General features: G+C 52.8%; 33 protein-coding genes. 14 read left to right on the top strand and 19 right to left on the bottom strand.

The window, feature by feature from the left end:
* Positions 1 to 33: 33 nt before the first annotated feature.
* The 4 genes from THS27_RS27670 to THS27_RS20940 all read left to right on the top strand — a co-directional run bounded on the left by THS27_RS27670 (position 34) and on the right by THS27_RS20940 (position 13,511).
* Positions 34 to 7,884: an S-layer family protein gene (locus THS27_RS27670; RefSeq protein WP_085594136.1), complete on the top strand. Its 7,851-nt coding sequence runs from the start codon at positions 34 to 36 to the stop codon at positions 7,882 to 7,884.
* A gap of 104 nt (positions 7,885 to 7,988) precedes the next feature.
* Positions 7,989 to 9,521, top strand: coding sequence for a TolC family outer membrane protein (locus tag THS27_RS20950; RefSeq protein WP_085594134.1), 1,533 nt, complete (start codon positions 7,989 to 7,991; stop codon positions 9,519 to 9,521).
* On the top strand, positions 9,518 to 12,205 hold the full coding sequence (locus tag THS27_RS20945; RefSeq protein WP_210402963.1) for a type I secretion system permease/ATPase: 2,688 nt from the start codon (positions 9,518 to 9,520) through the stop codon (positions 12,203 to 12,205). Before THS27_RS20950 ends, THS27_RS20945 begins: the two co-directional genes overlap by 4 nt.
* The gene (locus THS27_RS20940) at positions 12,198 to 13,511 is read left to right on the top strand and encodes an HlyD family type I secretion periplasmic adaptor subunit (protein ID WP_168184959.1); all 1,314 of its coding nucleotides are present in this window, start codon (positions 12,198 to 12,200) and stop codon (positions 13,509 to 13,511) included. The genes THS27_RS20945 and THS27_RS20940 overlap by 8 nt, the downstream gene beginning before the upstream one ends.
* A gap of 105 nt (positions 13,512 to 13,616) precedes the next feature.
* Here the strand turns inward: THS27_RS20940 and THS27_RS20935 are convergent, their stop codons facing one another.
* The 7 genes from THS27_RS20935 to THS27_RS20905 all read right to left on the bottom strand — a co-directional run bounded on the left by THS27_RS20935 (position 13,617) and on the right by THS27_RS20905 (position 21,202).
* Positions 13,617 to 15,404 carry an adenine deaminase gene (locus THS27_RS20935; protein ID WP_085594131.1) on the bottom strand — a complete coding sequence of 596 codons (1,788 nt, stop codon included), beginning with the start codon at positions 15,402 to 15,404 and terminating at the stop codon, positions 13,617 to 13,619.
* Positions 15,401 to 16,333, bottom strand: coding sequence for a nucleoside hydrolase (locus tag THS27_RS20930; RefSeq protein WP_085594129.1), 933 nt, complete (start codon positions 16,331 to 16,333; stop codon positions 15,401 to 15,403). The genes THS27_RS20935 and THS27_RS20930 overlap by 4 nt, the downstream gene beginning before the upstream one ends.
* Complete coding sequence (locus tag THS27_RS20925; protein WP_085594128.1) at positions 16,333 to 17,367, bottom strand: ABC transporter ATP-binding protein; 1,035 nt, start codon at positions 17,365 to 17,367, stop codon at positions 16,333 to 16,335. Before THS27_RS20925 ends, THS27_RS20930 begins: the two co-directional genes overlap by 1 nt.
* Positions 17,360 to 18,139 (bottom strand): ABC transporter permease, encoded by a 780-nt coding sequence (locus THS27_RS20920; RefSeq protein WP_085594126.1) that lies wholly within the window; start codon positions 18,137 to 18,139, stop codon positions 17,360 to 17,362. Before THS27_RS20920 ends, THS27_RS20925 begins: the two co-directional genes overlap by 8 nt.
* Positions 18,136 to 18,963 carry an ABC transporter permease gene (locus THS27_RS20915; RefSeq protein ID WP_085594124.1) on the bottom strand — a complete coding sequence of 276 codons (828 nt, stop codon included), beginning with the start codon at positions 18,961 to 18,963 and terminating at the stop codon, positions 18,136 to 18,138. The genes THS27_RS20920 and THS27_RS20915 overlap by 4 nt, the downstream gene beginning before the upstream one ends.
* Positions 18,964 to 19,109: 146 nt before the next feature.
* Positions 19,110 to 20,129 (bottom strand): PotD/PotF family extracellular solute-binding protein, encoded by a 1,020-nt coding sequence (locus THS27_RS20910; RefSeq protein WP_085594122.1) that lies wholly within the window; start codon positions 20,127 to 20,129, stop codon positions 19,110 to 19,112.
* Entirely contained in the window at positions 20,126 to 21,202 is a 1,077-nt protein-coding gene (locus THS27_RS20905; protein ID WP_085594121.1) for a LacI family DNA-binding transcriptional regulator, read from the bottom strand. Before THS27_RS20905 ends, THS27_RS20910 begins: the two co-directional genes overlap by 4 nt.
* Positions 21,203 to 21,511: 309 nt before the next feature.
* Here THS27_RS20905 and THS27_RS20900 point away from each other — a divergent pair, with 309 nt between their 5' ends.
* The 6 genes from THS27_RS20900 to THS27_RS20875 all read left to right on the top strand — a co-directional run bounded on the left by THS27_RS20900 (position 21,512) and on the right by THS27_RS20875 (position 27,593).
* Positions 21,512 to 22,264 (top strand): IclR family transcriptional regulator, encoded by a 753-nt coding sequence (locus tag THS27_RS20900; protein WP_085594119.1) that lies wholly within the window; start codon positions 21,512 to 21,514, stop codon positions 22,262 to 22,264.
* A 92-nt stretch (positions 22,265 to 22,356) separates the two neighbouring features.
* Positions 22,357 to 23,316: a tripartite tricarboxylate transporter substrate binding protein gene (locus THS27_RS20895; protein ID WP_085594118.1), complete on the top strand. Its 960-nt coding sequence runs from the start codon at positions 22,357 to 22,359 to the stop codon at positions 23,314 to 23,316.
* A gap of 27 nt (positions 23,317 to 23,343) precedes the next feature.
* Positions 23,344 to 23,823 carry a tripartite tricarboxylate transporter TctB family protein gene (locus THS27_RS20890; protein ID WP_085594116.1) on the top strand — a complete coding sequence of 160 codons (480 nt, stop codon included), beginning with the start codon at positions 23,344 to 23,346 and terminating at the stop codon, positions 23,821 to 23,823.
* 36 nt (positions 23,824 to 23,859) lie between these two features.
* Positions 23,860 to 25,365, top strand: coding sequence for a tripartite tricarboxylate transporter permease (locus THS27_RS20885; RefSeq protein ID WP_085594114.1), 1,506 nt, complete (start codon positions 23,860 to 23,862; stop codon positions 25,363 to 25,365).
* A 90-nt stretch (positions 25,366 to 25,455) separates the two neighbouring features.
* The gene (locus tag THS27_RS20880; protein ID WP_085594112.1) at positions 25,456 to 26,703 is read left to right on the top strand and encodes a CaiB/BaiF CoA-transferase family protein; all 1,248 of its coding nucleotides are present in this window, start codon (positions 25,456 to 25,458) and stop codon (positions 26,701 to 26,703) included.
* Positions 26,700 to 27,593 carry a CoA ester lyase gene (locus tag THS27_RS20875; protein WP_085594110.1) on the top strand — a complete coding sequence of 298 codons (894 nt, stop codon included), beginning with the start codon at positions 26,700 to 26,702 and terminating at the stop codon, positions 27,591 to 27,593. Before THS27_RS20880 ends, THS27_RS20875 begins: the two co-directional genes overlap by 4 nt.
* An 81-nt stretch (positions 27,594 to 27,674) precedes the next feature.
* Here the strand turns inward: THS27_RS20875 and THS27_RS20870 are convergent, their stop codons facing one another.
* From THS27_RS20870 to THS27_RS20815, 12 genes are all read right to left on the bottom strand, one after another.
* Positions 27,675 to 28,343 (bottom strand): RraA family protein, encoded by a 669-nt coding sequence (locus THS27_RS20870; protein WP_085594108.1) that lies wholly within the window; start codon positions 28,341 to 28,343, stop codon positions 27,675 to 27,677.
* Entirely contained in the window at positions 28,340 to 29,092 is a 753-nt protein-coding gene (locus THS27_RS20865; RefSeq protein ID WP_085594106.1) for a FadR/GntR family transcriptional regulator, read from the bottom strand. The genes THS27_RS20870 and THS27_RS20865 overlap by 4 nt, the downstream gene beginning before the upstream one ends.
* Positions 29,086 to 29,904, bottom strand: coding sequence for an SDR family oxidoreductase (locus THS27_RS20860; protein WP_085594104.1), 819 nt, complete (start codon positions 29,902 to 29,904; stop codon positions 29,086 to 29,088). The genes THS27_RS20865 and THS27_RS20860 overlap by 7 nt, the downstream gene beginning before the upstream one ends.
* Positions 29,905 to 29,951: 47 nt before the next feature.
* Positions 29,952 to 31,454, bottom strand: coding sequence for a tripartite tricarboxylate transporter permease (locus THS27_RS20855; protein WP_085594102.1), 1,503 nt, complete (start codon positions 31,452 to 31,454; stop codon positions 29,952 to 29,954).
* A gap of 5 nt (positions 31,455 to 31,459) precedes the next feature.
* Positions 31,460 to 31,930: a tripartite tricarboxylate transporter TctB family protein gene (locus THS27_RS20850; protein WP_085594101.1), complete on the bottom strand. Its 471-nt coding sequence runs from the start codon at positions 31,928 to 31,930 to the stop codon at positions 31,460 to 31,462.
* 20 nt (positions 31,931 to 31,950) lie between these two features.
* The gene (locus THS27_RS20845) at positions 31,951 to 32,919 is read right to left on the bottom strand and encodes a tripartite tricarboxylate transporter substrate binding protein (protein ID WP_085594099.1); all 969 of its coding nucleotides are present in this window, start codon (positions 32,917 to 32,919) and stop codon (positions 31,951 to 31,953) included.
* Between the two features lie 291 nt (positions 32,920 to 33,210).
* Positions 33,211 to 34,488 (bottom strand): TRAP transporter large permease, encoded by a 1,278-nt coding sequence (locus THS27_RS20840; RefSeq protein ID WP_085594098.1) that lies wholly within the window; start codon positions 34,486 to 34,488, stop codon positions 33,211 to 33,213.
* The gene (locus THS27_RS20835; RefSeq protein ID WP_085594096.1) at positions 34,485 to 35,012 is read right to left on the bottom strand and encodes a TRAP transporter small permease; all 528 of its coding nucleotides are present in this window, start codon (positions 35,010 to 35,012) and stop codon (positions 34,485 to 34,487) included. Before THS27_RS20835 ends, THS27_RS20840 begins: the two co-directional genes overlap by 4 nt.
* Before the next feature lie 89 nt (positions 35,013 to 35,101).
* Positions 35,102 to 36,094, bottom strand: coding sequence for a sialic acid TRAP transporter substrate-binding protein SiaP (locus THS27_RS20830; RefSeq protein ID WP_085594094.1), 993 nt, complete (start codon positions 36,092 to 36,094; stop codon positions 35,102 to 35,104).
* 155 nt (positions 36,095 to 36,249) lie between these two features.
* Positions 36,250 to 37,752 carry a UxaA family hydrolase gene (locus tag THS27_RS20825; protein WP_085594092.1) on the bottom strand — a complete coding sequence of 501 codons (1,503 nt, stop codon included), beginning with the start codon at positions 37,750 to 37,752 and terminating at the stop codon, positions 36,250 to 36,252.
* On the bottom strand, positions 37,749 to 38,873 hold the full coding sequence (locus THS27_RS20820; RefSeq protein ID WP_085594090.1) for a D-mannonate oxidoreductase: 1,125 nt from the start codon (positions 38,871 to 38,873) through the stop codon (positions 37,749 to 37,751). The genes THS27_RS20825 and THS27_RS20820 overlap by 4 nt, the downstream gene beginning before the upstream one ends.
* Positions 38,863 to 39,870 carry a zinc-binding alcohol dehydrogenase family protein gene (locus THS27_RS20815; RefSeq protein WP_085594088.1) on the bottom strand — a complete coding sequence of 336 codons (1,008 nt, stop codon included), beginning with the start codon at positions 39,868 to 39,870 and terminating at the stop codon, positions 38,863 to 38,865. Before THS27_RS20815 ends, THS27_RS20820 begins: the two co-directional genes overlap by 11 nt.
* A 199-nt stretch (positions 39,871 to 40,069) precedes the next feature.
* On the opposite strand from THS27_RS20815, the gene THS27_RS20810 reads away from it, so the two are divergent.
* From THS27_RS20810 to THS27_RS20795, 4 genes are all read left to right on the top strand, one after another.
* On the top strand, positions 40,070 to 40,963 hold the full coding sequence (locus THS27_RS20810) for a GntR family transcriptional regulator (protein WP_085594086.1): 894 nt from the start codon (positions 40,070 to 40,072) through the stop codon (positions 40,961 to 40,963).
* Between the two features lie 337 nt (positions 40,964 to 41,300).
* Positions 41,301 to 42,359 carry an ABC transporter permease gene (locus THS27_RS20805; protein WP_246833052.1) on the top strand — a complete coding sequence of 353 codons (1,059 nt, stop codon included), beginning with the start codon at positions 41,301 to 41,303 and terminating at the stop codon, positions 42,357 to 42,359.
* Between the two features lie 54 nt (positions 42,360 to 42,413).
* Positions 42,414 to 43,355, top strand: a complete 942-nt coding sequence (locus THS27_RS20800) for an ABC transporter substrate-binding protein (RefSeq protein ID WP_085594082.1) — start codon at positions 42,414 to 42,416, stop codon at positions 43,353 to 43,355.
* A gap of 71 nt (positions 43,356 to 43,426) precedes the next feature.
* Positions 43,427 to 44,203 carry an ATP-binding cassette domain-containing protein gene (locus tag THS27_RS20795; protein ID WP_210402962.1) on the top strand — a complete coding sequence of 259 codons (777 nt, stop codon included), beginning with the start codon at positions 43,427 to 43,429 and terminating at the stop codon, positions 44,201 to 44,203.
* Positions 44,204 to 44,960 lie beyond the last annotated feature (757 nt).

Below are 44,960 nucleotides of genomic sequence, written 5' to 3'. Positions count from 1 at the left end.
TTAATAGGTCCTGAGCCTAAGACAATTGACGAGGTGGTCAAAAGTCAGTACGTGGCGCAAGGTGAAGCCGCGAATGCCATTGGAGAAGGGGCAGCATCTGGTGATTTGTCGCAGGCTGCTTCTGAATTTGATGCGGCAGCGCAATCGGCCAAAGCGGAAAATGTTTCGCTAAACAATGGCGGTGTGGGTTCCTTTACGGCTTTGGTTTCCGAGGCGGGGGAATTGTCGCTGTCCAACCTGCCGACATCGGGTAATATCACACTGATACTGGATGAAGACGGTGGCGGATCGGTGGTTTATACCGGTGGAACATTGACCATTCCTGACGCCAATGTTGTGACATCGCTTAATTTATCCGGGGTTGGGCGCCCGGTGATTATTAATGATTTTGGTGCCGTCACAACCCTGACCGCAGCGACAAATGCCCGGACAACGATTGTTGGTTCCTATGATGTCTTGCGCGCATTTATTCCAACCGATGATTCGGGCAATACAATTACCGGCATGTTTACCTTTCGTGTGACCGGCATTTCGGATATTGACAGTGTCGAGGCATTGATTGCCGATGTCGAGCCGCTTAATGGAAATAATCATATTGCTATTGTCGGGGCTGCCGATGCCGATTTTACAATTACCGCTAATGAACTGGGATCGATTTATAGCCTCACGACAACAGGTAGCGGCGATATTACGTTAACGGGTGTGTCGACGTCTAATCTCGCTGCGCTGGTTGGAAAGTTGTCCACTGCGGCAGATGGCGAGATTTCCGCAGTAGTCGATTCCGGTAGCACGCTTGCCCTTTCAAAAACATTGCTGAGTCGTTTGTCATCACTGGATTTTAATGTGGATGGGACGATCAATTTTACCAGTGCGACGAGCGGTGCATTACAAAACGACCTCGGCAAGATTGACACCACCGGCCATACCGTTGCGATCAATGTCACCGGGGTGATCAACGGTAATTTTTTGATTACGGATGACCAGCTGGAAAATCTTGCATCGTTAACGACGACGGGGACAGGCACAATTACCCTGACAAGCCTTGATGGTGCAGATGATATATCGGCCATTTTGGAGAAATTGACCGTTGGCAGTGGCGAAATTGCCATTCAGGCGGCATCGGGCGAAAACATTGTTATTACGCAATCCGACATCGCAAATATTGCCCAGCTGACAACAACAGCCGGCGGCAACCTGACCATCAATGATGCAACTGGTGGTGCCCTGGATGCGAATTTGGCCAAAACGACGGTTGATGGGGATTTGACGATTAACGGTGCAGCGGATGAAGATTTTACGCTGACCCAAAGTGACCTTGATGCCATAACGGCCTTGAATACAGCTGGAACCGGCGGCATCACCCTGACAGGGGTAACGGCCGCAAAGCTGGCGTCGGATTTGGCGGTAATTACGGTTGAAAACGGCAGCTTTGCAATTACCGGTGCCGCAGGCGAGACATTTAATATTACAGAAACGGACCTTGCCGAAGTAACGACACTTCAGGCAACAGGGGGCGGTAATATTGTTTTGAACGGTGTAACTGCCGGTGGATTTGCGGGCGATCTGGCAAAAATATCGGCCATTGATAACGGGACGATTACCATCACCGGTGCAGAGGGTGAAAACCTGAGCATTACCAAAACCCAACTTGATGATCTTGCGGCCCTGAGTGTGGCGGATGGATCGACAATTACGGTGAGCGGCCTGACAGCGCAGGATTTTGCGGGTGACCTTGGCAAATTGACGGCTACGGGTGGTCTGGTCTTGAGCGCAGCCAATGACGAGAGCTTTTCGATTACGGAAACCGATTTGGCACATATCAACAGTTTTACCGTTAGTGGTTCTGGCGATGTGACGCTGACCGATGTAACCGCCGCTTCACTTGTCGCTGACAGTGACAAAATTACTGTAGATAGCGGCGTGATCAACATTGTTGCGGCTGATGGCGAAAATCTTGGCCTGACCCAGGCACAAGCGGTTTCCTATGGCAGTATTGAAGCGACCGGGGCGGGTAATATTACCATTACCGAGGTATCTGGTGATGTTTCGTCGGTTCTGGATAATCTGACGGTAGCAAGTGGTGTGATCAGTGTTTCGGCGGTTGCTGATCAGGATCTTTCAATTACTGAAGAAGCACTGGGGGATCTTGGTGGTTTGGCCGCAACCGGTACGGGCAATATCGCCCTGACGGAAGCCAGCAGCGCATCTGTTGGCAGTGATCTTGCGAAACTGACGACCGATACCGGTACAATATCCATTACCGTTAAAAGCGTTGATACATCGGCTGTGGCGCTGACATATGCCGATATAGCGGGCAAGACGGTTGATATTTCGGCCACAGGTAATGTCGATGTCACGATCACGGCGGACGGGGCCTATGATTTTTCCAAACTGTCTGGCGGGACGGTTCGTTTGGTCATCGATACGACAAATGGCGATGTGAGCCTAAGTGATCTTGATCTGGGTAGTATTGATGAGGTGATTGTTACCGGGCCGAATAATGCCCTTATTCAGGCCGAAGATGTTGACGGACTAACTGTGACATTTAGTGCGACCGGTGAGGGCAACGTGGTTGTTGCCGTTCCTGAAGGCACCACGATTAATGACACAGGCCTTAGTGGTGATGTCGAATATCAGTCCAGCATAACCTACAACGAAAGCGGCACGGCCCTTGACGGGTATCTGGTTGGTGCAACCGTGATGCTGGTGGATGGCGATGGCAACCAGGTGGGGACCCAGACCTGGACGACCGATGCCAACGGCCACTACAGCATTGAAGGTTACCAGTTTACCGGGATTCTGCCCGAGAATGTTTCTGTCCGGGTGACGGGCGGCACGGACATGACGACGGGTCAGGCATTTAACGGTGCATTGTCGGTTGCAGTCGGCGAGAATGCTTCGGTGGTAACATCGCTGACCGCAGTTATGCATCAGCTGGTTGCAGGAAATATTTCGACCGATGCTGCTGATGCTCAAAGTGATTTGATCGCCGGGTTGGGGCTGAATGCGTCGTCGCTTTCCAGCGCCAATGTTTTAACCATTGACCCGGTTGCGGTTGTGGCTTCAGGCAGTTCATCGGCGGTTGATGCCGCCAATGCGGCCACGCTGCAAATTGCGGCCGCGGAAATGCTAACCATTTCGGCGCAGCTTGCCGAAGCACTTCAGCCGGTTCTTTCGTCAGGCGAAAATGAATACAGCCTTGCTGAAATTTCCGATGCGGTATTGGCACAGATCGCCGTGGCAATTGGCAATGCAGATGGTGCCAGTGTGGACTGGACCAACAGCACGGTTCTGGGCAACCTTGTTCAAAGTGTTGGCAATGCTCTGGTTGGGGCTGAAAACTTTGACGAAACTCAAGAAGTTGCCACTGGTGTCACATTACAAGATGTGTTTGGCGAAGTTGCGGAACTACTTGCAAATACGGTGGGTGCCCTTGCCGAGCTGATGCCGAGTGAACTGCAAATGCAGGATGCCTCCAGCATTGATGCGATGAACCTGATGATTTCAGCGATCAAAATTCAGGCAGCATCAAATGCCACTTTGGGAGATCTATTAGACGGGTTGTTTGATAGCAATGGTGCTTTCCAGGAAGCCGGCTATCAAGCATTGCAAACTTATAATGACAATTTCTCAGCCAGTTTCCCGACCGATGTTGCAGGTGTTTCGATTGGTGAACTTGTTGACGGAACGATTTATGGTTCCGCCGGGGCCGACATACTGACAAACGGCGACGAAGGCGGTCGTTTTTACGGAAACGGCGGCGCAGATACCATGATCGGGGGAACCGGCGATGACAGGTTCCATCTTGAAGCGGATCATTTGGTCAGCGGGCTTTCCATTACCGGAACCGACGGTGATGAAGGTAGCAGGGACCGCGTGGTCTTGCACGGCGAAGCCAATGACAGCTTTGATTTCACCGCCAGTGGTTTGTCGTTTAATGGTGTTGACCGGATCGACATGAACAATGACGTGGCCGGGCAGACCGTGATTATCGGTGATCAGCTTGCCTCGACGTCGGATGCGAATAATGATGAAACGACAGGCGACATTCGCATCGTTTCACGCATTTATGATAGCAATGACCTTGATGTCGGGATGCAAAATGGCATCACGGTTGATGCATCGGGCCTTACGGAAAATAATCATCTGTATTTTGATGGCGAACGTGCGGTTGACGGTGAAGAAACCTATGGTGGTTTTAGCGGAGATGACACCGTTTATGGCGGCGCCGGGGCCGATACCATCAATGGCGGTGCAGGCAATGATCGCCTGTATGGCAATGATGGTAACGATTACCTTGATGGGGGTGACGGTAAAGACCGGCTTTATGGCGGTGCCGGCGTTAACACCCTGATTGGCGGTGCTGGCGATGACCGGATTTATCTGACCGATGTGTCGGGCCTTTCGGGCAGCGTGATTGACGGTAATGGCGGGTCGTCCACCGAAGCCAATACTGTTGCCCAGGACCGGTTGATTATCGATCTTGAAACGGGGGCTGATGTTGATCTGACAACAGCGCAGGTAAGCAATATAGACCGCATTGATGTGGCGATGGATGTCGCAAACCTCAAGATTATTCTGGGGCATGACCTTGCCATTGCATCGGATTCAAATAACGACGGTACGGGCGGCGATATTCGCATCAACAGCCGGGTTTATGTGGATAATGAAAGCGAAATTGGCCTGACAGCGTCACCGATCACCAATGGTATTTTTGTGGATGCAACAGCATTTGAAAATACAGACTCCCTACAATTTGACGGCGAAGTTCATGTTGGTTTGAATGACCCGCAAACCGGCGACGAAACCTATGGCGGTTTTAGCGGTGATGACATCATTTTGGGCGGTGCTGGTGGCGACTTCATTATGGCGGGCGAGGGTGATGACCGCCTAAACGGTAATGGTGGCAACGATGTTTTGAACGGCGGGGCCGGATCCGACAGGTTGCATGGTGGGACAGGCATTGACACCATGATTGGTGGCTTGGGAACTGACCGGATTTATATCGACAGCCCATCGGAACTTGAAGACGGAACGTTCATTTTTGGCGGCGCCTATGACCTGGACACGGAACAGGCAAGTGCTGCTGAAGCAAACACAAATGACCGGCTGATCCTGGCTGCGCACGGTGAGTATGATTTCACCGACAACAACCTTGAAACGCACGATATTACGATTGGGCAGATTGACCGTATCGAAATGCGTGAAAATGCTTCGGGTTATACGCTGGCGCTGGGCGATGGCATGGTATCAACGGCGGATGCCAACGGGGATGGAACCCTGGGCGATATCCAGATCGTATCGCGGGCATTCGTCGAAGATGGTGATACTGAAATCGATGTTCCCATCACGGCAGGGGTTGTCGTTGATGCCAGCAGCCTGTCGGCGGATCATTCCATTCATTTTCAGGGTGAAATCCTGATTGATGATGAAACCGGCCTTGAATATGGCGGGTTCTCGGGTAATGACCGTATTCGCGGGGGGCTGGGAAATGACACCATCAATGGTGGCGCCGGTGATGACCGCATTTACTATAGCGGTGGAGCCGATACCCTGATCGGGGGCACAGGGCGCGACCGCTTTTATCTGACGACGGCTGTTTTAGCAGCCGGATTGATGATCGACGGCACGTTGGAGGCGGCCACAAATGACCGCCTGTTGCTGACAACGGCGGGCAATTTTGACCTGACAGATCAATCTCTTGCCGATGGCAACGTGACCATTACCAATATTGACCGTATCGAATTGCGTGCCGACGAAGCTGGAAATAATCTTAAAATCGGTTCGCAGCTTGCCTCGACAGCGGATGAGAACGGCGATGGTACCCTTGGGGATATTTCCGTTGTTAGCCGTGTTATTGATGACAACGACAATGATGTCGCCATGACCAATGGTGTGGTCATTGACGGGTCAGAACTGACATCCACGCAAAGCCTGATTGTGGAAGGCGAAATCCAGAATGATCCCGTGGACGGCGATTATGGCGGGTTTACCGGCAATGACACCATGATTGGTGGTGAAGGCAACGATACCCTGCAAGGGGGGGATGGCAATGATACCCTGATCGGCAATGGTGGCGATGATTATCTTATGGGGGGTAGCGGTGCCGATGTGATGACCGGCGGGGCGGGGAATGACATCTTCGCAATGCGTCTGGGTGGGGAAGCTGTAACCGTCGAGTATCCCGATTACACGCCGACCCAGGGTGATTACTTTGAGGTTGTGATTGACGGTTACGCCTATGGCGCAAGGGCAGATGAGAGCGAAACCTCTATCGAGAGTGTTTTGTCCGACCTTGCCAGTGTCATCAATAATGATAGCGGGCATGATTATCACGCCCGTGTGCATGACGGGATATTGCAAATTGCGGGGGTTGGCGAAAGCGTTGCCGTTGATGCCAACACCTATTCCCAGGGCACGGCATATGGAACCCAGCCAGAGTCCGAGGGGCTGTTTGCTTTCAGCTTCACCGACACCACCACACCACAGCCAGGTGACTTCCTGCGTTTAACGGTCGGAGACGACGTTTTCCAGGTTCAAATGAGCGATGGCGATACACCGGGTGGGCTGATTTTTCAGTTGGCGGCACAAATTGCTGCCAAGGCGCAGGTGGTCTATGATGAAGACGAGAATGCCGATGTGGTTGACGCGGTTGCGCTTGATACGGATGGGGATTCAAATCACGAAGCGGACCGGCTGTTTATTCATGTCCCTGACGGAAAATCGATAGATTTTGATAATTCAGGCACCATTCACGCCGATAGTGGTTCTGTTTTTGTTGAAACAGATGCAGGTGACAGCTTCAGTGTTGATGTGGACGCGGATACAAATGTTGCGCAAACAGGTACTTTGACATTATCGACAAACGACGCCGATTATGTTGCCGGATCGTTCCTGTCGGTCACGCTGGTTATTACAACAGCGACCGGTGATGTTGAAACCAACTATCTTTCGACCCCGGTTGTTGCAAACAGTGCAGCAGAGAGCATTCAGGCACTTGCCGACGAAATCAAGGCACAGGATGCAGCCTTTGCCAAAAGTGATGGCGACCCGGATGCGACCTTCTTTGACACCATTACTGTTGATGGTGGAACCATCACATTTGCTGGCAAGGAAAACGATTCCGATTTCACCATGGATGCAACATTCCTTGGCGATTTGGGTCCAAATGCGGGTTATATCGATCCTGCACAGGGCGAGAACGATACGTTTGATGCCGTTCTGTTTGATTTTTATGACTTCGCCCAGGAAAATCAGTCGTTGCAGGACCATGGAACTTTTGTTCTGACGATAGACGATTTCACCCTTACACAACCGGTACATGGTTCGGACAGTTTGGCTGATATTGTTTCGCGCTTTGCCGATACCCTTAAATCTTTTGGCTATACGGTTGGTCTGGAAGATGAACACACGTTGTTTGTGGCGTCAGACGAAGAAATAACCGGCCATTCGATTAATGCCTATCAGGCAGGTTCGGCTTTGGATAACGGTGTTGATGATACGGCAAGCGCACTTTCCGATAGCACCGCATCAATGCTGGACGTGATTACCGACTTTGTGATTGGCGAAGACAAGTTTGATTTGTCGGCCTTGGGCGGGGATCACAATGTTCCGACCAGCATATCGGTGGACAGTTCGATCACCAATTCGGCGGATCAGGGATTTGATTTGTCGACGGCTTTTGAAGGCCTGACCTTGCAAGGTGATGGTGCCGCCATGTTTGTTGAGGTTTCTGGCGGTGGGGAAGCCGCCGGGACATATCTGATTGTCGATAATGGTGACGGTGCAGTGAATAGTTCGGAAGACCTGTTTATCAATGTCACCGGCATTAGCGGCGATATAGATACGGCCAGTGTTTCGGATCTTTTTTATTCAGAAACATAGGCTTATCTAAAATCACGGGCGCAGGGGGTGGCAGGTCCACCCCTTGTTGCTTTTCGGGGACATGCACCCTTTGCGGGGGAAGCGGGATTGGTGTTTAACCCAGAATGGAAAACAGGATAGCCTGGCTGGTGCTGATAACGGGGTTGATCAGCACCGCAATATTACCGGTTTCGGGGAATGCGGCCAGCAATCAGGCCGCAGGGACAGCGGTAACGGTGTCGCCTGCGGAGCTTGCGGACAGCATGGACGCGCAACTTGAGGCGCAAAAAGTTGCCGATAGTGCAGCAGGTTCAAGTGCGATGACACCGCTGTTTCGCGACATCGCCAAAAGCATGAACGGTTCGGAAAAACTGGTAAATCAGTTTTTGCAGCAACCTGGAAATGGGGCACGCCCCATGGCAGAAACGGTGTCACAGCCGGGTTTTATCGCCAAGGTTCGCCAGGCGGTGGAAACCCATCCATCTATTCAAAGCAGCATTTATGGTGCCCGCCAGGCTCGCGACAGCGTGGCTGAAGCCAGTGGCGCGTTATACCCCCAGGTCGATTTTGCCCTGGAAGGCGGGTATAATGTTGCGCGCGCCAATGAACGTGTTGGCGAGGATAACGACCCCGATGGTGTTTTATCGGTTAGTCAGTTGCTGTTTGATGCCGGGGAAACCTTTAACCGTATTGATGCTGCGCGTGAAAACGTGACGGGTAGTAAATACGCTGCCCTTGATGCGGCACAGCAATTTTGTCTGCGGGCAATTTCTGCGTATTTTGATATTGTTCGCCTGCAAACCAAGGTGTTGCTGGCCACTGACAATCGCGACCGTCACGAACTGATTTTTAAAAGTGTAAATGACCGTGCCGCAGGCGGGGCGGGTACCACGGCGGATGTTTACCGCACCGAAGGTCGCCTGGCCGAAGCCAATGCAAATTTGACCGAACTTATTGGTGAACTTGACCGGACACGGGCCAGCTATCGCGAATTGTTCGGTGCCGAGGCAACGCACGGGGAACGCCCTGGCCTTGTCCCTGATATTCCCCAAAATGCCGAAATTGCCTTGCAGCACGCCTTGCAGCAAAATCCGTCTCTGGCACAAAGCGAGGCAGGTAGCCGTGTGGCATCGTTTGAATATGATGCCAGCAAGGCGGCCTGGTATCCGCGTGTATCGATGGTTGTTGAGGGGCGACAATATGATTTGTCCGAACCGCGTGGCAATGACAATGAAATGCGGTTTTATTTACGCCTGAATTATAACCTGTTTGATGGCGGCAGTGATCAGGCCCGCGAAAGCCGGGCATCGAACCGTTTGTCACAGGCACGCGAACGTGAACGACAGTCCCGGCTGGAACTGGAACGTCAGATATCAAGTTCAATGACCGATATTGTTACCCGTGAACAACGTCTCGCGGCGTTGTCGCTGGCCGCGCGGGCCGAAAAAGAAACCTTCCTGACCTACCTTGACCTGTTTTCGATCGGACGCCGCGATCTGGTAGATGTGCTTGATAGTCAACGTGAATTTTATCAAACCGCGAGTGCGCTGATCGATGCCCGAACGATGGCCGATTTGTCGCGATATGTGTTGCTGTCCCTAACCGGCGAACTGTTACCTGGCTTTGGTATAAATGATTTTGGCTGGGAGGCGAAATGAACCGTTCCCTTGGACGTTTGACCCCGCTGCGCGCGATTGATAATGCAGGCGATGAAAAAACGAAAGACCGCCAGGAACTGCCCCCGGAAACGACCATTCCCCCTGCCCGGAGGTCGGGCAAGCCTGATCGTTCGCCGAACGCCGACGAAAAAAAACAGATGGAAGATAAACCGGCATTTTCTGCGGATGCCGATACACCAAAACCTGGCGTCAATGGCCCGAAAATTGATTATGTCGAGCAATGCCTGGTTTATTTGTGTCGCCATCATGACATGTCGGTAACAGCCAATTATTTTCGCAATATTGCAGATGGCAATAAGGATATTACCCCGCAAATCTTTGCCGAAATGGCCCGCAAGGTTGGCCTTGCCTGTATCGCGGGTGAGTTTCAACTGGAAACCCTAAGCCATGTATCCTTGCCGGTGACGGCGTTTCTCGATGATGGCAAGGTGGTGGTAATTGTAAGCCGCGAAGGCCCGCATAAACTGGCGGTATATGACCCGGATTACGGCGATGCCCCGGTGATCATGCCAATTGCCGATTTGCGTGGCGTGTTTAGTGGCCTTGGTATTGCCGTTCGCCCTTATTTTCGTGAAAAGCAGCATGTTGACCATCAATTGGCAAAACGCGGGCGGCACTGGTTTTGGTCGGCACTGGGCAAAAATAAACCGATTTATCTTCAGGTTATTATTGCCGCAGCCCTAACCAACTTTTTAAGCCTTACAGTATCGCTGTTCACGATGGTGGTTTATGACCGCATTCTGCCCAACGAAGCGATTGATTCCCTTATCGCCATGACTTTTGGTGTCGGGTTTGCCATCTGTTTTGATTTTGTCATCAAAATGCTGCGGGCCCATTTTATTGATCGCGCCGGTATCCGCGCCGATCAGGAAATTGGCAGCGAAATTTTTGATCATTTGCTGGATATGCAAATGAAGGATCGGCGCGGGTCGTCGGGGGCCTTTGCCAATACCCTGCGCGAATTTGAAACCCTGCGCGAATTTTTCACCTCTGCTTCGCTGGTTGCGTTGGTGGATATTCCCTTTATCATTCTGTTTTTGTTCGTGATTTATGGCATTGGTGGGCCGCTGGTGTTAATTCCGGCTCTGGCTGTACCAACAATTATTCTGGTTGGTATTGGTGTGCAGCCATTATTGGCTCGTTATGCGCAGTCAGCCTTTGAAGAAGGCCAAACCAAGCAAGGTGTGCTGGTAGAAACCATTTCCGGGCTGGAAACGGTTAAAACATCGGGTGCGGCCCGGCTCATGCGGCAACGTTGGAAAGACAGTCTTAAATTTCAGGCCGGGGTTGGTGCACGCAGCCGTCGTATTTCGCATATGGTTGTCAATATGACGGCGACGGCCCAGCAGGTATCGCAAATTGGCATTGTGGTTTTTGGCGTGTTCCTGATTGCGGCGGGCGAAACCTCGATGGGGGCTTTGGTTGGTTCGGTTATTCTGGTGGGGCGGGCTTTGGCGCCCTTGGGGCAAATTGCCCAAACCCTGACCCGGCTCAATCAGGTGCGGACATCATATCGTAATCTCGACGGGTTAATGAAACAGTCAACCGAACGGCAGGACGGGCGGCATTATCTGGCGCGTACGCGGCTGGCCGGACGGATTGAATTTCAAAATGTCAATTTTTCCTATCCGGGGCAAAATATTGCAGCCCTGCGCGATGTATCCTTTGTGATCGAACCGGGCGAAAAGGTTGCCATTCTGGGCCGTATTGGATCGGGGAAAAGCACGATCCTGCGTCTTATGCTGGGGCTTTATGAACCTGATAGCGGGTCTATTCTGGTCGATGGCACCGACATTCGCCAGATTGACCCATCTGATTTGCGTGCCAACATTTCGGCAGTATTGCAAGATGCATGGCTGTTTTCAGGGTCGGTCAAACAGAATATTGCCGTGGGGGCCTATCGTCCCAATGATGATGATATTTTGCGTGCCGCCAGCCTGTCGGGGGCCCATGATTTTATCAGCCGCCATCCCAGCGGGTATGATTTGATGATCCAGGAACGTGGTGAAGGATTATCAGGTGGGCAGCGCCAGTCCATTTCACTGGCACGCGGGCTTGTTGGGGCACCACCGATTTTGCTGATGGATGAACCCACCAGCATGATGGATATGCAAACCGAACAAATCGTGGTGAACCGTTTGCGAACAGAGGCCGAAGAACAAACCATTCTGGTTGTGACCCATCGCCCCAGCATGCTTGATATGGTCGATACCGTGATTGTGGTCGAAGGTGGTGCGGTGGTGGCGCGGGGGCCGAAATCGATTGTAAATAAAAAGCCGCCGACATCCACAGAGACAGCTGAATCAGTTGAGACATCATCGCCGCCGCAAGGCAAGGCAAACCCGCAGCCAAACGGGGAAAGTGGCCCTGCAGCCGATGCCAACGCTGCCAGCGTAGCTTTTAAGCGCATGGCAAGGGCCAGAAGTGCCAAACCGGTTGCAAAGATCGTACGTCACCGAGACAACGTTGATGAAGCCACCCCTAGTTCCGACCCCGGTAAAATTGAAGAAAGAGCGGCGTTGGTAACTGATAATGACCTGGTGGAGGGTGAAAAAGGCCCGCCATCGTCACAGACGTTGGCGCAGCCCCGTGCGGATGATACGGCCACACGGCAGGCAGCCGCAAAACCGCTGGCCGATGGCAAGGAGAACGGAGATGCGTAACCGTGATCTTAATTCCGAAATCATCCGTCAGATAAACGGTCGCAAATCGTTTTTTTCAGGTTGGGCGTTGTTGTGCGTGATTGCCTTGTTCGTGATTAGCATGATCAGCTGGGCTGCAATTGCCGAGGTCGATGAAGTCACCCGTGGATCGGGCAAAATTATTCCGTCGCAGGATTTGCAAAAGGTGCAAACCATGCATGGCGGCATGATTAAGGATTTGCTGGTGCATGAAGGGCAACGGGTGCATCGCGGTGATGTGTTGCTGGTACTTGATACTACGGCATCGCAAAGCGAATATAATCAGCTGGAACAAAAACAGTTTGCCCTGCAAGCCCAGATTGAACGGTTAACGGCCGAAATTCAGGGAACTGATTTGCAGTTTTCACAAGGTCTGACGCAAAGCGCCCCGGCTGTAACCCTGACCCAGCAACGCCTGTTTAAAGGGCGGCAATCGGAACTGGCATCGGAACTGGCGGTGCTGGAACAGCAAAAACAGCAAAAGATAAAAGAACAGCGCGAAGCCGAAAGCGAATTTAATACCGCAAGTGAGGGGCTGGTGCTGTCGCAATCGGAAATCGATATGATCCAGCCGTTGGTTGAACGTGGGATCGAACCTAAATTGTCGCTTATTCAGTTGCAACGTACCCATGCAGAGCTGCTGGGAAAACAGCAGACATCGCAGATCCGCATTGAACGGCTTAATCTGGCACTAGGTGAGATTGCCGAGCGTTTTAAAACCATGCATGAAACCTTTCGTAAGGATGCCTTGCAGGAGCTATCCAAAGTTACAGCGGACCTGGCGGAGCTGGAGCAGAGCCTGCCCGCTTATGCCAGCAAAGTGGACCGGTCTGAAATACGCTCTCCGGTCGATGGTATTGTTAACCAGATTTTGAAAACCACTCTGGGCGGGGTGGCGCAACCGGGCGAAGCATTGGTTGAAATTGTGCCGATTAACGATGATTTTCTGGTCGAAGCCCATATCAAACCTGCCGACATCGGATTTCTGCATCCCGGCCAGCGGGTAAAGGTTAAATTGACGGCTTATGATTTTGCCCGTTACGGGTCGCTGGATGGTGAATTGACCACGATTGGGGCTGATGCAATTGAATTGCCCGAAACAAAAGAGCCGGTTTACCCGGTTGTTGTAAGGGTATTTTCGCGTTTAACCGATGGTGGGGGAAATGATCTTGAAATTGTGCCAGGCATGATTGCCGAGATTAACATCCTGACCGGCAGCAAAACTGTTTTGAATTATTTTGTTGAACCGGTGGTCAAGGTTAAGAAAAACGCCTTCACTGAAAGCTGACCAATGATGAATAACAAGGTTCTATAATCAGGCGTGATGCGTGCAATGTTTGCGGGCCTTGTTTCTGCAAACAAGGCCCGCCTGCGACGCCCGGTGAAGGTCCGGTTATGCCAGGATTTCCAAAACCGGTGTTTCCAGCACGGTGTCGCTGATGACATCGGCAATGCCCCGGTCGGTTTGGTGCGGGCCGATATTGCAGGCTAGTGTGGCCCCGAATAACGCCTTGAACACCAGATAGGGCGGGTTCCAGTCGACAATATTGTCGGTTGCACTGCGGATGGCAGTGAATTGATTAGCGACATCGCGCATCGATGCCTCGGACAGTAGCCCGCATAACGGCAAAGGTAGCAGTGCATCGATTTTGCCGTTCGATGCCACGGCCATGCCGCCGCCAGCGGTAATAACGGCATTTGCGGCAATTGCCATATCGTGCGCGTTACCGCCAAAAACAGTCAGGTTGTGGCTGTCATGCGATACGCTGGTGCAAACAGCACCTCGCCATTTACCCCAGCCGGTTAAAAAGCCAACCCGGGGCCGGGCATCGACAACGCCGTGGCGATGGGCAACCGCGATAAGGGTGGTTTCTGCGGGTGGCACCACATAACCGTCTTTAACATCGGCAATGATTTCACCCCAGCGGGTAAATCGGGGCTGGTTGATGGTTGCCAGTTTTACCTTGCTGCCCGTTGCCTGTACGCAAAAATCGCTGGGGGTTAACGGTTTGATTTTCATGGTGTCGTAAAGCGGGGCCGGGTCCAATGCCGGGGGAGAAACGATGATTTCACCATTTTGGGCGACCAGGGTGCCGTTGACGAGAACATGACTGGCGTTAAAGTCAGTCAAGTCGTTAAAAATGGCGATATCGGCGCGGCGCCCGGCGGCGATAAGGCCCAGATCGTTGCGGCCCAGCCGGGTGGCTGCATTTAGCGTTGCGGCGCGCAAGGCCCAAATGGCGGGCATGCCATAGGACACCAGCCGACGTACAACATCGTCCAGCCCGCCTTTGTCGGCCAAATCATCGGGAAAAACATCGTCTGTGCACAGCGAAACGGTTTGCGGCAAAAAGCCCAGTTCGTTGATGGTTTTAACAAAACCTGGCAATAAATGGTCGTGCGATCCGCGCATTTCGATGTGAATACCGGCGCGCAATTTTTCCATCAAATCGTCATTCGATGTCAATTCGTGATCGGAACTGACACCAGCGGTCATGAAGGTTTGCAGATCCGCCCCGGTTAAACCGCGTGCGTGACCACAAATCATTTTACCCGATGCCAACCCGGCCTGCATGATATTGGTCATGCGGTCGGTCCGGTTAATGACACCGCGCATATTCATGACTTCGGCAACACCGGCAATGTCAGGCCAGGCCAGAAGGTCGGCCATCGCTGCGCCGTCAAAATCCGCGCCGGAAACTTCCAGTCCCGGTGCCGCAGGCACGCAGGACGGGGCCAGAACCAGTGCACGTAGCGGCAGATTGCGGGTGGCCGCCGTAGCCCATTTTACACCATCCTTGCCAAGGACATTGCCCAATTCATGCGGGTCCCAGACAATGGTGGTCACACCGCGCGGGGCCACGGTTTGCGCATAAATTGCGGGTGTGACCATTGAACTTTCGACATGCATGTGGCTGTCGATCAGGCCCGGTGTGATGAATTTGCCGTTTGCATCAATTGTGCAATTGGCATCCTTGCGGCTGGCCGGGGCATGGACGCTGGCGATCAGGGGGCCGGTTAGGCCAATATCGGCCGGACGCATTTCCCCGGTGACCATATCGACGATCTGGCCGCCGGTAATCAGCACATCAAACGGGGCATCGCCGCGTGCGGCCGCGATGGCGCGGCTGCGCAGGGTTTCATCATTTAGATCTGCGGGTTCGCTGGTTCTGGTATTCATTCTTTTTCTGCTTCTGCTTGCAAGGCGGCAAAAATCATTTCGCGGGCGGTAACCGCATCAACACCAACGGCATATTCGGCATTTTTTATGGCGGCTGGGCGCGGGTCCACAATGGTACGACCGCGTGACGGCCCGGTATTAAGGTCTATGTCAATTCGGGCCGGGGCAAATGTGATGACATCGTCATTGGTAACCGCAATTGCGGCACAGGGATCAAATATTGCCATGCCCTGTCGCCCGCGTGACAGGCCGATATTGATATAGCCTTGGATCAGGTCGGCTAAAAGCGGGGCGTTTTTGCCCCTGGCCTTTCTGATCGCAACAACATCTTGCGGGGTGGCAATTACCTGACGGCATAAATCAAGGTCCACCATCCGCAAGGGCACATTATGGGCAAGCACAATGGAAAGTGCTTCGGGGTCGGCGAATGCATTATATTCCGCCGATGGCGTATGGTTGCCCAGGCTTACGGCCCCGCCCATCCATGTTATACGGTCTATTTTGGCGGCCAGTTCCGGGCGGGCCAGTATCAGCGCGGCAATATTGCCAAGGGGGCCTAATGCCAGAATATGGCGTTCATCGCCGGGTGCGGTTGGTGCTTGCAGCCAGTTACACAGGGCATCAAATGCCGGGATGTCTGGTTTTAGGGTTGCGGATGGCAGGGATTGGCCGGCGGTTAACATGCCGGTTGGTCCCATAATGCGTTCGGCGGTTTCAAGACGGCCCAAAACCGGGCAGGCCCGTCCGGCATGAATGGGAAATTGCCAGTTAAACAGTGATGCGGCGGCGGCGGCATTGCTGCACACTTGCGGTAACGGGCAATTGCCCGCCACCAGCGACATCCCGTCGATTTTCAAACCGGCATGGGTCACGCATAGCACAGCAGCTATGTCGTCAAACCCCATGTCGGTATCAATCCATATTGCCATCACAGGCCCCCGAAACGGGCCAGTGGGGCTGCTTTTTCGACTTTCAGATCAAAGGAAACGGTGCTGCCAAACGGATGAACCGGCAGGTGCGCATCACATTCGGCCTTAATCTGGCCCAGGGGTGTATCAAGCAGATATTCCCGTGTGCCACCGGCAAAGGATGTGCCACGAACTTGCCCATGGTGGGGACCAGAACCAAGCGTGATGGTGCCGGGGCGCCATGCAAGGCCCTTGGTGTTTGGTGGAACCGTCCCGCGCAGGTCGACATGCTGGGCACCGGTTTTCAACATGCCGTTTTCCAGGGCAAAGACATTTTCAAAGCCGACAAAATCGGCAACAAAATCCGACACCGGGTGATTATAAATTTCTTCAGGTGTGCCGATTTGTTCGATCAACCCGTCTTTCATCACAATGATGCGGTCTGCCATTGCCAGGGCTTCGACCTGGTCGTGGGTGACAAAAATCATGGTCACACCGCTTTCCTTTTGCACCCGTTGCAACTCGGTCCGCATTTCAAGGCGCAGGCGGGCATCAAGGTTTGATAACGGTTCGTCTAGCAGTAATACCTTGGGTTCCATCACCATCGACCGTGCCAGCGAGACACGTTGTTGCTGCCCGCCGGAAAGTTCGGCCGGTTTGCGGGTGGTGAATTTGCCAAGGCCAACGGTTTTAAGGCCCTGATTAACCCGGTCTTCAAGGTCTTTGCCTTTGACGCCCATCAAACGCAGGCCAAAGGCAACGTTTTCGTAAACATTAAGGTGCGGAAACAGCGCATAGGACTGAAACACCAGCCCGACCGGGCGTTTGTTGGCCGGGGTGCGGGTAATATCGGTGCCATCAAGGCGGATGGTGCCCGATGACGGGCTTAACAACCCGGCAATGGCGCGCATGGTTGTGGTTTTACCACAGCCCGACGGGCCAAGCAGGGCGACGAGTTCACCTTTGCCAATATCAAGGTCCATTTCCGGCACGGCAACGTTTTTGCCATAGGACAGGGTCAGTTTTTCAAGGCTGAGAAAGCGGGAATCAGACATAGCGGGAAAATCCTAGGAAACGTTCGGCCAGAAAGACAATACCCAGTGACATGAAAGCCAGAAGTGCCGACAAGGCCGCGACCGACGGGTCATAGGTGATTTCCATATAAGCCAGCATATCGATGGGCAGAGTGCGCACACCGGGGCCCGACAAAAACAGCGAGACCGGTACCTGGTTAAAACTGGTGACAAAACCCAGAATGAAGGCCGCCAGAATACCGCCGCGAATATTGGGCAAAACCACGCGGAAAAACGCGCCAACCCGCGAGGATCCCAGCAAAACGGCGGCTTCTTCAATGTCGGATCGTAAGTTGGTCAGACTGGCGGAAACCACGCGCACCGCATAAGGCAGGATTAATGCGGTATGGGCGACAAATAACGCAAACAGAATGCCGGTGTTAAACGGCACGACAAAATAACGCAGCAACGCCAGACCCACGATGATGCCGGGCACAATGATGGGCGAGGAGACAATGGTACGGATGGTTTCGGCGCCGGGCACCTTATAGCGCGACAGAGCATAGCTGGCAGGAACACCCAAAATCAGCGCCATTAAGGTGCCGCCAATGGCCAGAAACAGCGAAATGCCGAAACTTTGCCGGAAACTTTCGATTTCAAAAACCTTGAAAACCCAGCGCAGTGACAATCCTTGTGGCGGGAAAGCCAAAGTTTCACCGGCCGAAAGCGAGGCGGCAATGATAATGGCGAAAGGACCGATCAGAAACGCCAGTACAAGGACAAGAACGAGGGGGGAAAACAGGCGTGATGTCATCGTTTGTTCCTCGCCGTTGCCAGACGTTTAAGCAAAAGATTGGCCGAAAACGCCATGACAATCAGGATTAATGCGATGACACTGGCCGATACAAAATCATTGGCAACCGTCACACGTTGATACATCAGGGTTTCCAGCATCAAAACCTTGGACCCGCCCAGAATGGCCGGAGTGATATAGGCAGTCATGGAACCGGTAAAAACCAGCGTACCGCCAATGACCAGCCCTTCGCGGGTCAGCGGTAAAATAACGCGGGTGAAAACCTGTAACCAGTTTGCACCTAAAACCCGCGCGGCGGGCACCGCATCGCGCGGCATGTTTTCAAGCGCGCTGATCAGTGAAATGATCATAAGCGGCAAAAATAACTGCAACAGGCCGATAAAAACCGCCGTTTCGGTAAACAAAAACCGGATCGGTTCGTCGCTTAGACCAATGGCCACCAGCGCCTGATTGACAAAGCCGGTACGCCCCAAAATAACCAGCCAGGCATAGGTACGTGCGACCGGTGAAATCATCAGTGGCAGTACGACAAGCCCGGTGATCCGGCCTTTGCCTTTGGCGGGCAGGTTTACAATCGCAAAGGCAGCTGCATAGCCAATGACGGCGGCGGCCGCGGTGACCATTGCGGCCAGTTTCAGGGTGCGAAAAAACACCGCCTGATTAAGCGAATGGGAAAAGAAATCAATATAGGCCTGTATGCTCCAGCCGTCGGCGGTGTGAAATCCTTCGGACAGAAGAATAAGCACAGGAACCAGAAAGACGGCTCCGGCAAAAACGGCGGCAGGCATGACCAGGGCAAAGGCCTCGGCCCGGTTCTGAAACATTTTGGGTGCTCGCTTGGGTGGTCATATGTGGAATGCCTGGCGTTGGTGTCGCGAGAGGGCATTCAAAGCTAATTCGGCATTTCGCGGACAATAATGCAGTATGATCAGGGTGCCGTAGCGATTGCATGGCACCCTGGATGCAAGCGTTATTGACCGACTTTTTCGTTCCACTGGTTCAGCCATGCATCACGATTATCGATCATGACATCGGACGGGATCAAATGCAGGTTGGCAACGGTATCGGCACCATAGGTCAGGTTGTCGGCAATATCGTCGGAAACCTTGACGTCCTTGTTCGCGGGGCTGTCAACCAGACCTTCGGCAAGTTTTGTCTGGATATCGGTCGAGAGCCAGAAATCCATGAATTGCAGGGCCAGATCGCGATGTTCGCTGCCTTTGGTTAAAACCATCACGTTCATGCCGCCGGACTGGCCTTCCTTCGGGGTGGCCCATTTGATTGGCAGGTCCATTTTGGAAAAGCCTTTCCAGGCAAATCGGCCAATTGGTGCCGCCCAGATTTCTTCCTGCTGCATCAACTGCACCAATTGGGAGGAGCGGACATAGAAGGTAACGATATCGTCTTTGTGCTTGCCGACTTCTTCAATCGGAGCTTTCAGGGTGGTGTCGTCATCGCCCATAGCCTTGCCCAGCATATAAAGGGTGAGCGGACCCTGGCTGGTGGTGATGTTGGGCAGGGCAACATGGCCGGCCAGCTTGTCAGACAGAAGATCTTTCCACGATGTCAGGTCGATTTTATCGGAACGATAGGCGATCGAGCTTGTGTAAAAGGTATAGCCAAGACTGTGACCATCGCCGTTAGGGTCTTTGGCAATGTCGTAAAGTTTGTCAAAGTTTGCCAGTTTGGATGTATCGATTTTATCGGTCAGGTCCTTGCGGTGGGCAGCAAGGGCATCCTGCGTGGTCATCACCGCGAGGTCAATTACCGGATGGTCCTTGTTGGCTTCCATTTTGGCAAGACGCTCGACCGAATTTCCGGTTTCCACAACCAGTTCACAGCCGCATTTTTCTTCAAACGGTTTATACAGAATTTCCTTGAAGGCATCCTGGGCAAAACCATAAACCGAAATTGTCAGCTTTTGTTCGTCGGCCTGTGCCGAATTAAGGGACAGCAAAAGGGCGCATGAAGCCAGCAGCAGTTTTTTCACAACGTCTCTCCATTGGGAACGTGGGTTTGATAAGGGAAAGCCGGGCCGGTGGAAGACCGAATGATCAGTTCCATCGGAACCCTGGACGTATCAGCCATGACGGTATCGGGGACCGTTCTTTTTTGAGGGGGTGTTGTTGTTTTTATTGCGCGATTGCCAGTTATTTCAGCCAACAATGCCACAACGGCAATTTCGGCTATTTGTGCCATATCCATATGAACGGTTGTAAGCGCGGGGGTCACAACCGGGGAGAAAATCAAATCATCAAAACCGGTAACACTGACGTGTCCGGGCACCCGAAAACCCGCTGTTTGCAGTTCGGTTAATACCCGCAATGCCAGCAGGTCGGATACGGTAGCAACTGCCGTTACGCCGGTTTCAACCAGATGGGGCAGTTTTAGGGATGCTGTTGTGCCCCCGTTACGCAATATCGGTTCCAGCCAGATGGTTTGATGGCAAATATCGTGGCCAAGGGCGGCTTTCATGCCGCCAATGCGGTCATTTTGCACGTTCGATGCCGGGTCATTGCCGAGCAGCAATATCTTTTTGTGCCCAAGATCGCTGAGGTGACGGGCAATTTGTTCGCCGCCATTCCAGTGGTCGGCGGAAACAGTGTTGCCTGGAGTGGACGGGGTATCGACCATGGCGACAGGGCAGCCAACTGCGCCAATGCGGGTGCCACGTCGTGGAATAACAATAAGCCCGTCAACACCACGTTCGATTAAGCGGCCAATCGCATCGGTCTGGGTGGTGACTTCGCCGCGTGAATCGGCAATGAGCACGCCATAACCATTATTTGAGGCCGCCATTTCCATGGCCTGGGCAATTTGCGGAAATAGCGGATTGGCAATGTCGGGCAGGACCAGCCCCAAAACACCCGAGCGGCCCGTGCGCAAGGCGCGGCCAGCATTGCTGGGTACATATCCCAGTTCATCGGCTTTTTGCCGGATTTTTTGGACCAGATCTGCCGAAACCCGACCTTTGCCAGACAGCGCATTGGACACGGTTGCCGTCGACACCCCAAGGGCGGAGGCAATTTTGGTCAGGTTGGGTCCTGTGCGCTGAGCGGCCATCAAATACCTGTGCAGAAGCGTTTGGCGATGATTACGGAATTGATTAATCGATTAACCAAACGCTAGTCGAGTCTTTAAAAAGAGTCGAGAAGAAATTGTGGCAAGGTTAGGGGAAATTATTCCGCAGGTGCGAGAAGATTTATAAGCATTTGAAAAACAACAATTTCAAATTTTGCGAATCCCACACAAGGGAAAGCGCCCCGCCAGGGACGAGGTTTTTCTTGACAGTTTATCAGTCAGAACTGTAGCATTAGTTCATAATAATGAACAAGTTCAAAATGCTGAACTTTAGAAAATACCGGAGGAAAGATGAGTGGTCGTGGCGCAGAACGTATTCTTGAAGTGATCGAATGGCTGGCACGCCAGCCCGCCGGACGAACTCTTACGGACGTTGTTGCCAATCTGTCTTTGCCCAAAAGCAGTGCGCTGATGTTGTTACGTACATTGGTGGAAACTGGATATGTGCGCCGTGATGAGGCGGGCCTTTACCACATTCGCCGATTGCCGGGAGAGGCAAGTGCCGACAGCCGTGCCTGGGGCACGGTTTTGCGACTTGTCGATGCCAGCTTGCGCGAAGCAGTCAGTCTGACCGATGAAACCGGATTTATTGGCGTTTTTGATGATGCGCAGCAGGTGCGGTACCTCAACAAGGTGCTGCCAGCGCGCGAAATTCGCTATGATCGCGACATTTCGGTGGCGCGTATTGCCGCACATGTTGCCACCGGGCAGGTGTTGCTGGCGGGGTTAACCGACGCCGCATTAAATGCCTATTGCGCCGACTTGGCCCGCGAACGTGATGATGTCGACATCAACGAACTGACTGCACAGATCAAAACGGTACGGACCGACGGTTATTCATTGAATCTGCAGGGACGGGTCGAAGGGGCGGCTGGCATTGCGGCACCCATTTTTGACCGGAACGGAAATATGGTTGCGGCGCTGAACATAGCAGGGCCGCGCGAAAGAATTGCGGCACGGCAGGATGAAATTCTGTCTGTCGTTATCAAGGCAGGGCAACAGGCTTCGGCCGCGCTGTCGGAAATACGTCGCGAAAACCGATAAAAACAGGTTTTCCGACGCCAGGTCGATGCAATTTCCATTCTTCGGGAAAACAGGACATGAAATTGCGATTTAAAAACATTGGGAGGAAGAAGATGACTTTCACGAAATTGATAAAAGGTGCACTGGCCGGGGCTGTTGCCCTGTCATTCGCCGGGGTTGCACAGGCAGATGATTTTCCATCACGCGGTATTGAATTTGTGGCGGGTTATGGCCCTGGCGGCGGGCACGACACCATGTTGCGTGCCATGGCAAAGATCATCCAGAATAACGATTTGTCGGAAGTTCCGATTAATGTGGTCAACAAACCCGGTGGCAGTTCTGCTGTGGCCCTTGGATATTTAAATTCGCATAAGGGTGACGGGCATTTTCTGATCTCGGCGACTTCTTCGTTCATTACGACGCCGCTGACCTCGAATATCGGGCTTGATTATACCAATTTCACCCCGATTGCCCGCCTTGGTGTTGATCCGGAATTACTGGTTGTTAACGCATCTGGCCCCTACAAGACGCTTGACGATATTGCAAAAGCCGACAAGGTTTTGAATGTGGGTGGTACGGGCACCGGAACAATCGAAAACATCGTTACCATCAAACTGGCCGAAGCCCTTGGCAAAAAACTGAATTACATTCCGTTTCAGGGTGACGGCGAAGTTGTTTCAGCATTGCTGAGCAATCAGGTTGATTTCACCATTACCAATACCGGCCCGGTTGGCGATTTCATTAAAACCGGTCGCTTTAACGCGCTTGCAATCAGCACGGAAAAACGTGTCGAACTGTTTCCCGATGTTCCGACCTTTATCGAACAGGGTTATGACATCAATCTAAGCCTGTTTCGCGGCGTTGTAGCCGCGGGTGACATTGGTGATACCGAAAAGGCCTACCTTTTGAAAATGGTCAAGGCGATGAGTGAAACCAAGGAATGGCAGGAAAATTACATTCAGCCGAACTCGGTTGTGCCTGACTTTCTGGGACCAGATGAATTTGCCGAATATCTTAAAGGTATGAACGATGTTTACAAAGCATCGCTGACCAACCTTGGCATCATCAAGTAAGAAACTTCCGAAGAAACGGAGTTCTCCATGAAAATTTCGGAGATCATTCTTCTGGGCGGGCTGTCGGTATTTTCCGGCAGCCTCCTTTGGGGCAGCCTTGACATGCCTTATTCAACCGACACCACGTTTGGTCCGGGTTTTATTCCGCTTAACATTTCCATTGCTTTGCTGGCATTGGTTGGTGTTGTCGCTTTTCGGGCAGTGTTGCGTTCAAAACGTGGCTTTGTTGCTCCGCAAGATACCGCTGCACACGGCGGGGATGGGGGCGAAAACGGCGGCGTGGAAACGTTGGGTGCTCTTATGCTTGGCGGCGCAATTATTGCAATTGCGATCAGTATCTATGCCATGTCGTATATTGGTGTGCTGATCCCGCTCGGTCTTTTGCTGGTCCTTCTGTCGTGGCGGTTTTCGGGGCACGGGTTGCTTAAATCTGTTGTGATCAGCCTGATTGTGCTGGCAGCGATTTACCTGATCTTTTCGGTCTGGTTGCGCATCCCCCTTCATTGACCGCCCGTCCCTTGAACATCTGTTCTGGAAACAGTCATGCTTGATACTCTCGCCAGTCTCAGCGGCGGCTTTGAAACCGTGCTGACTTTTCATAATATTGTTCTGATTTTCCTTGCCGGGATTATCGGGACTGTCATCGGTGCTTTGCCCGGCCTTGGCCCGTCGGCGGGTATCGCGCTGATGCTGCCTTTGACATTTGGCATGCCCCACGCATCGGGCCTGTGCCTTTTGACCGGTGTTTACATGGGGACCATGTATGGTGGCCGCATAACGTCGATCCTGATTAATACGCCCGGCGATGCGCCCGCGATTATTACGGCCCTTGAGGGGTATCCGATGATGCGCAAGGGCAAGGGGGGCCTGGCATTGGGTATTTCGGCCATAAGTTCGTTTGTTGGCGGATTTTTCGGCCTGGCCGTGCTGGTTTTCTTTGCACCCGTGGTTGCGGAATATGCCATTTTCCTTGGGCCGCCGGAATATTTTATGCTGATGCTGGTAGGCCTTAGCACGATTGTTCTGTTAGCGGGTGCTGATGTTTTCAAGGCATTGATCGTTACCTGCTTTGGCTTTTTGGTCAGCACCTTTGGCAGCGATTACATTTCCGGTCATGTCCGGTTTGCGTTTGTGCCTGAATTAATTGAAGGCATTGATTTCGTTGCCATCATCATTGGTCTTTATGGTTTGGGCGAGGTTTTTTATAACCTTGAACGCAAGATCGTTCTGAATTTGGGTAAACCTAATTTCAGTTTTTCCGATTATATTCCCGGCAAAGCAGACCTCAAAGAAGCATCCGCCCCCACAGTACGCGGATCAATTCTGGGAACATTCATCGGTATTCTGCCCGGCGCCGGCGCGACAATTGCGACATTTCTGGCTTATGCGCTGGAACGTAAATTGTCAAAAAAGCCTGAAACATTTGGCAAAGGTGCGATTGCCGGTCTTGCCAGCCCCGAAGCCTCAAACAATGCCGCTGTTCCGGGATCGCTTATTCCGCTTATTACGCTCGGCATTCCGGGGTCCGGCGGAACAGCTATTATGCTGGGCGCGTTGATCATGTTCGGGTTGCAGCCTGGCCCGCTTTTGATGATTCAGTCTGGCGATGTGGTTTGGGCCATGATTGCCGGTCTGATTTTGGCAAACTTCTTTTTGCTGGCATCAAATGTGTTGTTGATCCCGTTATTTGTGAACCTGCTGCGTCTGGTGCAAAAGCACTTGCCCAGTATTGTGGTTGGGCTGTGCATTGTCGGGGCGTTTTCGCTGAATTACGGCACGTTTAATATCTGGATTGCGCTGATCTTCGGCGTTATCGGCTATTTGATGCGTAAGAACGACTATCCGACTGGCCCGTTTATTCTGGCAGTGGTTTTGGCCCCGCTGGCGGAAAACTATTTCCGTCAATCGATCATGCTTGCTCAGGGGTCATGGAGTATCTTTGTCAACCGCCCGGTTTCATTGACGCTGGTTGTGTTTATGGTTCTGGTGGTCTGCGCCAGCATCATCAGCAAGCAGTTTTTACGTCGCCGCCGTGTCGGTACCGAATAGCATTATGCCGCGATCAGACGTTGGTCTGGTCGCGGCCCCGTAAAACTGAATTTTCAGAATAAAAATATAGAATTGAAGGACCGAATTTTCATGGATGCACCCACATCACATTGGCGCAAGGCAGCCTTTACCCCCGAACAAAGCGGTGCTTTGAAAGGGCTTGTGGTTGTTGACCTGTCACGTCTTGTGGCGGGAAATATGACCTCGCTGCAATTGGCCGATTTTGGTGCCGATGTTATCAAGGTTGAACCGGTTTCATCGGGCGATCCGTTACGGGCGTGGCAAAATGCCGGTGTTTCGTCTTTCTGGAAGGTGTATGGGCGTAACAAACGCAGTATCGCCCTGGATTTTCGCAAGGATGGCGCGATTGATATCTTGCGCGGTCTGATCGCCCGCGCCGATGTGCTGATTGAAAATTTCCGCCCCGGCACGATGGAGAAAATGGGTCTGGCACCTGATCAATTGCGCAAGGATCACCCGGGATTGGTGATTTTGCGGGTGTCAGGTTTTGGTCAGACCGGACCCTACAGCCCGCGTCCGGGTTTTGGCACGATTGTCGAAGGGATGTCGGGCTTTGCGCATCGCAATGGCGAGGCCGATGGCGGGCCGTTATTGCCGCCCTTGGCCCTGGCCGACATGATTGCCGGTTTATACGGGGCGTTTTCGGTTATGACGGCCTTGCGGGTGCGCGATGATACCGGGCAGGGGCAGGTGATTGACCTTTCGCTGCTGGAACCGATTATTTCCACCCTTGGCCCCGAGGCACTGGATTTTGCCCTGACGGGCAAGGCCAAGCCACGGGTTGGCAATGGCTCAAATACATCCAGCCCGCGCAATGTTTATCAAACGGCAGACGGGTTGTATGTTGCCCTTTCAGGATCGATGCAGCGCATGGCGGAACGCCTGTTTCGCCTTATGGGCCGCGACGATATGAACAGCGACCCCCGCTATGCCACCAATGCGGCCCGTGTCGCTCATCGGTCGGAGGTTGATAAAATCGTTGGCGACTGGATCGGCCAATATACCCGCGATGAAGTGATGGAAAAATTTGAAGCCGCCGAAATAACGGCATCACCACTTTATAACATTGTCGATATTCACGAAGATCGCCATTTTATCGAGCGTGGCGTTTATGTTGATGTGCCTGACGATGACCTTGGTGAAATCGCCATGCACAGCCCGGTTCCGCGTTTGTCTGATACCCCTGGCACCATTCGTTTTACCGCCCCCCGACTGGGCGAGCATAGCGAACAGATCCTGCGCGATATTGGATATGATGATGAGCGGGTTAAAGCCGCCTTTGACAGTGGTCTGGTTAGCCGGAGTACGGATAAATGACGGTTTTGCAGGATCAATCCCCTTGTTCGTGGCGGTCCTTGCTGTATGTGCCCGCCAATAATCCGCGATTTGTCGGCAAGGCCCAGCAACGCGGTGCTGACGGTGTGGTGCTGGACCTTGAAGACAGTGTGCCCGACACAGACAAGGAAAATGCCCGCAACCTGTGCGCCGACGCCATTGCCGAGATGGCCGATGGCCCCAGCGATGTATTGGTTCGGATTAATGCCAGCCTGCGGCAGGCCATTCCCGATCTGGAAAAAATCGTCCAGCCGGGTTTAAAGGCCATTTTGCTGCCCAAGGCCGACCGGCCCGATAAAATCGCCCTGCTGGCCGAAACCCTTGATGAACTCGAAGTCGAGCGCGGGATTGCACCAGGAAGCATCAAGTTCATTCCCATGATCGAGGCCCCTGCCGGTTTTTTTGCTGCCAGTGACATTGCCACGGCGTCGTCGCGTTCGGTTGGCCTGCTGTTGGGCAGCGAAGATTTCGCGACCGAGGCCGGTATGGAGCCAGACCCGGAAACCCTGTTATTACCGCGCCAGCAACTGGTATTTGCGGCACGCAAGGCGGGGCTTGTGCCTTATGGTTTGCTGGAAAGTGCGGCCGATTATTCCAATGTTGAAAAGACCCTGGAAATTGCGCGCCGTGCTGCCCGGTTTGGTTTTGAGGGATCGACCTGTGTGCATCCGGCACTGGTGCCGGTTTTAAATCAGGCTTTTTCCCCCAGTGTTGAGCAAATTGCCCATGCCCGCGAGGTGATGGCAACTCTTGAGGCGGCGGCGGCACAAGGCAAGGGCGCGGCGGTTTTGAAGGGCCGCATGATTGACGCCCCGATGCGCAAACGCGCCGAAAGGCTGCTGGTTCGGGCACAGCGTTTCGGGTTGATCTGACGTTTCAGTGTTTGAATAGCACAATAGAAAAACGGGAAACGGCAAGGGCTGTTTCCCGTTTTTGTTTTTCCGCCGGGATAATCAGGCCGCAGGCCAGACCGATTGCAGTTTTTCACCGGTCAGCAGACGGTCGCGGGCGGATTGTTCGTTTTTGCCCAAATCATCGGCAGCATCAGCGATGGCGACCAGATGTTCCTTGGGCAGTGCAACAACGCCGTCAATATCGGCAAAAATAACGTCACCGGGGCGAATGGTAACGCCCGAAATGGTTACAGGGACCTGCGAATGGCGGGGTTCTTTTTTACCGGTTACACCAACCGGGCTGGGGTGGGTGCCAAATAACGGATAGCCCAGTTCGCGCACCTGTGCCAGATCGCGCACCGTGCCGTTAACGATGGTGGCAGCCAGGCCCCGTGTTTTTGACCCTGTAGACATCAGCTCGCCGGTGCAGGACCCATCGGCACAGGATGCATCCACCACCATGATGCCGCCCTTGGGCGCATTATCTATGGCGTTGTGATACACATCTTGCGGTTCGCCTTTGCGGTCGGACGGTTCAAACAGAACCGTCACCGCAGGCCCGCACACAACTTCGCCCGGTGCCAGGGTGCCAAACAGGGAAATACCGCCAAGGTAACCCCACAGGCCCAGATGTTCCATACTGTCGTGAATGTCGCCGGAATACCATTTTTTCAGGCGTTCAATGGCATCCCAGTCGGTATCGGAATAATCGAATTTATCGGTGGTCATTCTTGGGTTTCCTTGTTTTGGGCCTTGGCGATGGCCACCTGCAAATAGGCGCTGCTGTTATTGATATGCGCAGCGATCGCTTCTTTCGCGGTGGCTTCATTGCGGTTTTTGATCAGCTCATACAGGCGTTCATGTTCGGCACAGGCAACATCAAGTGATTTGACCGGCACGCGGCTGGTGACACGGATGACATCGGTAATCAGCCCGTACAGATTGTTGTAAAGAACGGCCATCACATCATTGCCGGCAGACTGAACCAGGGCGCGGTGAAAGGCGGCATCGCAATCGGTGAATTTGCCAAATTCGCCGGCCTTTGCCGTTTCGCGCAGCTTGTTCATGGCCGCGTCAATTTCCGGGGTGATCGGGTTTTCGCGCGCAACCAGTGCGCCGATCACCTCAACCTCGATCATGCGGCGCACATCCATCAATTGAACCAGGTAGTCCGGGTTGGTGGAAAAAAGCTGCCGTACGGTTGTTGCCAGGGTGCCCAGAAATTCGGCTACGTCGTCACGGACAATCATGGCCCGCTCGCCATGTTTACGGCGTACCAGCCCCTTGGTTTCAAGGATTTGCATGGCCTCGCGCACCGACCGGGTGCTGACATTGAAATCGCGCGCGATGGCACTTTCCGAGGGCAGCCGGTCCCCAATGGGCAGGCTGCCGCTCAGAATGCGATTTTCAAGGTCTTCCGCCACGCTTAAATGCAGTCGTTCGCGATCTGCCGGGCGCGACGCACCTTCTATCACCATGCTGTAAATCCTCCATCAACCACAACGTTTGATCCCGTCATATAGGATGACGCGTCAGATGCAAGAAAACGTATGACGCCATTATATTCGTCAATCTCGGCCTGGCGACGCATGGGAACGCGATCAAGGAAGGCATCGATGAATTCCTTGTCAAAGCTGGCGGTTTTTACCCCGCCAAATGAAATAAGGTTGGTGCGCACCCCTTTGGTACCCCAATAGGTCGCAAGATAGCGCGTCAGATTCAAAAGGCCGGATTTCGATGCGGCATAGGAAATCGCCTTTACAAACGGCACACCATCGCGTTCTTCGCGATAGGCATAAAGCGCCTGATTGGGCGACACCATACCGTAAATCGAGCCGACATTAATGATCGACCCGCGGCCTTTTTCGGCCATTTTGCTGCCGACCACCTGGCTTGTCAGCATAACCCCGGTCAGGTTGGTATCAATGATTTCATCCCAGTACCGCTGGGGGTAATCCTCGAACGGGGCGTTCTGTTCGGCCGATCCGTCGGGTTTGGAATCAATCCCGGCATTATTGACCAGCACATCAGGCACACCCCAATCGGCAATCAATTGGTCGGTTGCTTTTTGCAGGGCTTCCTTGTCGGTCACACTGGCAACGTAAACCCGGATATTGTCGGCAACATCGGGGAATTTTTCGGCGATCTGGTCGCGGTCAAATGGACGGCGGCTGTAAATCGCAACCTTTGCACCGGCTTTGGCCAGGGATTGCGAAAACTGCGTACCCAATTGTCCCAGACCACCGGTGACAATGATGACTTTGTCTTTGACGCTGAAAATATCAACCATGTTCGTTTCTCTCTTGTATGTGGTCGTCAGGATATATGGAAAAATGTTTATGGATGTTTCGTTCGGCCCACACCGCGCCAGATGGCACGGGCAATTGGCAGGATCAGCAGCGTACAAACGATAACGCCCAGAACTGCCGCAATTGGCCGGTCAAAAAAACCAAGCAGATCGCCATTGGCGATTTGCATCGACATGATGAAGTTGCGTTCAAGAACCGGCCCTAAAACCAGCCCCAGAATGATCGGGGCAATGGGAAAGCCGTTTTCTTCAAGCAGGTAACCAACGATGCCGGCAACAAACATGACGCCGATATCAAAGGTGGAATTGTTGATCGCAAAGGACCCGAGAATGCAGCAGGCCAAAACCACCGGAACGATAATGCCCCGTGGCACCGACAGCACCCGCCGTGCCCCCTTGATGGCCAGATACCCGATGGGGAATAGCAACAAATTGGCGACGAAAAACGTCATGATGATTGCAGTGGGCATGGACGGGTTTTCAACAAACAGGCGCGGCCCGGGGTTAAGGCCCTTCATGAACAGCACACCAACCGCGATGGCGGTAACGGCATCGCCGGGAATGCCAAAAACAAGGGCCGGTATCCAGGCGCTGGAAAGCCCGGCATTGTTTGACGTGCTGGCTTCAATCAGGCCTTCTTCGTGGCCGGTGCCAAATTTTTCCGGGGTTTTTGACATCCGCTTGCTCATGCCATAGGCGATCCAGGCTGCAACATCGCCCCCGACACCGGGCAAGGCACCAACGGCCGTGCCCAGTGATGCCCCGCGCAAAAAGCTGAATGGATAGCGCATGAACAACCGGCCCATGCCATGAAACGGGCGCGCGCGTGATGTATCCGGGGCCGGGGGGAATGATGCGTTGGCCGAAAAGCCACGTAAAACCTCGGCAAAGGCAAACATGCCGATCATGACGGGAATAAAGCTGACGCCGCCCATAAGATCGATTGAGCCAAAGGTAAACCGCGGTTGGCCGCTGGTGACATCAAGCCCGACCGTTGCGATGAGCAACCCGATCAGCAAGGATATAAAACCCCGTGCGGGCTCGCTGCTGCTTACCAGAGCGGATGTCATTAAACCCAGCATTGCCAGCCAGAAGAATTCAAAGCTGGAAAACATCAGGGCAACGTGGGCCAGAAGTGGCCCGGTAACCAGCAAAACAATCGCCCCGACAAGCCCGCCGCAAGCTGAAAAGAAAATGCCGATGCTAAGCGCGGTTTCGGCCTTGCCCTTCATGGTCAGGGCATAGGATTCATCGACATAGGCGGCCGATGCCGGGGTGCCGGGGATCCGTAATAGCGCACCGGGAATATCCCCGGCAGTAATCGCCATCGCAGTTGTTGAAACGATCAGGGCAATGGCAGGCACCGGGTCCAGATAAAAAGTTAATGGCACCAGAAGGGCCGTTGCCATGGTGGCGGTCAGGCCCGGTATGGCCCCGATAAACAGGCCATAAACCGCACCGCCCAGAATGGCGAGCAGGACCGGAGCCTGAAAAACGATATTTGCGGCGGTAGCGAGAGTTTCAAATGTCATGCTTGTCACCACGGCAAAGGAAGTGGCCCCGCCGACAGCGGAACATACAGGATTTGCGCAAACACATATTGCAAGCCCAAAATCACGATCAGGCCAACCGGCAGCGCAATAACGAGGTGGATGTGCAAAAGCAGCATCAACCCGATGGTGTAGACCAGCCCAAGAATGGGAAAGCCGATAACCGGTAATGCGTAAATGGCAACAAGAACGCCTGCCATGGTCCAGATTGCGCAGATAATGCCGCGTGTGCGACCGTGCCATGCCGATATATCGAACCATGGGCCGTGATGTGCCGTACGCAGTCCGGTTATCATGATCCTGATCGACAGGCCCAACATGGCAATGCCGATCAAGGTTGGCATCAGGTTGGGGCCAAAGGTGGTTCCTGGCACAGCGGGAAGCTGCTGTGCCAGAAAGATGACCCCACATCCAAGAACGGCGAATATCAAGCCGGTAAGGCGGTCATCGATACGCATGGTAATGCTCCAGCCTATCGTTATTTCGCCAGCCCAAGGGTCTGCATGGTTTTCACCAGCCCTTCACGCGATTGCATGACGGTTTTGGTGAAATCTGCGCTGTTCTGATAGGCAACTGAGAACCCGCGGGATGCCATGAATTTGCGGAATTCCGGGTCTTCGGTAATGTCTTTCAGGGTTTTTGACAGGGTATTTGTAATGTCTTCCGGTAGGCCCTTGGGTGCTGCCAGCCCGCGAAATGGCAGGGGCGACCAGTTGATGTCAAAGGCCTCGGTTGTCGTGGTAAGGTCAGGCCAGGCATCACTGCGTTCGTTTGAAACAAGGGCCAGTGTTTTGGCTTCGCCAGCTTCTACCAGCGACCGTGCCTCGGCCGGGGATGTTGACACAACATCAATGGCGCCCGCCGCCAGTTGCTGCATGGCCGGGGCGGCCCCATCCGAGGCGATCCACGGGCTGGCGTCAGGGTTTACGTCAAGCGTGTTTAACAAACCCGCCCAGGCCAAATGCGACAGGCCCCCCCGGTTTGCCCCGGATGCCTTTATATCGCCGGGGTGGGCTTTGACGGCTTTGATAAGGTCTTCCACATTTTTATAGGGCGCGTCGGCGCGGACATTTACGGCAATCGGGTCGGCATTAAAACGACCGATCAGGGTGAAATCTTCGGGCGTCGCACCGGGAATACCCTGTGCGTCATACATGGTCATTTCAATGGTTACAACGCCCAGCGTATAGCCATCGGCAGGGGCGTTGGCGATGGCAACATGGCCAACAACACCGCCACCACCGGTCCGGTTTACAACGTTAAACGGCTGACCAAGGCGTTGTTCAAGTTGCTGGGCAACGGCACGGGCCGTGGCATCGGTGCCACCACCGGCCGACCATGGCACAATAATGGTAACAGCCCGTTCGGGCCATTTGGCAAAGGCTGATTGGGAAAAACTTGCACAGGCAAGGGCAATCGCACCAAGGGCGACTAAAGTCCGTTTCATTTTGTTTCCTCCCGAAAGGATATCGCATTTTTGCGTGTTTTTGTCCGGGTTGTTCCCGGTACCTCACCATCTTATGTCATAAGTCATATGTCAAGAGTAAAGCGATTAAAAAACGTCAGCAAACGGGATGGAATGACTATGCGTTCGCCCAAAAGACGGTTGCCATGCCGGGACGACATGGCGGGCGACGCGATTATGGGGAAGTTGAAGGGGAGTTTGGGAAGAGGCCAAAAAGCCACAGGCCCGCATTTTAGGCGGGCCTGTGGCGTGCAAACCGGGTGATTTCCGGATTTAACGATATAGCAGGGTCGGTAGTGCCATGCTGAGTTGCGGAATGAAAGCCAGCAAAAACAGCACAATCAACAGCGGGATCAGGAAAGGTGCTGTTGCCTTTACACAGTCTTCAAACCGCACGCCGGAAACGCGCGACAGCACATAAAGCACCATGCCAACCGGCGGGGTTAACAGGCCCAGCATCAAATTCAGAATAACGATGATGCCAAGGTGAACCGGATCAATCCCCACGCTATGTGCCACGGGCAAGAGTACCGGTACCAGAATGGTGATGGCGGCAATGGTTTCCATGAAGCAACCAACCACCAGAACCAACAGCATGATCAGGATAATGATCAGATTTTTATTGTCGGTGAAACCCAGCACAAAGTTTGCCAGATGCTGGGCGGATTGGTTGGCAGTTAAGATCCAGGCAAAAACCGCGGCCGCGCCGACAATCAGCATAATGGCGGCGGTGGTTTCGATGGTGTCCATGGTGACGCGCAGCAAATGACGGATGGTCAGGGTGCGATAAATCACCGTGCCTAGAACCAGTGAATAGGCAACCGCGCCCACAGCGGCCTCGGTCGGGGTGAACAGGCCGGTGGAAATGCCGCCAATAATAATGACCGGGGTCATTAGCGGTAAAAAGGCTTCCTTGCTGGCCTTGCCGAGAACACCAAACGAAAAGGCCAGATCGCGCGGGTAATTGCGACGGCGCGAATACCAGGCAACCATGATCATGAGCGAAACCGCCATCAGCAGGCCGGGAACAATACCGGCAAGAAACAGCTGGCCGATCGATACCTGGGCAATGACACCATACAGAACCAATGGCAATGACGGCGGAATAATGGGCCCGATTGTTGAGGACGCTGCCGTAATACCGACAGCGAATGAGGTGTCATAACCGGCGTCGCGCATGGCTTTAATTTCGACATTGCCAAGCCCGCCGGCATCGGCAACAGCAGCCCCTGACATGCCGGCAAAAATCACGCTGGCGCCGACATTAACATGGCCCAGTCCACCTGGCGCCCAGCCAACAAGGGCGCGGGCAAAATTGAAAATACGCACGGTAATGCCGCCGGTATTCATCAAATGACCGGCCATGATGAAAAACGGCACGGCCAGCAAGGGAAAGCTGTTCACCCCGTTGATCATGTTGTGCAGCATGGTTATGGGCGGCATACCGGCAATAAACAGATAGGCCAGTGATGAACCTGCCAGGGCCACAGCAACCGGTGCACCACATATCAGCAGCACAGCCAGCAGAATAAACATAATGGCCAGGCTCATGGCGCAGGTCTCCGCAACGAATGAAAAGCCCGGACCAGCGTGACAATAGCTGTAATGGCCAGGCAGATAACAACGGCCCAGAACATCCATGACCGGGAAACATCAATACTGATCATGCGCTGGCGGCCCATGCGGTTTGCCAGCATAACGCCCGACCATGCGGCATAGGCAAAAAAGCCGGCCGTAATAATATCCATCAGGAAAAACAGGGCCCGTGATGCGGCCTTGGGAATGTAAAGGTGGAAAAAATCCAGGTAGATGTGGCTTTTTTTGCGGGCGCAAATTGCAGCCCCCGAAAATGTCACCACGATCAGCAAATAGCGGGCGATTTCCTCGGTCCAGGAAATGGAATTATTCAGTACATAGCGCGAAAAAAATTGCAGGAAAACAACCAGAATTAACGCCCAGAACACAGCGAATATCGGTGCATCCCACCAGGAAATATCGCTGATATCGGTTTGTTGGGCATCTATCTGGCTGGTAATTTCCTTGGCAATTTCACTGTCGCTTGAAAGGTTGTTCATGGGCCACCTTCAGCATCAAACAGCAAGACAGGACGGATGAAGCAGGGAGACACCCCATCCGTCCCACTGGTCAGGCAAAGGCAAGCAGCTTACTTGCCAATCGCCTGCAAACGCTCGAACGTTTCGGGTGACCACGGCATATCCTTGCCTTTCAGCAAAGGCTGAACAATGTCCATGAACGGCTGGCGGTCCACATCATGAACCTTTACACCCTGATCCTTGAACCACTGAACCAGGGAAGCTTCCTGATCGCGGACTTCTTTGGTGGCCGAGGCCGAGGCATCGCGCAGAATGCCGATAATGATCTTGCGGTCGGCATCATCGATATTGTCATAGGTGGTGCCTGACATAAGGGTGGTCAGGGTGGCAATGGTATGACCAGTCAGGCTGATGTCGCTTTGTACTTCATAAAACTGACCCGCCTTGATGGTTGGCAGCGGGTTTTCCTGGGCATCAACAACGCCCTGCTGCAAGCCTAGATAAACCTCGGAGAAAGCCATTGGCGTGGGATTTGCACCAACTGCTTTGGGAAACAGGGTATAGGCCGGGGCGTTGGGAACGCGAATTTTAAGGCCTTTCATATCCGCCGGTTTTAAAATCGGTTTATTGGCGGTGACCTGCCGGGTGCCATAATAGGTATGTGTGATCAGCACGTTGCCGGTGGCGTCCTGGTAACCTTTTGCCATTTCATCGCGCAGGTCGCTGTTCCAGAAGGCATCCCAATGTTCGTAGTTGCGAAAAACAAACGGATAATCGATCAGTCCAATTTCGGGGTAGCTTTGCGCCATAAAGGCCGGGCCGGTATAAATCAGATCGACGGTGCCCAAAGACAGGCCTTCGTTGATGGCTTCTTCGTTGCCCAGCGAGGATGACGGAAAAACCTGCATTTCATAGCGGTCATCAGTTTTGGCTTTGATTTCTTCGGCGGCCTTCAGCAGGACTTTGTGATAAGGCGTTGATTCATCATAGATATGAGCGAATTTCAGAACCGTTGTCGCCTGTGCTGATGTCACAAGGCCAAAGGCAAGGGTTGCAGCAACCAGCGCCGAAGATGGAATTATTGCTTTGAATGACAAGAACATATTAGGGGTTTCCTCCCGGATGGTGATGTAGTTGATTGTATTATCATCATTATTGTTTTTGCCGCCTTCGGGCGGAAAGGCAGGTTCACAACGTATTTTGCAAACCTGCCAGTCTTTATTTCGTTATAAGCCAGGGCGTGTCGTGAAATGGCCGGTTACAGAACCGCGCCGATTTTCCACGGCACAAATTCATTGTCGCCATAGCCGAAATCTTCGCTTTTGGTTTTGGTCCCTGACGCCGTATCGAGAATGGTATTGTAAATTTGCAGGCCCAGTTCTTCGTGGGTTTGCAAGCCGGTAATGACGGTGCCGCAATCGATGTCCATGTCTTCGGGCATGCGGGCAAACAACGTGCTGCTTGATGCCAGCTTAAGCGACGGTGCCGGTTTTGCGCCAAAGCACGACCCGCGACCGGTGGTAAAGGCAATGATATTCGCCCCGCTGGCAACCTGGCCGGTGGCCGATACCGGGTCGTAACCGGGGCTATCCATATAGACCAGGCCGTGTTTGCGCACGGGGTAGGCATAGCCAATGGCATCGGAAACCGGTGCCCGGCCAGATTTGGCAACCGCACCTAACGATTTTTCCAAAATGGTGGTCAGGCCGCCCCGTTTGTTTCCCGGGGAAGGGTTGTTATCAAGGGTGGCATTGTTCTTTTCGGCGTAGTCTTTCCACCATTCGATCATTTCAGCAATGCGTGCGCCGGTTTGAGCGTCGGACCGTGCGATCAACAAATGTTCTGCGCCAAAAATTTCCGGGGTTTCCGACAGCAGGCTGGTGCCGCCAGCTGCAACCAGAAGGTCGCTGGCAACGCCAAGGGCCGGGTTGGCTGACAGGCCGGAAAAACCATCAGACCCGCCACATTGCATGCCCAAAACCAGTTCGGAAGCCGGGCAGGTTTCGCGCTGGTCCTGCGAGACGATTTTGGCAATACCATCGAGAATTTCGACAGCTTTGCGCACGGCTGATGACGACCCCGCGGCTGACTGGATGTTGAAGCTGGCATAGCGCGCCGCATGTTCCGGGTCTTCGATTTCACCATAGGCGCTAAGCTGGTTTACTTCGCAGCCCAGCCCAACCAGCAAAACACCGCCAAAATTGGCATGGTCGCGATACCCGGCAAGGGTACGCACCAGAATGTCATAGCCTTCGCCGTGATTGACCATGCCACACCCCTGGTCATGCACAATCGGGGCAAAGCCATCAATTCCGGGGTATTTGGGCAGCAGAGTACGGGTGGCGGCCTCGGCAATGGCGCGGCATACCGTGGCCGAACAGTTTACCGTGGAAACAATGCCAATATAGTTGCGTGTGCCGACCCGGCCATTTTTACGGCGATATCCCATAAAGGTGTCGCGCGTCGGGCGGGGCAGGGTTGGTGTGTCGGCTTTACCGGCACCCAGACGGGCATCGCCCATTGCCAGATTATGGCTATGGACCAGACAACCCGTTGCAATGTCGGCCGTCGCAACACCAATGACCTGACCGTATTTAACAATCTGGTCGCCAAGTTTGATATCGCACGCGGCAAATTTGTGCCCCGCGCCAATGTCTTGGGCAGTGGTAATGCCAGGTGTCGATACGTCGCCCGCCAGCAAGGGCAAAAGGGCGATCAGGACGTTATCGGTTTCGTGTAATCGAAGGGCGTTAATCTTCATGGTGCGGGAACCTTGTTGATCATGGCGGCAAGGGTCGGTTTTTTTGTTGTGTCACCGTGGCTGTGGGCCCAGTGGATAAACCCTTGAATGCGGCGTTCTACTTTTTGGCGATGGTTCTGGGCAATATCGGCAAGGCGGTGGTCCAGGAACGGATTAAGAAACCGGTCAAGTGTGGTTGCCAGATAGCTTCGTGCGGTTTCTTCCATGCCCGCAGCCGTGAAACCGGGGATCACTTCATTTTCATAAAGTGTTTGCAGGGCATTGAAGGTTTCGGCATCACCTAGAAACTTCACAACCGATAAATCGGGATCACTGCCTTTGCGCTGCCAGCGTTCAGCCAGCCATGTATGGCCCAGATTTAGAATAAACAGCTTGAGGGCTTCGATATTATCAAGCGTTTCAACCAGTTCTATGCATGGATGCAGGCAGGGCAAAACAAGGCCTTGCTGGTGTTCCACGGCCCACAGGGCATAGGGTTCACATATCGCTCCAGCAGGTTCAATTGGTTCGGACACAATTCGGTCGACCAGCGAGTTGGCCCAGATAACCCGGTGTTCCAGCCAGTCCAGAAAGTTACTGTCATCGTTGGCGGCTAACGCCAAAATGCAGGACCGTAAAACAGCACCGTTCCCCGGAATTAATTCCATAGGCATAATTGTGATCGGGCGGCCATGTGCAAGAAACCGTTCCCGCAACAATAGTCGTAATTTGGCCGGGAACGACATTTGCTGGTTAAATTCGGCATCGCTATCGGCTGGTTGCGGGGCGTAACCGGCATCGCCGGTATTTGAAACGATGTATTCCGCCTCATTCACAATGATTGCGCTAATTTTGGGCCAGTCCGTGGCCGTTGATAACGCGCGCGTGACAGAACTTACTTTTTGTTGGCGTTCAACCACATCGCCGTTTTCAATCCCCCGGATATGGACCGGGTATCCTTCATCAGCGGCCAGTGCGGCAAGGCGATTACTTCGGCTGGCGTCCCCACTTGATTGTACGACAGTAATGGGGCCAATTGCCTGACCATTTTGCAGGGCTTCATCGACGAACAGGTCAAAATGGGCCTGCAAAAACCGGCTGGTGCCAAACTGAACAATGGGGGTAGGGAATTTAGCCGACATGAAGGATGGCTTTCACAATATCTTCGCGGTTATGAACCCATGCTGATAATTGTTCTACACCCTGATCAAACGAAGCCTCATGAGTATTTAACAAATCAACCGGTACGTCCCCGGCACGCATATGGAACATGACTTTTTCGAAGTCTTCCTTAAGGGCGTTGCGGCTGCCCATCATGGTGGTTTCGCGTTTGTGAAATTCAGGGTCATCAATGCAAAGTTCACCCTTGACGACACCGACCAGCACAAGAGTGCCCCCGTGGGCAAGGTCGTTAATAGCGACATTCATGGCATGAATATTACCTGTGGCATCAAAAACTGTTTCAAAACCGTCAACAGGTAACCGGGCGCTGGCATCGTTAACCAGAACTCCTTTTGCGCCTTTTATCATGGCGCATGCGCGATCAAGGCGGCTTTGACTGGTATCGCGAAGGGTTATTTCGGCCCCGGCAAGGCTGGCAAACAGGGCGGTGCCAATGCCAATCGGGCCGGCACCAACAATCAATGCCTGTGTCCCTGCCTGAATGCGGGAGCGGCTTACGGCATGGGCACCAATTGCCAGAAACTCAACCATCGCGGCGTCACGTGCAGTAAGGCCGGTGGCGGGGTAAAGGTTCGTCTCCGGCACGCAAATCTGGTCACACATGCCGCCATCGCCATGTACACCCAATACCGATATGGATGTGCAGCAGTTTGGTTTGCCAATGCGGCAGGCATGACATGTGCCACAGGTGATATAGGGATTGACGACGACCAGATCTCCGACCGCAATATCGCCGTTCGATGATGCGTCAAGTGCCGTACCAGACAGTTCGTGGCCCATAACGCGGGGATATTGCAAGAACGGATGCAAACCTTCCATGATGTGATAGTCGGTCCCGCAAATGCCGATGCTGCGAATGGCAACCCGAATATGCCCCGATTTTGCCTGGGGTCGGGGCGCCGTGCCGCTGGCAAGGGTGCCGGGTTTTACGCATACGATTGTCTTCATCACGGTCATGGCTGTTTCCCTGGTTAAAGTATTTCGGGTCTACACTGCCCAAATTGTATTTTCTACATAAAAAACAAGATGCATTTGCCGTCAACTGTTTTTTATGAATAAAATACTATCAGCGTGCGCAAGATACGTGACAAAGCGATTGCCTTTAAGGAAAACAGCGGGCATTTTCAGTTCAAACGTGCGGGGAAACGGAAAAGACGTGGCAAAAACCAACAGGACATACAAGGAAACCTATAACGCCTGCCTCGACTATATTCTTTCACTTGGGGCCGAGGCGTGCTTGCCGCCCGAAAAGGAAATGGCGGCCAAATGGTCAATTAGCCGCAGTACGGTTCGTGCGGTTCTGGACCACCTTGCCGAGGAAAAAATTATCCATTGGAAGGGGCGCGAGAAAACGGTTTTGCGTTTACCAGCCAAGGCTGATTATTTTCAGGCCAGCGAAACCCGCCCGACGGCTGATTTGATTGAGCCGGCCTTCATGCAATATATTGTTGGCGGGGATCTGGCGCCAGGGACTGTGTTGCGTGAAAGTGAACTTGCAAAAAATTTCGGGGTGAGTGCTTCATCGGTGCGGGAATATCTGATTCGATTTTCCCGCTTTGGTCTGATCGAGAAAAAACCCAATCGTTATTGGGTCTTAAATGGCTTTACCCGTGATTTTGCCATGGAACTTTTTGACGTACGCGAGATGTTCGAGCTGCGGGCCTTTGATACATTTGTTCAATTGCCCCGCGACCATGACAGCTGGAAAAAACTGGCAGCACTGGGCGACGAACACCGATACCTTCAAGAAGACATTGACGGACGTTACATGCAGTTTCCCCGGCTGGATGACCGTTTCCATCGCCTGATCATTTCGACATTTCACAACCGCTTTGCGGACGATTTTTATGATCTGGTCGCGTTGATTTTCCATTACCATTATCGCTGGAACAAGACCGGCGAAAAAGAACGTAATGCCGATGCCGTTGAAGAGCACCTCATGGTGATTGACGCGCTGGGGGTAGGCGATTTTGATGTGGGCCGGATCCGGTTTCGGGAGCATCTTCAAACTGCCCGGCGAACACTTCTGGCATCTGTAAGCTGGGATTAGCCTGCTGGACTGCATGCCTGATCCGGCCTGTGTAGCCCTGTTTGCAGGAAAATGTTTTTAATCCATACAAAACATTTGACAAGCGCCGAGGGCTGACTAAAAATGTCTTTTAACGATAAAAAACAATCAATCCAGGGTATGGCGTCTATCTTTGTAGGTTTTTGGCAACTGTATTGGCCGTGCTTGTTATTTTGGCGTTTTGCCAGTTAACAGGCGGCTTAATTTTTGCCCGTATCCCGGTTTGGTTGGTTTCTAAAAACGGCTGTCTTGCCCGCCACGGATTGCTGGTGGTCCGGCAGTTTGTCAGGTCGATAATTATAATCGGGAGAAATACGTCGTGACTTCTGAAAGAACCACGGAGCAATCGCCACCGCCGCGTGCCCGTTCGCCATTTTTGTTCTGGATGAATATGACAGGCGATGAGCGCAAGGATCTGGTGCAGAAATTTGCCGCCCTTTTCAGTCTTGTGGTTCTCATTATTGCGTTTTCCCTGACCAGCAACGCCTTCTTTTCGCTTGGCAATGCGATGACGGTATCATTGCAAACCACATCGATTGCCTTTTTGGGGATTGGCGTCACGGTTGTGATCCTGACGGGCGGTATTGATCTTAGTGTGGGGTCGGTACTGGCTTTATCCGGCACGGTGGCTGGTTTGCTGGTCAAGGCTGGCTGGCCGGTTTATGCCGGTATGGGCGCTGGTGTGCTGGTGGGAACATTATGCGGCATCATCAATGGTCTGGTTGTTACCCGCCTTAAGCTGGCGCCGTTCATTGCTACACTGGGGATGATGATGATTGCCCGTGGTGTTGCCCTGCAGCTTACCGGGGCGGCACCTGTATCGCAATTGGGCGAAGCCTTTGGTGAACTGGGTAACGGGTCGTTCTTCCGGATGCTCGAAAAAGGGGCTAATGGACTGCCGCACATGATTTTCCCCGGGGTGCCCTATCCGGTTGTTCTTATGGTCATAATGGCAATTATCGTTGCTTTTGTTTTACGCCGTTTGTCGATTGGGCGGCATATTTATGCCGTTGGCTCTAACGAGGAAGCCTCCCGTCTGGCTGGTGTTAATGTAAATGGCACCAAGATGTTTGCCTATGCCACATCAGGTTTTCTTGCGGGTATTACCGGTATTATTTTGATGTCACGCCTGGTGACGGCCCAGCCTAATGAAGGCGTAATGTATGAGCTTGATGCCATTGCTGCTGCTGTTATTGGCGGTACGTCGTTAATGGGTGGTGTCGGCACAATTTCGGGCACCATGATTGGTGCCTTTGTCATTGGTATCTTGCGTAACGGTTTGAATATGAACGGTGTTTCGTCGTTCATTCAACAAATAATCATCGGTTGCGTGATTATCGGAACCGTTTATGTCGACCACCTGCGCAATCGCCGGTGATCGTTTCTTGCGAAGTTCGACCAATTAAAAATCAAATCAGTGGAGGAAAAAGTCATGAAGAAGTTACTTTTGGGGGCGGCGGTTGCATTGATGGGCATGACCAGCCTGGCCGCAGCGCAAAGCAATGAAATTGCGGTGATTGTTAAAACCACCAGCTCCAACTATTGGCAGAATGTGCATAAAGGTGCGCAAAGTGCCATTGCCAAACTTGACGGCTATGAAATGTCCTTTCAGGGCCCGGCAACGGAATCTGCGGTGGCAGACGAAGTTAACATGGTACAAAACGCCATTAACCGTCAGGTGGCGGGTATTGTGCTGGCTCCTTCTGATCCCGACGCCCTGGTTCCGTCGGTTAAAAAGGCATATGAAAGCGGTATTCCGGTGGTGATCGTTGATTCATCGCTGTCCGATGCGGGCAAGGAATATTATCAGGCATTTTTATCGACAGATAACCGCAAGGCGGGTGAGCTGTGTGCACAGAAAATGATCGAAAAGGTTGGTAAAACCGGCAAAATCGCGATCATGTCCTATGTTGCGGGTGTTGGCTCGGAAATTGGCCGTGTAGGCGGCTTTACCGATTATATCAAAGCCAATTCCGATCTGGAGATTGTTGGGCCGTTTTATTCGGAATCCCAAATGGCCAAGGCCCTGAACCAGACAACCGATGTGCTGGCCTCCAACCCGGATCTCAAAGGTATTTTCGGGGCCAATGAACCCACTGCAATCGGGATGGGCCGTGCCATTGTTCAGGCAGGGAAAAAAGGCCAACTTGTTGCCATTGGCTTTGATGGTAACGAAGACTTGCAAGGTTTTGTTCGCGACGGAACGCTGGATGCAATTGCGGTTCAGGGGTCGTATCAGATGGGCGAAAAAGGCATTGAAACCATTGCGACCCTGTTAAAGGGCGAAAAGGTTGAAAGTTTCATCAATACCGGTGTTGTTCTTGTAACCAAGGACAACATTGACGCCGACGAAGCCCAGAACGTTCTGTACTAAATTTGCCAGAACCAGATGTTGCGGGATGAATTTCCGCAACATCTCCGCTGCCCAATGTTGGAGAAAATCGGATGAATGCCCAAAGCCCTGTTGTTGAAATGAACAACATCATCAAACGTTTTGGCGGAATTCACGCTGTCGAAGATGTGTCGTTAAACCTGTATCCGGGCGAGGTTGTCGGGGTGCTGGGGCACAATGGCGCGGGCAAATCCTGTTTGATGAAAATTCTGTCCGGCGCAATGGGCTATGACGGCGGTGAAATTAAAATTCAGGGCGATGCTGTTGAAATGTCCAGCCCGATCGATGCCCGCCACTGTGGTATTGAAACCATTTATCAAACCCTGGCATTGGCAGATCATCTTAATGCCCCGGCCAACCTTTTTCTGGGGCGAGAGCTTAAAACCCGGTTCGGCATGCTCGACGATCGCAAGATGGAAGAAGAAACCCGCAAGGCGTTGCGCAGTCTTAACCCGAATTTTAAAAACATTACCGAAGCCGTCATGAATATGTCGGGCGGACAGCGTCAGGTTATCGCCATTGCGCGGGCGATTTATTTTAATGCCCGCATTGTTATTATGGACGAACCTACTGCCGCCCTCGGCCCGTCGGAAACGGCGATGGTGGCCGAACTGATCGAAAAGCTGCGCGAAAGAGGCATCGGCATTTTTCTGATCAGCCACGATATGGACGATGTATGCGAGTTATGCGACCGTATTGTGGTGATGAAAAATGGCCGCAAAGTCGGCGAACATCAGGTAGGCGAGGTAAATAAAGACGATATTCTAAGTCTGATTATCAAGGGCGAATTGCCCGATAACTGGGTGCCGCGTAATCGGACAACAGTGTGACAGGCTGATCAGCGCCAATTGTGCGAAACAAGGGGTGATTGTAAAACCCAATCATGGAAATTTCGAAATGGCGCCCTTTGGGACGCCATTTTTTTATTTGTTGAATATGTTCAGGGCGAAAATAACTTGAAGGTTTGTTGTATCATGATTTTCTATTATTATATTAGCTTGATGTTTCCATAAATGACTGATTCTGTCAGAATCTATTTTTCTTTTTACTTTTCAATTTAAAATAAAAGGCGCCTATTGGCAGGAATTATGATGGTTGATGCGTGTGATTCGCATAACTGTCTGTTTTTGCTATTTGGGGACAATTTTCATGACAAATCGGTTTCCGGCAGTCCGCTGGCAGCTTTTACTGGGTGTATCAACAGCGGCAATGGGCATTTTGCCTTTAATGTCGTCACCTGCAATAGCAGGATGTATAGACCGGACGATTGAGGAATCCACCACCGACGTTTCCTGGGAGAGTTGTAATCTTACGATTGCAAAGGGCGGCATTATTTCTGGGAGTCCCGCTATAACAATACCCGATTCCGATGTGGTCGGCACTTTGACGAATGACGGGACGATAAGCCAGAGCGCTTACGGGAATGCGATTGAGAATCACGGCACAATCACTGGGATAACGAATAACGGGACGATAATCGGGGCCTCAAATGCGATTTCGAATATCGGTAGCATCGATACTATATCGAATAACAAGACGATCGCAGGGACCATCTATCTTGGTAGTACTAGGGTCTGAACCCAATTG

It is taken from the genome of Thalassospira sp. MCCC 1A01428 (genome assembly GCF_002115825.1).
In the GTDB taxonomy this organism is placed as follows: Bacteria; Pseudomonadota; Alphaproteobacteria; order Rhodospirillales; family Thalassospiraceae; genus Thalassospira.
Note: the sequence above shows the minus strand (reverse complement) of the source record. Positions and strands in the feature narration are given on the sequence as shown.

Bases quoted from the DNA above. Each gene is read 5' to 3' on its own strand.
- THS27_RS20950 (WP_085594134.1), top strand. From the start codon at position 7,989: ATGGAAAACAGGATAGCCTGGCTGGTGCTGATAACGGGGTTGATCAGC.
- THS27_RS20945 (WP_210402963.1), top strand. From the start codon at position 9,518: ATGAACCGTTCCCTTGGACGTTTGACCCCGCTGCGCGCGATTGATAAT.
- THS27_RS20940 (WP_168184959.1), top strand. From the start codon at position 12,198: ATGCGTAACCGTGATCTTAATTCCGAAATCATCCGTCAGATAAACGGT.
- THS27_RS20935 (WP_085594131.1), bottom strand. From the start codon at position 15,404: ATGAATACCAGAACCAGCGAACCCGCAGATCTAAATGATGAAACCCTG.
- THS27_RS20930 (WP_085594129.1), bottom strand. From the start codon at position 16,333: ATGGCAATATGGATTGATACCGACATGGGGTTTGACGACATAGCTGCT.
- THS27_RS20925 (WP_085594128.1), bottom strand. From the start codon at position 17,367: ATGTCTGATTCCCGCTTTCTCAGCCTTGAAAAACTGACCCTGTCCTAT.
- THS27_RS20920 (WP_085594126.1), bottom strand. From the start codon at position 18,139: ATGACATCACGCCTGTTTTCCCCCCTCGTTCTTGTCCTTGTACTGGCG.
- THS27_RS20915 (WP_085594124.1), bottom strand. From the start codon at position 18,963: ATGTTTCAGAACCGGGCCGAGGCCTTTGCCCTGGTCATGCCTGCCGCC.
- THS27_RS20905 (WP_085594121.1), bottom strand. From the start codon at position 21,202: ATGGCCGCTCAGCGCACAGGACCCAACCTGACCAAAATTGCCTCCGCC.
- THS27_RS20900 (WP_085594119.1), top strand. From the start codon at position 21,512: ATGAGTGGTCGTGGCGCAGAACGTATTCTTGAAGTGATCGAATGGCTG.
- THS27_RS20895 (WP_085594118.1), top strand. From the start codon at position 22,357: ATGACTTTCACGAAATTGATAAAAGGTGCACTGGCCGGGGCTGTTGCC.
- THS27_RS20890 (WP_085594116.1), top strand. From the start codon at position 23,344: ATGAAAATTTCGGAGATCATTCTTCTGGGCGGGCTGTCGGTATTTTCC.
- THS27_RS20885 (WP_085594114.1), top strand. From the start codon at position 23,860: ATGCTTGATACTCTCGCCAGTCTCAGCGGCGGCTTTGAAACCGTGCTG.
- THS27_RS20880 (WP_085594112.1), top strand. From the start codon at position 25,456: ATGGATGCACCCACATCACATTGGCGCAAGGCAGCCTTTACCCCCGAA.
- THS27_RS20875 (WP_085594110.1), top strand. From the start codon at position 26,700: ATGACGGTTTTGCAGGATCAATCCCCTTGTTCGTGGCGGTCCTTGCTG.
- THS27_RS20870 (WP_085594108.1), bottom strand. From the start codon at position 28,343: ATGACCACCGATAAATTCGATTATTCCGATACCGACTGGGATGCCATT.
- THS27_RS20865 (WP_085594106.1), bottom strand. From the start codon at position 29,092: ATGGTGATAGAAGGTGCGTCGCGCCCGGCAGATCGCGAACGACTGCAT.
- THS27_RS20860 (WP_085594104.1), bottom strand. From the start codon at position 29,904: ATGGTTGATATTTTCAGCGTCAAAGACAAAGTCATCATTGTCACCGGT.
- THS27_RS20855 (WP_085594102.1), bottom strand. From the start codon at position 31,454: ATGACATTTGAAACTCTCGCTACCGCCGCAAATATCGTTTTTCAGGCT.
- THS27_RS20850 (WP_085594101.1), bottom strand. From the start codon at position 31,930: ATGCGTATCGATGACCGCCTTACCGGCTTGATATTCGCCGTTCTTGGA.
- THS27_RS20845 (WP_085594099.1), bottom strand. From the start codon at position 32,919: ATGAAACGGACTTTAGTCGCCCTTGGTGCGATTGCCCTTGCCTGTGCA.
- THS27_RS20840 (WP_085594098.1), bottom strand. From the start codon at position 34,488: ATGAGCCTGGCCATTATGTTTATTCTGCTGGCTGTGCTGCTGATATGT.
- THS27_RS20835 (WP_085594096.1), bottom strand. From the start codon at position 35,012: ATGAACAACCTTTCAAGCGACAGTGAAATTGCCAAGGAAATTACCAGC.
- THS27_RS20830 (WP_085594094.1), bottom strand. From the start codon at position 36,094: ATGTTCTTGTCATTCAAAGCAATAATTCCATCTTCGGCGCTGGTTGCT.
- THS27_RS20825 (WP_085594092.1), bottom strand. From the start codon at position 37,752: ATGAAGATTAACGCCCTTCGATTACACGAAACCGATAACGTCCTGATC.
- THS27_RS20820 (WP_085594090.1), bottom strand. From the start codon at position 38,873: ATGTCGGCTAAATTCCCTACCCCCATTGTTCAGTTTGGCACCAGCCGG.
- THS27_RS20815 (WP_085594088.1), bottom strand. From the start codon at position 39,870: ATGACCGTGATGAAGACAATCGTATGCGTAAAACCCGGCACCCTTGCC.
- THS27_RS20800 (WP_085594082.1), top strand. From the start codon at position 42,414: ATGAAGAAGTTACTTTTGGGGGCGGCGGTTGCATTGATGGGCATGACC.
- THS27_RS20795 (WP_210402962.1), top strand. From the start codon at position 43,427: ATGAATGCCCAAAGCCCTGTTGTTGAAATGAACAACATCATCAAACGT.